This window comes from Caldisericum sp. (genome assembly GCF_049967455.1).
GTDB classification, from domain to species: domain Bacteria; phylum Caldisericota; class Caldisericia; order Caldisericales; family Caldisericaceae; genus Caldisericum; species Caldisericum exile_A.
In genome coordinates, this window is sequence record NZ_JBMFSR010000006.1 from 1 (window position 1) to 43,036 (window position 43,036).

The window sequence follows — 43,036 nt, forward strand, 5'->3', positions numbered from 1 at the left end:
GCTCCATCATGAAGAGGAGAATTTGGAAAAAATATTGTGATAAGAGTTTCTGCTTTGACCTTTGCCCCAATCTCAACTCCTGTCTCCATATACTCAGAAAGAGGAACTTCCCTTTCTACAACAATGAGCGCCCCAATCTTATTTAAGGAGATTGTATTAACGCTTTTTACAATTTCTTCAACAACGGTTCTATAATCCTCTTCTCCTTCAAGAGATTCTTGAATTTTAATATTTTTACCTAAACCTGTGAACCATTTCCTCAACTCAGGCTGAAATACAACAACCAAAAGATAAGGGAGAAACATAAAAGAGTAGGTGATTAAATTACTTGCAAGAAAATGAAGAGTTGTTAATCCAATCTTGTCCGAAAGATACGAAACCAAAAATACTCCTACAAAATATAACGCTATACCCTCTGCAAGTTGAAGTGTTCTTGTGTTTTGAATAGCTCTTAGAATAACATAAAAGATAAGACTCACAATGAGTATATCCACAACATTGAGAATAATTGTCATTGCACTTATGTCTCTAAAAGTATTAATCAATAAATCCATATCAACATATTTTCTCATAAAATGCATTTTTTGAAATACCTTCTATAAGTCTTTACGCCTTTAGATATATTCAGGAATGCCTTACTTAAAAAAATAAGTTTATTAAGTTATAGACTTGTATATCGTCTTACATTTTTAGTGGAAATAGTAGAAAATTTGCGAAAGGCTATGTGTTATAGAATTACATATCCTGCTAAAGAAACCCTATTAAGATCGAAAAGTATAATATCTCAATCCCTCCATATGAAAATTCTTTAAAATCTAAATCAGAAAGTTAGTTTTTGTGTATAATTACATTATGAAGAGAACACAAACACCAGAGATTGCCTCGATTTTATTTGCTCTTTCAAATGTGATAAGTAAACTTTTGGGATTTGTAAGAGACCTTTTCCTCAGTAACTATTTTGGTGTTTCTAAAAGTGTTGATGCGTTATCTGCAACGCTACCTATTAATTCAATTTTTCAAAACTTGATGACCTCTGCAATTGTTGTATCTTTCATTCCGCTTTTTCTTGAGGAAATTGCAAATGATAGAGTAAAGGCTGAAAAAGACTTAAGTGCACTTTTCAATTTACTATTTATTATATTTTTAATTTTAGCAATAGTTCTTATGGTTTCTTCGAATGCGCTTGTAAATATTCTTGCACCGGGATTCAAGGATGAAACTCTGCGTAATATAATGGGAAAACTCATAGATTTTGTTTCAATATCTGCTTTTTTGTGGGCAATTGTTGGATTTCTTTTTGGGGTTGCCCAGTCAAAGAAACACTTTTTTATAACAGCATTTACACCACTTCTTGCAAATTTGTTCACAATTTTTGGTCTTGTATTCTTCCATAAAACATTTGGAATTTATTCATACGTAATAGGAATGAATATTGGGCTTCTCTTACAATTTCTTGTAATGGCATATTACTCCAAAAAGTATCTAAACTTGAAATTTGGTATGTATTTCTCGGTAAGCAGAAACCTTTTAAGTCGCCTTTTTGTTTTATCCTTACCTTTAATTCTTTTACAACTAACAAATTATTTTGTAACGCTCCTTTCAAATAGGATCGCTTCAACCCTTTCTGAGGGAAGTATTGCATCCATTCAATACGCAAACAAATTAAGACAACTCTGGGTAAGTTTACTTACTGTACCAATTGCAACTGCCTATTATCCTTTTTTATCTGAGGCTGCTATTACCGGTAATTTTGATCGGTTATCACAAATTTTTAGAAGAAGCGCTGAATTTGCACTTATTCTTGGCATACCGATAACAGTTGTATCTTTTGCGTTTGCAAATCCTATTGTACAAATTGTTTTTAAGCGTGGCGCTTTTAACGAAGAAGCAGTTATTCTTACAACGCTTGCATTTAAGTATTTCTCAATAGGTATTTTTGCCCTTATGATTACAACCCTTGCGATGAGAGTACTTTATGCCCTGAAAGAGATGTATCTTGTACTTCTTGTTTCAGTTGTTATTGCGGTAATTAACATTCTACTTTTTTATCCTCTTGTTAAAGTATTTGGACACGCTGGAATACCTTTTGCAATAAGCATAGGGATTATTATAGAAACAATTGCATTTTTGATTGCACTTGAGATTAAAACACATATAAAACTTGGGGAATTTTTCATCTCAGTTTTGAAGATTACTGTTCCAAGTTTAGTAAGCGTAATTTTTATGTATTTTATTTATAACATTGCAATAAGATTTATCGGAAATGCAAAAACACTAAATATACTTGTATCATTTACCATAAGCGCGGTAGTCTTTATTATTTCGTATTTTATTTTGCTAAAAATTTTTAAAGTTGAAGAACTTGATACAATCATAAAAATCTTCAACAAATAGATTTAGTAAAAGTAAAGTTTTTGGTAAAATAAAGTATGGAAAAGTTTGATATAGAAGACATAAATAAAAATAGATATGTTGCATGCATTAGTTATGTTTCAATACTTTTTATCCTTCCTCTTTTGCTTGTAAAAGATAGTCCTTTTGTTAAAGAACACGCAAAACAGGGTTTTATACTTTTCCTTTTGGAAATAATGGGCTCGACAATTTACTACTTTCCAATTTTTGGAAAAATTTTAGGTAGCATTATTCTTATCCTTTGCCTAATAGCTTCGTTTATCGGGTTTTTGGTTGCTCTTACGGGTGGTTTTATTGAATTCCCAATAATTTACGATCTTGCAAAAGAAGTTAAAATTTAAATCTTAACACTCACCGTAATGCTTGCAACTGCCATAATAATTTCAGTATTTTTATCGTTAAACTCCTCCATAATCGCACCATAATCTATTAGACCACCCTTTATAACTTTTATGGATAGATTCTTTTTGATGGGAAACGCTTCCATAAGGCGATTCATATCAACATTTTCTGGATAAGGTACACCAAGAAGTGCATCAATTTTAAAATCCTTTATATTCAATTCAAGAAGACCGATAATATACACTCGAGAGATTGCATCTTTAACTGCCTTGATGCATGCATTCGTTGGATCCTGCCCGTGGGAATCAACACCAAATCCAAACTCCATAACAAATCTTTTGTACTCTGCCATTTTTACCTCCTTGTTTAAATAATTGCAATATTATTGTATAATTAGAAAACAATTTTGAAAGAAGGTTAAAAAATGTCTCTAAGAAAATTTGGGAAAACCGAAGAATACTTATTCCCTCTTGGATTTGGTACAATGAGACTACCCACGATTGGAGGAGATAACTCAAAAATAAATACAGACGAAGCAATAAAAATGATTCGCTTTGCAATCGATAACGGACTTAATTACGTGGATACGGCTTATCCATATCATGGTGGTAATTCAGAAATTGTAGTTGGACTTGCATTAAAAGACGGCTACAGAAAAAAGACAAACATTGCAACAAAACTTCCAACTTGGCTTATAAACGAAAAAAGCGATCTCGATAAATATCTCTTCGAACAACTAAAGAAACTTCAAACGGATTATATTGATTTTTATTTACTTCACACGCTTGATAAAGGACTTTTCCAAAAAATGGTTGAGGTAGAAGCAGTATCGTGGGCAGAGAAGAAAATAAAAGAAGGGTATATTAAGTATCTCGGATTTTCATTCCACGACGAATTTCCAGTCTTTAAAAGTATTGTTGATTATTATCCAAACTGGACTTTTGCTCAAATTCAGTTAAACTACCTTGATACAGAATACCAAGCGGGGCTAAAAGGATTGAAATATGCACACGAAAAAGGACTTGCAGTAATTATAATGGAGCCCTTAAGAGGTGGCGAACTTGCAAACCTACCACCAAGAGTTGAGGAAGTTTTTAAAAGCGTTAATCCTAATCGCCCAATTGTTGAATGGGGTTTTGACTTTTTGTGGAATATGCAAGAAGTCTCACTTGTTCTAAGTGGAATGAGCACGATGGAACAAGTAAAAGAAAATATCGAATATGCAAAAAGAGCCTATATCGGAATGCTTACAGATTCAGAACTTGAGGCATATAAAAAAGCTGCAAATTTAATAAGTGAATTGCGTCCAATTGGATGCACGGGGTGTGGATACTGTCAACCTTGTACAGTAGGAATTAACATACCTGGTATCTTTGACATATACAATAAAGGCTATCTTTTTCAAAATATGGAACGAGCGAAAAAAAGATATTCATTTGAGAAAGTTAAGGCAACAGAGTGTATCGAATGTGGGAATTGTGAAGCGCAATGTCCACAAGGTCTTCCAATTATACAACTTCTTAAGAAAGTGCATAGGGAATTTACTACTGGTGCATAAATGAAAAATTGCTCTCCTCAAAACCTTGTTAAAAAGGCAATTATTGATGCAAAACTTAATCTTGCTATTTTCGAGGAAAATGAACTTATATACTCGGATGCAAAGTCAGGGATTTCTCCTATATTTAACTTTGTAAAAGAAAACCTCAACAAAGTTGATAATTTAAAAAACTTATACATAGGGGATAGAATAGTCGGTAAAGCAGGAGCAATGCTTACAGTATTGTTAAAACCCCATTATATTTATGCACATGTTTTAAGTAAAAGTGGTAAAGAGATTCTTGAAAGATACAAAATTAATTTTGAATTTGGCACATTAACGGACTATATCATAAATCGTGACAAAACAGGATTATGCCCCTTTGAAAATGCAGTATTAAATATTGAAGATCCGCTTGTTGCTATAAACGAGATTGAAAAAACGCTTAAGAAGCTTCCAAGAACATAAATCCTAAGGAAGATTTTCAAGAAATTCTACAATTTCCTTTATAATGTATTCAGGCGTTGATGTACCAGAAACGATGCCAATTTTCAGGCATTTGGATAACTCGTATTTTTTTAATTCCTCTGCGTCTTCTACAAAGAAAGTATTTTTATTTATCCTTATTGCAATTTCATAAAGCCTGTTTGTATTTGCAGAGTGTTTGCCACCAACTACAATAACGCAATCAACTGATTGTGCTAAAGCTTCTGTTTCTTGTTGCCTATTAACTGTTTCGGGGCAAATTGTATCAAAGAACCTAAATTCAAAAGAGTGCTTTAGGAAAAATTGAGAGACATTAAACACAAGGAATCTTGAAACAGTTGATTGGGATACAAGGGCAATTTTTGGAAAGTGTTCATTTTCAAATTGATTAAGTTCGTGTAAATCCGAAATTACAGCAAAAAGATTTTCTCCTGCGGTTTCCTTAAGTACTTTTGTTTCTCTATGTCCTTTTTCACCAACAACAACAATTTTATAATCTTCACTTTTAAGCTTCTTAATAATATTAATAGTCCTTATAACAAAGGGACATGTTACATCGATAATTTTCTCAAATCTTTTCTTTAAATTTCCTACTTCTTCATCTGTTGCGCCATGTGCTGGGAGAACGACAAATTCACCTGAATCATTTGGCTTTGCTACTTTCACCCCTAGCGCCTTAAGACGTGCCATTTCTCTTTCATTATGGAGAATTGAGTCTACAGTAAAAATGCCTTTTGATTGTCTTGTTAAGTTTTCGACAATGCTAACTGCACGCTCAACACCTGAACAAAAACCAACCGACTTTGCAACTATGATAGTTCTTCTGCCTTTATTATGCATTCCTGAATTTTCTCCATAAGATAATCTGTCGCCTTTTCGTAATAATCCTCATCATTGGGATTAAATATTTCGTAAGGTTTTATAGGTTCTCCAAAATATACGGCAAGCTTTGTCCGCTTTACATGGATAAACCTTCTTCCAAGCCCCACAATGGAAGCAGGCACTATAGGAACTTTTGCAATAGTTGAGAAATAAACTGCACCTCTTTTTCCTTTGAGAAGCTCTCCTGTTTTAGACCTTGTCCCCTCTGGGAAAAGAAGCAATGGATAGCCTTTTTTAAGTACTTCTAATGAAAGCCTTATCGAAGATAATTCTGGTTTTTCACGATTTACAGGAATACCACCAAGTGATTTTAAAATTTGCGCAAAAATTTTGGTTTCAAAAAGCTCTTTCTTTGCAAATGAATACATCCTTTTTGGTAAGGCAGCACCAATAAGAGGAATGTCAAGCCAATGTGTATGATTTGGAGAGACAATATATCCACTATCCTTTGGTAAATGTTCTACTCCTAATACTTTAAAGTTATAAAATATTTTAAAATAGAGAATCGCTATAATTTTGAGAATTCCGTAAAGCATATTCCTTACCCTTTATAAACTCCATTATTAAAGTAATCACTTCATCAATCGTTAAATTTGTCGTATCAATTACATAGGCATCTTCAGGCACAGTTAATGGGGCAACACTTCTTGAGGAATCGATAATATCACGCATCTTCAAATTTTCATAAACCTCTTGATATGTTGTGTCTACACCTTTAAGAATAAGTTCTTTAAAACGTCTCGAGGCACGCTCTTCCAGTGTTGCTGTAAGAAATATTTTTAAAAATGCATTTGGTAGCACTACAGTTCCAATATCGCGCCCAACCATGACAACATTACTCTTATCAGCAATTCTTTGAAGTTCTTTAGTTATTACTTCACGTACTGCCGGATCTTCGGATACAGGAGAAACAAGTACATCTATACTTTTATCTCTCAATTTTGAAAGAGAAACTTCATTTCCATTAAGAAAAATTTTTCCCTCTTTTATATCCACGTTAAAATCTGATACTGCCAAAGGATATTCCTCTTTTTTAAGGCCCTTCAGAACGACGTTAAGAGTTGCAAGCCTATAAAGAAGACCACTATCAATAAATTCGTAATTTAGGCGTTCTGCAAGGATTCTCCCAACGGTTGACTTACCAGAAGAGGCAACTCCATCAATTGCGATTTTACGAGTTTTCATAATCTCTAATCTTATTTATCCTTCGTTCGTGTCTGCCGCCCTCAAATTTTGAGCTTAGCCAAACATCAACAATTTCTTTTGCAACTTCATCTCCCACAACACGTCCACCCATACAGAGGATATTTGCATTATTATGTTCACGTGATGCATGAGCTGTATAAAGGTCATTGCAAAGTGAAGCTCTTATTCCCTTTACCTTGTTTGCAGATATACTCATACCTACGCCTGTTCCACAGATAAGAATACCAAAATCAAAATCGCCTTTTGAAACTGCTTCTCCAACTTTAAAGGCATAGTCAGGGTAATCAACGCTTTCCTCTGTATAAGTTCCGAAATCTTCGACGTCAACTCCCTTTGTTTTTAAAAAATTTTTTATAATTTCTTTTAATCTAAAACCTGCATGGTCTGAACCAATTGCTATTTTCATAATTACCTCCTAAATCTTTTAAGTGTAGTTTTTAAAAAACCAAAAGCATAAGAAAACGCAATATCAAAAATCTCACTTCTTACAAGTTTACCAATCCCAACATAAATTATAAATAAGATTATACCTAACCCAATACTTCTCAAAAATACAGTTAAAGCGTGTGCCTTTATCGGAATAAATCTCAAAGATAGATACGCAAGGATTGCCATAAGTGCACCAACAAAAAACGCTTTAAAGAGTTCTAAAAGAAGATTCCTTAAATATTTTGAATCGAAATAACGCCTATTTATGCTATAAAGGATGTATTGCACAAGGGAAATATAGGTTACAATAGTTGTTGCAAGAGCAATACCAGGAGCTCCCATTATCTTTGCAAGTACTATGTCTAACACAAGGTTTAAGCCAACGCTAACCCAACTTATAAACATTGGAGTTTTTGTATCTTTATAAGTAAAGAATGCCCTCCTAAACAAATCCGCAAGGGTAATACCCAAGAGTCCTAAAGAGTACATAAGAACGTTTGAAGTTGTTAACAGCGCTGAAGATTCGTTGAATGCACCTCTTTCGAATAAAACTCTTACTATAGGGCGTGCCCAGACTGAAAAATAAACCGTAAATGGAATCATAATAAAAACAAGGACATAAAAGGCTTTTTTGAAAAGACGTGCATATTCTTCATCATTTTTACTTACCACATGCGATGAAAGTGTAGGGTAAACTGCAGTTGTAAGTGAAACACCGATAAGTGAATAAGGTATAAGATAAACAGTTTGTGCATATGAAAGAGAGGCAATTGCACCATATGGTAGATAGGATGCAACAGTTTTATCGACAATCTGATATAACACGCTCATTCCTGAAACAACCATTGCGGGTATCATAAGATTTGTAAACTCCTTAAAACCAGCCCAATCAATCTCTTTTACATCGTATTGCCTGAAAAACTTCCATCTAAAATACAAAAAAGAGAAGAGTAAGAAAAAGTAAACCAAACCAAATAGATCTTGACCAAGAACTCTACTGTAAATTCCAATTTTAGGTGCAAGTAACAATAGAGTAATGGGAATAACAAAATTAGCAACAAGACCTGCAACAGCAGGATACAAAAATTGTTTTTCTGCCTGAAAAACTCCTGTAAAGAAACCTGTCATAATGTTAAGGAATCCAAAAACAGCAAGCATTTTAACGAATGCCGACGCATAAGCAAATCTATCTGAAGTTAAACCTGATGCAACTATCTTCACAAATACAGGACTAAATATCACAAGAAGAAGTGTTATAAAAAATAGGATAACACTATAAATGAAGAAGAGTTGACTTACAAAAATTTTACCCTTATCATTTCCTTGTCCTTTTTTCTCGGTATACATTCTTACAATAATAGTTTGCATACCAGAGGCAAAAATACCTAAAATCATATTGGGAATAATAAGCGCAACCTCAAAGGCATCCATTTGTGGGGATGTGCCAAAGTATTTAGCAGTAAGCATATCTCGCACATAGCCCACAATTTTACTTAACAAGGACACAATCGCTGTGATAATTGCTGCTTCTTTTATTGTTTGGCTTCTGAGAATTCTTCTCTTATCCATTTTTTAGAATCCTCAATGAATCAATTCCTCAACAATATCCAAAATCTGTCTATTTCGATTTTCCCAAGAAAACTCTTTCGCATAGATTGCTCGTTTTACACGTTTTTCAATCGAATCTTCAGAAATTGCAAGTTCTACTTTGCGCAAAAATTCTTCTTTTGTTTGTGCCACATAAATTGGAAGGCTACTAACATTTCCAACAGGAGTCGAAACAACTGGAAGACCAGAAGCAAGATATTCATAAGCTTTAAGTGGGTCAATCTTTTTTGTTAAATCGTTTAGCTTAAATGGAATGATAGCAACAGATGATTCCCATAAGATTGGAGCAAAGCTCTCCTGTGTCAATTTCCCCAGGAACTTTATATTTTTCCCTGTAAGAAGAGCAGATATATCAACTGATGTAAAGCCAATGAGCAATATTTCAAAATCAGAAAGATGTTCCGAAAGAAATTTAATCAATTCAAGGTCAAACCAACTCGAAATTGCTCCAACATAAACTATTTGTTTTTTAATTTTTAATGCATCTTTTATTTCGAGCCACTTCGAAAAAAGTGCATAATCCACACCATTTGGAATTTGAATAGGCGCTTTTCCAAATGCTGTAAGTTTTTCTTTTAACAGCGAATTCCCTGTTGTAATTACCACATCTGAAATTTTAACTGTTCTTCTTTCAAGTTCATTTACAAATTGTGGATTAATTAGTCCCCCAAAACTTGCATGATCATCAACGCAGTCATAAATAACCTTTGCGCCAAAACGTTTCAAAGCCTGTGGAAAAAAGGGGATATAAGTAAAAACCAAGTTCGGCTTAAAAGATATTTCGTTTAGATAGGATGTTATAATCCTAAAATAAATTTCCTCATCGAGTTTATTAAAAAGTGGGTATTTTTTAAAAAAAGGAAGAATCGGAAAAGTTCTTAATACATAAAAATTCTCTGAAACCTTTTCAAGCCTAATTTTTTCAACCTTAAAATCTTTCTTTAGATATGCAAGATATGTGTGTGGTGAATCCACATAAACTACTCTAAAGCCATTTTCGCTTAGATATTTCGAAAATCTTGTTTTCCTTGAAGGAAAATCACCATACCTATTTGAAGATAAAAAAAGCACATCCTTAGTCATTCAAAACCTCAGAAAGCGCAGAAATAAACCAAAAGTTGAGGGTAATTCCCCATACATCAAATAGGTTTTCTACAAATATATGAATTAAAATCGCAAGAATCGAAGTTCCAAGAAAAAGATAAATGAGTTTTTTCTCTGAGAAAAACTTATATACAAAGTTTGCAAAACCATAAGATATAAAGAGAACAAAAGATATAATACCTAAAAAACCAGTTTCAGCAAATACATTCACATAAACGCTGTCCATTGAGGTATATGAAAAATAGCCGTACTTCTGTCCTGCAGAACTTCCGAAGGTACCAAGACCTGAACCAAAAAGAGGGTGTTCAAATCCATTTACAAGCCCATACTTCCATCTAAAAAGACGCCCACCTGAATCAAGACTCTTCTGAATATAACTTGGGTCAACAAGAGAAATGATTCTAAGCCTCAAAACAGGAATAATGTAAATCGCAAAAAATCCCAAAAAAACGAGGCTTATTGCAATTATAGGAGAAAATGTTGCAAACGCTGTGAAAAGTGAGCCAAAGGCACCAAGCCAACCACCGCGTGAAAATGTCAAAAGCAACCCGCCTAAAATTGAAAAAGATGCAACTAAATATAACGCTTTCTTTATATAATCTTTATGTTCAAACACATAGTAAAAAGCAACAGGAAGACCCAATTCAAGGTAACCTGCAAGGACGTTAGGTGATCCTACAACAGAAAAAGCCCTTGTATAAATAGATGTTCTTTCAAGATCTTTATCAACCCACTGTGCAGGAGTTGGCACTTTCTTTACATATTGATATATGCCATGAAGACCAAGCAAAACTGATGAAAAAACAAGAGATTTAAGGTAAAAATGTATTTCATCTTTGTTTGGATTAATGAGAAATACTGCAATAAAGACAAAAAATGGCTCAAACAAAAGTCTAAACTGGTGTTGAAATGCAAGGAAAAGGTAATTATTAAATACAAAACCTAAAATAGATACACTTGCAAAAAGAATCGCAAATAATACACTTGGTAGAATTACAAGATCTTTAATCCTCTTATAACCTACAAAAACTGAAAACAAAAAGAACGTTAAAATCAAAAGGTCATCCCAAAAACTTCCAAGTTTAGGAACTTTTTTAAAAACATAATTTATCCAAGGATAGAACGCAATAAGGAAGAGAAATGTCTTCCTTAAAAGAGAGTTTATCTTTTCCATACTATTTTACATCTTTAACAGTTAGCACGGTAACCCAAAGCTTCCAGTTTTCTCCATAAAGTGCAAGATGGGCTCCTGCCATAATGAGATCTTTTCCATAAGGATATGCCCACGCATATTTTTTGTCCAAAGACTTTGCTGTAATATAAACATCTTTTAGCTTTGAAGTATTTTCAACATAAAGAAGATTCTGATCGTAGTAAACATATTTTGCCTCGCTTGGAACAACTTTTACATCTGTAACCTTAAAGCATTTTTTCCCTTGGGAGTCATAAAGAGTGTCTCCAACTTTAATCATCTCTGCTGTTTCAGGTCTAATTGCTTCCGCAAGGAATGTTGCCTCAATATAGTTTCCCTGCGCCAAAATTTCTTTATTTTTAGGATTTAATATCTTGTACAATCCCAGAAGAATTGCAAGCACAAAAATAACCAAAACAATTGATACTAAAAATTTTTTATACACTTTGCACCTCCAATCGCTCTTTCAATCCGTCAATTATACCACGGAAAAAGTGTTTAAGAAATTCTTTTTTGTCATCATAAAAGAAAATAATTGATAAAAATCTTTTAAAAATAAACAAGGGGAGAAATAACAGATAAAAATTAACAGGTTTGAGGAACTTTTTCTGAACAACGATATTATTTCTTGTGCCAAGATACATTCTATAAGGTCTGCTGGATAGCAATGTAAAAGTTTTTCCAAACATTTTAACCTGTTTTCGAAATTCTATAGGATGGTAAATCTTGCTTTTAGAAATAGCAAAGCCTCTAAAACCAGCGTTCCTTGCTCTTAAAACAAATTCTGTATCATCATACCAACCCCACAATCTGCCATCAAAAAAACCAACAGATTCAAATACAAATCTTGGAAGGAATAACCCATTCATCGGCGCAATATCATACTCAAAATAATCCTTGAGGAATTCTCTATCGCTTATTTTCTGCGTAATACCTGTAGTGTTGTTGTAGCGCAATAAATTGTAAAATGGCTTTGAAAACTCTCTATCGCCATAAGTTACTGAGCTTAAAATTAGCTTTTGAAATTCTATGTGTAACTTATCGTAAAATTCAATTAGCATTGAAAGTGCATCCTTTGAAACAATAACATCATCATCAAGCATCCATACAAAATCGTATCCATTTTTATAAGCATACCTCTGTCCTGTTTCGGCACCACCTGCGGGACCTAAGTTTTTATCAAGTCTTAAATATTTAACTGGATATCTTTGAACTAAATCTTGAGTCCCATCAGTTGATGCGTTATCAACCACAATTATTTCTGGGACAATTTTACCATCTAAAATTGACTCAATACACTCTTTTAAAAGCTCTTTTCTATTGTAAGTAATAACAATTGATGCAACTTTCATTCACATATGCTCTTTCTTCTCAATTCCCATTAGGTCAAAAAGAAAGCCCAAAACAATCAAAGAAGCCTTAACTAAAATGAAACGCTTTGTCCTCACTTTTGGGTTTTCCTCACCTAAAACTCTGTAATTTTGATAAAAGAAATTTATGTCCCTTGCAATATCCAATGTAAAAGTGGGAATTCTATGAACAGCGTAATCTAAAGAAATATCATCAAGTATTGAATTTAGATAGAAAATACTATTAAAGATTCTTCTTTCAACTGGATCTATAGGTTCGTTAAATGCAGAGTCAAAATCCAAAAACTCAACACCCCTTTTTTTTGCCTCTTCTACGATATTGTGTAACCTTGCATAGGTATACTGTACATAGAATACAGGGTTATCAAACGATTGTTTAAGTGCAAGATCAATGTCAAAATTAAGATGGGTATCCGCACTTTTCATAAGGAAAAAGAATCTTGCTGCATCTTTCCCAACTTTTTCAATAAGATCGCTTAATGGGTAAAATTTTCCTGTATGCTTTGACATCATTACTTCAACACCATTTTCAAAGAAATGAACGATTTGATACAGGATTACATCGAGAAAATCACCGCCAATACCAACACCTTCAAGAAGTGCTTTCATCGTAATAACATGCCCAAAGTGGTCTGCACCCCAAACATCAATTGCTTTTGAGTGTCCACGTTTAAATTTATCAACATGGTATGCAATATCTGTCAAGGTATATGTTGGCTCACCCGTTGCCTTTACAAGAACTCTATCCTTGTCATCTTTAAACTGAGTCGCCTTAAACCACCAAGCACCATCCTTCTTGTAAAGAAGATTTCTTTCCTTTAACACAGAGAGTACTTGAGAAAGACGCTCAGGAATTTCTAAATCTTCTTCTACTTTTACGAGTTTCCCTTCATAAAGTGAAGATTCAAAGAAAACATTATCGTAATAAACACCAAATAGCCTTAATGATTCTAAAATACTTGGAAAGTCAAATTTTAAATTTTTCCTAAGAGTTTTAAGTTCTTCAATATTAGAATTGGCATCTCCAAGAAGGATATACTCGCCAAGAATTTTAAAAACCTCAATTTGCTTCTTGTAATCATAATGCAAAAATCTATCTTTGAAAATTTCTGTAAGCACATCGGCAATTCGCTTGATGTAGTCGCCTGCATAACCTTCTTCGGGAAACTCTAATTCTTTTCCAAAATTTTTAAGATACCAGTATCGGATAGATTGTGCAAACAGATCCATTTTGTTTCCCGCATCATTTACATAATATTCTTTTTCAACTTCATAACCACGACTCTTTAAAACATTCGAAACAACATCACCTATTACAGCACCACGACCGTTTCCTACATGAAGTGGACCTGTGGGATTTGCGGAAACGAATTCAACCTGAATTTTTTTATCTAAAGGTTCTTTTATGAAATATTTGCTTTTTTTATCTAAAAGTTCTTTAAGGAATTCTTTGTAAAATGTATTTCCAAGTTTTATGTTTATATAGCCACCATCATTTGAAAGGTTTTCAAAATATGGAAGATTAAGGTATTTTATAAGCTCATCTGAAATGTCTTTCGGCGACTTTTTTAATGCCTTTGCTAACTTGAAGGATATGTTCAGTGAAAAGTCACCAAAATTTTCAGGTGCAATAAGCAACTTAAAGTTTTTATCGTAATCAACATATTTCAGAGGCTCGGAGAGAGCCTCTGAAATTTCATTTTGTAGTTTATATATGTTCATTTTTCTTTATACACTAAAATTGGTTCTCTGTTTGCTTTCACCTCATCAGGTCTTGAAACATAAGTTATATGAGGCGCTTCCTTAAGAAGTTCTGGATTTGTTTTAGCTTCATTAGAAATCTTTATCATTGCATCAATAAATTCGTCAATTGTCTCTTTTCCTTCAGATTCGGTTGGCTCGACCATGATTGTTTCTTGAGCATAGGGTTCGAAATGCGGGAAGTAAATTGTTGGGGGATGGAAGCCATAATCAATAAGCCTCTTTGCAATATCAAGTGTCTTAACTCCGTATTCTTTATAGTCTCTTCCCGTAAGGACACACTCATGCATGCAGAATCTGTCGTAGGCAGGCCTATAATACTTTTTGAGTTTTGCAAGGACATAATTTGCATTAATAACAGAAGTTTCTGAAACCATTTTTAAGCCATCATTACCCATTGAGAGAATCCACGCATATGCCTTTACAAGCACCGTAAAATTGCCAAAGAAGGCTTTTACTCTGCCAATAGATTTACGAGGTTCCTCAAGCCCAAAGTATTTTCCACAATTACAAACCAAAGGTGATGGTAGAAATTCAGCAAGATTCTTTTTAACACCTACAGCACCAGAGCCAGGACCTCCAGAACCATGAGGAGTTGAGAAGGTTTTATGAAGGTTAAGATGCACTATATCAAAACCTGCATCTCCAGGACGAACAATCCCCAAAAGTGCATTGAGATTTGCACCATCGTAGTAAAGAAGCCCACCTTGTGAATGAACAACCTCTGCAATTTCTTGAATTTGTCTTTCAAAAAGTCCAACAGTATTTGGGTTAGTAAGCATTAAACCTGCAGTATCTTCATCCATCTTAGCCTTAAGGTCATCAAGATCAATATTTCCAACTTCATTTGACTTCACCTCAACAACCTTAAACCCAGCCATTGCAGAAGAAGCAGGGTTTGTGCCATGAGCAGAATCAGGGACAAGCATTTTGCTTCGAGATTTGCCTTGATCTTCAAAATACTTTCGCATGATAAGAACACCAACAAGTTCACCATGAGCACCTGCAGATGGCATAAGAGTGAATCTATCCATACCTGTTATTTCCTTGAGTGCCTCTTCAAGTTCATACATGAGCCTCAAGTTACCTTGAACAAATTCAAGCGGAGAAAATGGATGAGCCTGCGTAAAATTATCGAGACTTGCAAGATATTCATTTACCTTCGGATTGTACTTCATTGTACAACTTCCCAAAGGATAAAAACCATCGTCAACTCCGTAATTCAACTTCGAAAGTTTTGTAAAGTGTCTTACAACATCAACTTCTGAAACCTCAGGGAGTTCCTTTTTAGCCTTTGATAGTGCATATTCTGGAATTAAATCCTCTACAGCACCATCAAACTCGTCTTTCTTTATCGAATAACCAACACGTCCTTTAACGCTTTTTTCATATATGAGTTTCATAGTATCACCTTCCTAAGGTTTCTACAATTCTATCAAGGTCATCCTTGCTAAAGATTTCAGTTACAGCGAAAAGATATGAATTCACAAGCCCAGTAAAGAAAATGCTTAGTTTAAGCGGTGGAATTACGCTAATTTTTTTCAATCTTTCTTTTATTTCAAGCTCTTCAAGGTCAGTTTCAACTACAAATTCATTAAAGAAAGGATAATCAATACCCTTAAAGTGTCCTGTTTGTAGAAGTCTTGATCTTAAATAATGAGAGGCTTTTATGTTATATGTTGCCAAATTATAAAGACCTTCTTTTCCAAAGAGAGAAAGATATGCATCAATTGCATAGAGATTTAAGTTATGGCTCGTACAGAGATTCGACGTTGCCTTTTCACGCTTTATATCTTGTTCTCTTGAGCGTAATGTCATAACAAAGGCACGTTTCCCATTTCTATCAACTGTCTCCCCTGCAATTCTTCCTGGTAGCTGTCTAATAAAATCCATTTTGGTTGCAAGGTAACCGTTATAAGGACCACCAAAATTAAGGTCAATACCAAAAGACTGCGCTTCGCCAGAGACAATATCAACACCTAAATCCTTTGGTGATTTAAGGAGAGCAAGACTTAAACTTTCCACAACAACCTGTAGAGAGAGCGCGCCAAACTCATGTGCTAATTTTGAAAACGCTTCGACATCTTCAATACCACCAAAAAAGTTTGGATTTTGAACTACAATAACAGCGGTTTCTTTATTTAAGAGATCTTTAACAACATTAACATCAGTTAGATTATCCTTGTATGGAATTTCAACAATTTCAGTTTTGTGGGGTGCAACATATGTCTTTATTGTTTCCATATATTGTGGATGAAGCAATTTAGAAACAACAATCCTATTTTTTCCTGTAAGTCTCATTGCCATTAAAACTGCTTCGGCAGTTGCAGATGCGCCATCATATATAGAAGGAACAACAGCATCAAAACCAGTAAGTCTTGATAGGTGTGTTTGAACTTCAAACATAGTTTGAAGCGTACCCTGCGCAAGTTCAGGTTGATATGGAGTATATGCAGTATAAAATTCTTCTCGTGCAAGGATTGTCTTAATAACAGAAGGCACAAAGTGCTTATAAGAACCTGCCCCTACAAGAGGCTTTAAGGATGCAAAATCAACATTTTCTCTCTCTATCCCTCTGATGTAAGCTATTAGTTCGTCTTCAGAAAGAGGACCTTTTATTTTTAAATCACCCTTGAATCTTAAATCTTTTGGAATATCACTAATAAGTTCCTCAAATGAGGAAACGCCAATTTCTTTTAGCATTTCCTCAAGTTGTTCCTTAGTGTTAGGAATGTACCTCATAGGCTATTCTCTTCTGTACTCTTCGTATGCTTTTGCATCCATTAACTCTTTTAACTCTTCTGGATTTTCCATTTTGATCTTAAAAAGCCATCCTTCACCGTACGGATCTTTATTAAGAAGCGATGGATCAGAGATAACCGCTTTATTAACTTCAACAATTTCCCCAGAGATTGGTGCATAAATGTCAGAAGCAGCCTTTACAGATTCAACCGTAGTGACAGTATCTTCCTTCTTTACCTTTTTCCCTAATGTTACTTCACCTACATACACAACATCACCCAACTTATCTTGCGCATAATCGGTGATACCAACAACGGCAATATCCCCTTCTACCTTAACCCACTCATCGTTTTTTGAATAGTAAAGACCTTCCACGACTTTATAAGCCATATTCTACCTCCTTGAAGTGTAATTAATATACTTCCATGTCAAGAAATTATAATACAAATCATGGAAAATTAGAAATTACTTATTCAAGGTTCTGTATTTAATTTCTCAAATAGAGAATAAATTGCAAAAAATTCATCTGCGCTAACATCTTCTGGGCGGACATTTTCATTTAAACCAAGGTCTTTAAAAATTTTTGAAAAATCAAAGTTATAAAACTCACTTAAGGTTGTTAAAAGTTTCTTTCTTCGACGATTAAACGCCTTGTGAACAAATTGCAAAAATCCTTGATAAGTCTCTCTAAATTCTCTTATTCGTTTTAACTCAATAAGAGAAGAATACACATCAGGCCTTGGAATAAAAAAATTCGGAGGGAAACGCTTATGGAATTTTACCTCAAAGAAAAACTTTGCAAATACAGTTATTGAGCCATAATCTTTTGTTTTTATATTTGAAACTAATCTTTTTGCAAATTCATCCTGAACAAGGAACACTGCTCGACTAAGTTTAGATTTTGCAACTTTCATGATAAGCTCGGATGTAATGTAGTAAGGAATATTTCCGTAAATTTCACTTGCATCAAACTGGTTAAAATCTACGGTAAGTGCATCGGCCAAAATAAAAGAGACATTTGGAATTGGATTTTCTTCGTAAAATTGGACAAATCTCTTATCCAACTCTATTGCATAGATGTGTTTAGAAAATTGAGCAATATTTCTTGTTAAAAATGCAAAACCAGGACCTATCTCTATATAAGACTCATCTTTTGAGGGATTAATTGCTTCCACAATAAAATTAAGGGCAGATGAAGAAACAAGAAAATTCTGCCCCAATCTTTTTGATGCCTTAAAGTTGTACTTATCTATCAGTAATTTAACTTCCCTTGAAATTTCCATTTACCATCAAGAATATAAACTCTTACTTTTCTTACACCCCACCTACTTGCCTCATAGGGATAATAGAAAAAAACATCTATTCTATTCCCTTTAATAGCGCCTCCCGTATCACCTGCAATAGCATAGCCATAACCTTCAACATAAAGGAGAGTTCCCATAGGAATAACTGTCGGGTCAACTGCAACAATACCAAAGCTGCTTCGTAAGCCTGATGCAGTCATCCAAGGGTTGGAATCTGTTTCTCCAATAGTTGGTGAGTAAGCAGTTGCAATAGCATCAAAGGACTTAACATATTTTTTGGGCGGATTCGCTGTGCCCTCAACATAGGTTTTAGTAATAGGCATTTTTGTAATTTTTTCATAAATAAAATCTTCTCTTATTTTATCGCCACCAAAATAAATCTCCTTATAATGGAGTTCTTTTACGCCATTTTCTCCATCTTGCTTTAAATAAATCATACCACTTGCAACCATTGGATCCTTTACATAAATAGTTTTGTATGGTATGTTTACCTTTACAATTTTTTCTTTTTCTTGATACCTCTTAATAATAAGTTTGTTTGAGTTTAGCTCAGAGTTAAGAGGAATACTAATGTAATCTTTGTCTCCCAACGTAATGCCAATGCTTTCAAGGAAATCAGAAACAACTACCTTAGTTGTATAATAAATTTTTGTTTGCTTATCAATAGTAACTTCAATAGGACGAGATCGCATAATTGTTATTTTCCCGGAATCGAAAGACTCATTTAAATTGGGTACAACGATGTCTTCGGGGCGTGTTGTCAAATGTGCCTTCGATAAAACTTCTGATACGGTGAGTTCCTTGAAAGAAAGAACCTGGTAAATCTTATAGTCTGCTGTATCAGTTATTGTATAAACATGTCCAAAAGAAAACAGGAAGGCAAAAGTAAGAAATATTACTATAATTAAAGTTTTAACTATTTTTTCTACCATAACCATTCCTCTCCTTAAGCAATTTTTCAATTGACTCAAGTCTTTCTTCAATGCTTCGCAAACTTCTTACAATTTCTCCAAGAAAATCAACATCAAAATCCTTAAAAGATGCTGTTTGCTCAAGATCTTCTGAGTCAAAATCATCCAAAGAGTTTATTTGCGAAATTAAAGAAAGCTTATTTTTTGTTCGCGTTTCCTTCTGTGTAATATTACCTTCAATCTTCTTGAGGAAAATAGTCGGGAAGAAATAATAAACCCCGTTATCCTCAACCTCAAGGCGTGCAAGTTCACAAAAATTCACTAAAGATGACGGTGAAATTTGATACATATCTCTTGTTGGGAGAACAATAAGGACTGAAAGTTTCTTATGCTCGGGGTTTGGTTTATTTAAAAAATCAAGAATCACTTTCTTACTTATTTTTATCCCTTCGTCCCACATAATCTGTCTTGCAATTTCTGGAAAAGCTTGCCTAAAACTTTTATCAACATCCTCAACAAAATAGAGTAAAAATAACGAATATTTGGTCTCTAAAATTGCTGCATTTTTTTCTATCGGGACCACCTTTAAAACACTTTCACCAAAATATTTTTTTATTACATTTTTTGCAAACATTAAGGCTCCATTTAATGTTTTTATTTTCATCTCATCACCTTCCTAAACTCTTTAGTTTAGCATATTTCTAAGAAAATAACAAGTGTAGTAAAAACACTTTACAAATCCTTATACGTTTAAAATTTCATAAAATTATTTTATTGTTTTTTGTGAATTTAGTGTGAATTTCTATATAATTGAGCATAGGAGGTTAATATGATTAAAATAGTCGTTGACTCAACAGGTTATCTACCACAGGAAATCATAGAAAAGTACGATATAAAAGTTGTACCACTTAAAGTAAGGTTTGGAAATGTGGAATTTAAAGAAACAGATATATCTGTAGAGGAATTTTATAGAAGACTTACCTCATCAACTGAGCTTCCCAAAACTTCACAACCCTCCCCACAGGATTTCATGGAAGTATACAAACCTCTCATTGATGAAGGGCACGAAATAATTTCAATTCATCTTTCCCAAAAGATTTCTGGGACAATAAATTCTGCAAGAGTTGCAATAGAATTACTCAAAACCAACAAGATTCGAATTGTAGACTCAATGAGCACAACATTTTCTCTTAGATTTTTGGCAGAGTTTGCACTTTCACTAATTGAAAAAGGCCTTCCATTTGAGGAAGTTTATAAGGAAACAGTTAATGCAGTAAATAGAATTTACAATAGATTTGTTTTATATCACTTAAAATATCTTGTTGAAGGTGGAAGACTCAGCAAAGCCGGGGGATTGCTCGGAGATATACTAAATATAAAACCAATTTTATCTTTTACAAATGGCGAAGTGAAAATAGAAAGTGTTGCAAGATCCTTGAATAAGGCAAAAGATGTGCTTCTCAAATTTGTTAAAGAAATCAGTGATACCAAAGGCATTGATAGACTTGCGATAATTCACGGAATAAATAGCGATGTAAAAGAGTTTGAAGAAAAGCTAAAGGAGAGCGTTAATGTCCCAATTGAGAAAATGCTTTGTGGTGCAGTTATAGGAGTTTATGCAGGACCTGAGTGGATAGGAGTAGGAATTTTCGGTAAGACTTAAGCTCCGTTTATAAATTGAATCAATCTTTCGTGAAGAATTCCATTTGTTGCAAGAATTTCGTCTGCCTCAAGAAAACTTGTATTACCATCAAAAGTCGAAACTCTTCCACCTGCTTCCTTGACAATGAGCGAACCAGCAGCAATATCCCATATATGAATACCCTTTTGATAGTATCCATCAAAGATACCCATTGCAACATGAGCAAGGTCAAGTGCTGCACTTCCATCGCAACGTAAAGACAATGCACCTTCAAGAATATTTTCAAAACTCTTGTAAGTTTTTTCGTTTCTCTCTTTATATACAAACCCTGTTGCAATTAAAGCATCCTTAAATTCAGAAGTTTTTGAAACTTTAATTGGTTTATAGTTTAATAGTGCACCATGTCCTAACTCTCCTATAAATAATTCCTCAAGGATTGGATTATATACAACACCGAAAGTAATTTCAGAATCCTCCATAAAAGCAATAGAAACTGCAACCTGAGGATAGCCTTTAACAAAATTTGTAGTTCCATCGAGAGGATCAATTATAAATTTTTTATTTGATAATTCATTCAAGTCTTTGTTTTCCTCGGTGATAATTCCATAGCTTGGATAAGCTTTCAAAATACTATCTCGCACAAAGTTATCAATATACTTATCGACATTTGTAACAAGATCCCTTGGCCCTTTATATTCCACATCCAGGTGTTTTCTAAAATTATTTCTAATTATTTCACCAGTCTTCTTTGCAAGTTCAACTATAAAATCTTTTTCGTACATAAGGAACTCTCCTTTCTAATCTAAAAGTTCTAAAACTACAGGTACGTGGTCTGAAGGCTTTTCTAACTTTCTAAATGTCTTTTCAATATAGCAATTTTTTAACTTTGGAAGTAAACTCTTTGAAATAAGAATATAATCAATACGCATGCCCCAATTTCTTCTAAAACTCCCACCTGTATAATCCCACCAGGTAAACTCTTGAACATCGGGATATAGATACCTAAATGCATCAATAAGACCGACACTCATAAGATCAGTAATTGCTTCACGCTCTTCTTTCATAAAACCTATTGTGCCATTAAGCGCTACAGGGTCCCATACATCAATTGGATCCTTTGCAACATTAAAATCACCCATAAGGATAAAATCTGTATTTAAGAAATCGTTTTTTAGAATGTAGTTTTTGATCTTTTGATAAAATTCAAGTTTATAAAAAAATCTCTCCGAACCATATTCGCCACCGTGTGGAAAATAAACATTGAGAATATGAATGCCTCTTACAACACCTAAAATTGTCCTTGCTTCTGATTCAACAAGAACATTTCTATCCACTTTTTCAAACTGAAACCTTGAAATTAGTGCGACACCATTGTAGGCCTTTTGACCAAAAACTTCTACATAATAATTAAGTGATTTAAAATCCTCAAATGGAAAATGCTTTTCCTCCGTTTTTAACTCCTGCATTCCCAAAATATCAATATTGTTATCTTTCAAAAATATTTTAACATGCTCTAATCGGCTTCTTATTGAATTAACATTCCATGTTGCAATTCTCATTTTGATTTTCCCTCCAAATCTTCCAAGAGTTGTTTTACACTTTTCTTGAAAATAGGATGAACAAAATCTGGTTCAATTTCAACCAAAGGCTTTAAGACAAAAATCCTATTTTTCATATCTGGATGAGGAACTTTCAAATCCGGTTCATCAATAACCAAATCATCGTAAAATATTATATCAAGGTCAATTGTTCTGGGTCCCCATTTAATTGTGCGGACTCTTCCAAGACGTTTTTCTATATCAAGAAGAAGTAAAAGAAGTTTTCTTGGAGACAATTCCGTATAGCCTTCAATAACACAGTTTAAAAATGATGGTTGCTCAGTTAATCCGTAAGGAGCAGTTTCAATTATGGATGAAATTTTTCTTATATCCACACCCTCTTCAATAAGATAATTTACTGCATCCAAAATATTCTTATGCTTGTCGCCTAAATTTGAGCCGAGAGCAATAAAAACTCTGTGTTTAACCTGCTCCTCCACCTGATCCTCCACCACCGCCACCACCTCCACCAGAAAATCCTCCACCTGAACCAGTTGAGGTATGAGCAGTTGAACTTAAAGTTTGCATTGCAGAATTTAACGATGTTGTAAAGACATGTATAGATGAAAGATCAGACAAATTCGCTGAAGTAAAGCCCGCTCTGAATATGTAGCTCTTTGATAATTCATCCTGTGGAAGCTTATCAATGTTCATTTCTATGTATTTTAAAACTTTTTCTGCAATCCCAAAAGTTGTTGCATAAACAAGATAATCTTCCCAGATTACGATGGAATTAGGTGCATATTCTTTGAGATTAGAAAAATCTGATAAAAATTTTTTGAGTCCATTCCACTCAGCATATTTCTCAGCACCAAGTTGTGTACGTTTTTTAAGTGTAAGAGATAAAAGTGCAAAAACAAAAAGGAAAATATACAAAAATAACATTAAGAAATAAAGCTCAAATTTTGTAATAACAAGAAATGACAAGAATGAAAAAAATCCAAGCATGACAAAATATAAAAACATAATCTTTGTTCTATTTTCAAAATAGCCCATTTTTCTTCCCTCTTCTTGGACCATTCCTTTAAATTTTTGAAACATATCGTATGCAACTTTACTTTTTGTTTTCGAAAATCGCTTAATCATATCTGTTGAAACAAAATTATTTCCTTCAGAAATTACATTAAAAAGAAAATCATAGGCAAATAAAAGGTGCCCTTCTAAATTTGAAGGATCTTTATTGGTCTTGTAAAAATAAGTAACAGGCTCTTTTTTATTAAAGAATATGAAATTTCTATCCTCTTCTTTTATCTCAAGGGAAATATACCCCTTTTTAACAAGGTAAAGAATTGTAGCAGTTAGATCATCAGGAAGAACGTTTTCGAATCGCAAAAGATAGCCAACAATTGCTGGAGATAAATCCTCAGGTATTTCCCTCATATAAATAATATCCTTTTTAGATACAGGCTCTTTCCCAAAAGTAAAAAATAGAAAAAGATATATAACAAGGAATAAAACCCACATGCCAAAGAATACAATAATACCTGTTCTTATCTTTGATTTTAATGCTTCAGTTCGCACCGCCTCAGCAAGTTCTTCCTGCATTATACTATTTAATTTTTCTTGAGGTATAACTTTTGCATCGGTGAGAATGTAAGGAGGAAATAAAACTCTTGCTTCAATAAATGTATTGGGCGGAACGTTTGTTGCCTTAAAATGAGCGCCTGATCCATCAATACGCTCAACAACACCATTTAAAGGACCGTGCCCAAAAACCTTTATCTCATCCTCATTTACTGTTTTGGGTAAATACACAAAGCCATCAAAGTTTAAAGTTTTTTTATCCCACCCTGAACCTATTAATTGCCAATAAAAATCTGCAACATCTTTATAAACCTTTATTCCACCAATAACCTTGTACCTAAATATAAATGTCTTTGTTGTATTTTTGGCATCGTAGAAAAATTTTGCAAAGTACGAATTCCCTTGATCTTGAAAAATGTATGTCCCTGGTGTATTCGTTTCACCTACTGTTAGCTTATAGGGACCGCTTTCATCACTTATAGAAAAATTTTCAATGCGTTCAAATCCTTGTTTTGGCAAAGTGTATGTAGCCCAGTGAAAAGAACCATCAAATTTATATGTGCGAGCCTCTTCAAAATCAAAACTTCCATCACTATTTATATGCACTGTTACATTTACTTTTGGAAAGTAATAGTCCTTTGCAAAAGCATCTGCCCTGAATGAAAAAATTATTGAAACAACCAAAAAAAACAAAAAAAACTTTTTCATCTATTATCCCCCTTTCCCCTCGCTTATTATTGCCCTATACATACGTATCATGTCTTTATGGGGCAAAACATCATGTACCCTCAAAATTGAAGCACCTTTGATGAGTGAAAACATATTTGATGCAAGCGTTCCATAGAGCCTGTCATCTACGGGTCTATTATCAAGCGTAAAACCAATAAAAGACTTCCTTGAAAGTCCTACAAGGATTGGTTTATTAAAGATCGTAAATTCGTGAAGTTTATTGAGTATTTCAAGGTTGTGTTCTTTTGTCTTTCCAAAACCGATTCCAGGGTCAATGATAATCTTATCAATACCAAAGGAACTTAGGAAATTTATCCTTTCCTCAAAATATTCAAGAAGTTCCTTCATAAGATCATCATAATGAGGATTTCTTTGCATATCTTTGGGAGTGCCTTTTATGTGCATTGTAATAACAGGCACATTGTATCTTTTCGCAACATCGATCATTAAAGGATCAAATCTCAAACCGCTTATATCATTAATTATATCTGCACCAACATTTATAGATTCTTCTGCAACCTTTGATTTATAAGTGTCTATGGATATAGGGATGCTTGGAAATTCTTTTCTTATGGCTTCAATTACCGGAATTACTCGCCTCAATTCTTCATCAACAGAAACGCTTTCAGAGTAAGGACGAGTAGATTCACCACCCACATCAATGATGTCCACACCTTCAGCAACCATTTTTTCTGCATGTTTCAAGGCGTCCTCAACATTCAGAAATTTTCCACCATCAGAAAAGGAGTCAGGAGTCACATTCAAAATTCCCATTACAAATTTGTCACTGTTAAAATCAAATGTTTTTCCTCTTATTTCAAAAATAGGAAGTGGAGTATTTTCTAAATACTTTTCTAACGACATCCTTACATCCTTTAACCCAAAATAGGGCATATAAGAAAGTTTTTCAATGATTCTCTTATATACTCTTTTTGTTCCAATTAGTATTGCATCTGATTTTTCTGTTCTAAAGCTTGCAACCTCTCTTGAGATTGCAACATCACCGCCTGCGCTAAGAAACTCTTGTTTAAGGATATTTGCACCTCTTGCATCAAGGTTATAAATTTTAAACAATAGAATTTGGCTTTTTTCTTTAAATAGGTTAAAAACAGCACGATCAACCTTTACATTTTCAAGCTCATTTTCCAAATAAGAAAAATCAATCTTTCTTAAAATCAAATGGATCTCCTTTCTTATTTTTCACATTCAATTATACTTAAAATATGAAAATTAAGATATATGCAGTAGATAAACTGAAAAAAGAATACAATAAACTTGGGACACTTGATTATCTTGAAAGGATAAAGTATTACATTCCAATAGAAGTTTATGAAGTAACAGAGGAAAAGCTTAAAAAACTAATTTCAAAAGAACATTACAATATCGTTCTTGATGAAAAGGGTAAAGAGCTCACATCTATCGAATTGTCACAATTAATACAAAAATTGCTTTCAAGTCAAAATAAGGATATAGCATTTTTTATTGGTGGATCAGAAGGATTCCCAAATGAAATAAAAGGAAAAGCTGATTTTACTTTAAGCCTTTCAAAACTTACTTTTCCTCACGAACTTGTAAGGGTAATACTTTTAGAACAAATTTACCGCGCATTTACAATAATAAATAATGAGAAGTACCACAAATAAAAGGGGGCTTTTGCCCCCCCTTTTTAAAAAATTAGTAAGACTTTCCAAAAATTCCATTTACGAAGGCTCCAAAGTCCTCTGTCAAAACACCGTAAACATGTAAAAAGTTTGGCTCGATTTGCTGTACTTGAAGAACCGTCTCTACCTTTGCGCCAGAAAGAGAATGAACATATAACTTATCTCCTTCTTTAAGATCAGATGCTTTAACCAAATATTCTTCTTCCTCAATAAGCTTTACAAATTTATGACTCTTAGAAACAATTGTCTCATACCTTTCAGTTTTCACTTTATAAATAGGCTCATAAATTCTTCTTCTCACTATTTTAAGTACTCTTGAGAAACTATTGAAGGAATAGACAAACATTTCATCTTGTATATCTTTAATCCAGATATCCTCTGCTTTTGAAAGCATTCGCTCTGTTGCATTAGGAACAGAAGCCTTTGTAACAACAGTAAAAAGATTTGATACAGTTATAAATCCAACCTTATTTGCAAATCTCACAAGGAGATATTCGTGTGGTGAATAACCATTAAAAAACCTATCGAGTACTGGTTCTCCAAAAGTAATTTGATCTTTGAGGTTAATCATTTTTTCCTCCTTTGACATTCCTTAAGTAGAAATCAATACCAATTGCCGCCCTGTGACCATTTGCAATAGCTGAAATTGCATTTCCAAGCGAAGTTTCAACAAGATCTCCGCCTGCGAATACACCTGAAATTGAAGTTTCACCAAACTCATCAACCCAGATACGCCTACGTGGTGTAAACTTAAGTTGTTGCATAAGATGTTCTGGAATGAAGGATAGGTTTGTTGTTTGACCTACTGCTTCAATAATGTAATCTCCTTCAAGGAATAGTGTTTGATCTTCATAGAATGTTGGATTAAACCTTCTCTGCTCATCGAAAACAGACTTTACCTTCTTAACAATGAGGCCCTTTAATTTTCCATTCTCAAAAACCGCCTCTTTTGGACCCCATCCTGGGTTAAATATGACACCTTCTTCAAGTGCACCTTCAATTTCCTCTTTTGATGCAGGCATAATATCCCAGTCTTCAAGAGAAACAGTTTGTACCTTTGTATCGATGCCACCGTAGTTAATCTCATGCAACCTTACAACTGTTCTTGCAACATCCATTGCAACATTTCCACCACCAATAACAATAACCTTCTTGGGAACATCTCTTCTGCCTTCAACCTTAACTTGTCTGAGGAAGTCAATTGCCTGAATTATAAATGGCGTATCCTCTCCGTTAAGATTTATCGCCCTTCCATAAGAAAGACCAACACCAATATAAACTGCATCATAATCTCTCATAAGATCTTCAAAAAGAACATCTTTCCCAACTTCAGTATTGAATTTAAATTCTACACCGAGGTCTTTTAAGTGTCCCACTTCTTTATCAATTTCATAGACAGGAAGCCTATACATAGGAATACCAAGTCCCAAAGCGCCACCAGGAACAGAACGCTTTTCAAACACTGTGACAGAATGCCCCATAAGTGTCAAATAGTATGCGGCAGAAAGTCCCGATGGACCTGAACCAATTACTGCGACTTTCTTTCCAGTTTTTGGGAACATGTATGGATCTGAAACTTTATAGTCTTTCACCATATCAGTTGCAAATCGCTTAAGCCACATAATTTGAACTGCATCGCCACGGTAATTGTAGACACAATCATCCTGACACTTGTGGGTACAAATTCTTCCGCAAATACCAGGAAGCGCATTATCCTCAAGCATGTATTTAACAGAAATCTCGTATTCTTTCTTAAAAATCGCATCGATGTATTCAGGAATTTTCATATGTGCAGGGCATCCTTGCATACAGATACCACAGCCAAGGCAACGCTCTGCTTCTTTTATTGCGGCTTCTTCTGAGAATCCGAGGATGAGTTCTTCGAAGGTCTTCTTCCTTACATCTGGTTCAAGCTCAGGCATTGGAACTTTTTCAAGTTCAAGAGGTGTAATCTCGTTCAATTGTGTGAAACCATTTTCTGCGGTTCTTCTCTCCTCTGCTGGAAACCAAACAAACGCATCGCCATCTTGGGAAGTAAATATAAGGTTTCTTTCCATTTTTAAAGATCCCGTAGGACAGACCTCAACGCACAAGCCACAGTAAGAGCACCTTCCGTAATCAATTCTCGGTCTTAAATGTGTTGAACCTTCTTTTGGATTTACAAGATGAAATGCCTTAGGATCATCCATTGTGATTGCTTGACATGGACAGATGCTCATGCAGTTTCCACAGCCAATACATTTATCAAGATCATTTACATGAAAACCTCGATAACGCTCCGGAAGGTTGAGCTTTTCTTTAGGGTACTGCACAGTAACGGGTTTCTTAAAGATATACTTTGTTGAGGTTAAAGCACCAATATAACTTGTTTTTTCAAAATATTCTTTGTTTTCCATCGCAACACCCCTCATCTATCAATTTCAGGCGGGCAAATATCAAGTGTTTCCAAAATAAATGGAGCATCGGATAACTTCTGCCCAACCAATAACTCCTCTGCAAGAGGATACATATGAGGCATAGAAACACCTCTTACAGAAACTCTGTATGGCTTATCTGTCCCATCTGAGACAAAGTAGAATCCGTATTCGCCTCTTGAAGATTCAACCCTTGCGTATGCCTCACCTTCTGGTATTACCCATTTGAATGGATTTGGCATCTTTTTCCATACATCGCCTTTTGGCATCTTCTTTACAGCCTGCTCGATTAGATTTAAAGATAATTCAAGCTCAAGTCTTCTTTGAATTTCTCTTGCCCAAGCATCACCATCATCAAGAACGGGTATATCAAAATCAAGATATGGATAAGCAGCATATGGCTCATCCTTCCTTACATCAACCTTAACGCCTGTTGCTTTTAAATTTGGTCCAGTGACACCCATTTGAAGTGCGGTTTCCTTTGTAATCTTTGCAAGTCCCTTTGCCCTGTGCATAAACATTGGATTTTTAAAGAAGAGGTTATCGTACTCAATGAGGCGGTCTTTCATATACTTAACAAAACCTAAAACATCGTCCTCAAAGCCTGGATAAGTATCCCTTCTTACTCCACCTGGCCAAATATACATATGATAAACTCTTGCTCCAGAAAGCTTTAAAAATATATCAAGCATAAGGTCTCTGTCTGCAACTGCCCAGTAGTTAACAGTGTAGTTACCAAGCATAGCAGCTGTGCCTCCAAAATGGAAAAGCAAAGCATTCACACGTGCCGCTTCGAGTACAATAGTTCTTATAAATTTTGCGCGTTCCGGAATTTCAACTCCCATGAGTTCTTCAATTGCCATTGAATAAACAGCCTCATTTATGTCAGGCTCTGGAACACAAATTCTTGGTATAAGAGCAAGGTTTTGAAGGTATGTCCTTTGCTCCATTAATTTTTCAAATGCTCTGTGTAGATACCCAGAATTACCTTTTGCCTCAACTATTGTGTCTCCCTCAAGTTTTAGGTGGACTGAGAAATTACCATGGATCCCTGGATGGTTTGGACCTATATTCAGTTCATATTCCTTAATCATACTTTACCTCCACATTCCTTGCCTCATAGTGCTCAGTTGCGTACTTAATTGAATCGAAATCTTTTCTCAAAGGCGGTAAATCCTCCCACCCTTCAAGGAGAAATGGCTTCATTGAGTCTGGATTTCCTATAACCTTAATCCCAAACATCTCTCCAAGCTCAACCTCGTACTTGAAAGCATTTGGATAAATATTTGTTATAGTTTCAATTTCAGGATTTTCCTTTGGAATTCGCGTCTTCACTATAGCAAGAATCTTGTTTTCATTGGAATAGACAAGCGCAACAAGTTCGAATTGATTGTCCTTAACAAAATCAACTGCTGTAAAAAGCGTAAGTCTCTTGAAGGAGAGGCCTTTTAAAGCATTGAGCGTAGAAGAAAAGGAATCGTTCTTTACCTTAATAATAATCCTTTGAGGGCTTTTTTCTAAGATCTCACCCTTTATAACTTTCTTAATCTCTTCTACCATTTGAGCACCTTCCTTTGATTTGCCTTATAGTAATCATAATTTTCAATATACTTTCTCCAACCGTTAGCCTTTCCTTCATCAATGAGTTTCATAAGTGTCCTAAATCCTTCAAGTACAGCCATAGGGGTTGGCATACAGCCTGCAATATACACATCAACAGGCAAATACAAATCTAACCTTTTAACTACTGCATAAGAGTCCCAGTATATGCCTCCATTTATAGTACAAGAACCAAATCCAATTACATATTTTGGTGGAAGCATCTGCTCATAAACAGTTACAAGTCTTTTAAGAGTTTTTATGTTTATGTAACCTGTTACAAGGAGAATATCTGATTGCCTTGAGGTTACAAATGGGGCTATACCAAACCTTTCCGCATCAAAACGAGAAGTAATTGTGGGAGGTAGTTCTACTGCACCACAAGCAGTGCAATATTGAAGCATCCAAAGAGAACGCTTTCTCAAATGATCAAGTATTTCAACATAACCCTCTTCCAATGTTTCCTGTAGTTCCATTACTTACCTCCTATATAGACTATCAAAAGACCTAAAAGGGCAATTAAAGTTGGCCATCTCCAAAAATACCTAACAGCATTTTCAATTCTAAATCGAGGAAAAACCGTATCAAACAATGTCATTACTATAATTACTCCAAGTTGCTTAAGAATAAATGTAAAAATGTTTGAAGCGCCTCCAAGGAAAAGAATTGTGAAAAATGCAGTCTCAATATAGACCTGAATTGCATGACCTATCATAAGAAGTCCAAGATGTTTCCCGCCATATTCAACCATAGGTCCTGTTGCAACTTCTTGTGGCGCAACAACCGTATCGAATGGGTGTTCTCCCATTGCACCATAAGTTGCAATAAATCCAGCAATTGCAGTCAATGGAAGTAAAAACAAATTCCAATTGAATCCAGATTGGAGTGTCATAAATTTATAGAGATCGGTTGTCCCGTATCTTACAACAAGTGTATTTCCTGCAATGATGAGAGGAAGCTCATATCCGAGCATAAGCGTCAATGCCCTTGCAATACCAATGGATGCATTTGGGTTTCCGGACTCACCTGCACCAAGCGCCATACCAAGAGATCCAATTACCATAATATAAAGAAATGCAATAAGATCCCCGTAAGGTGTAAGTTGCTTAAAGTGAGGAAGAGGAAGGAATAGCACAGTTAAAATTGAAGCACCGACAAAAATAACTGGTCCAAGATCAAACATCACACCGTGAGAGATATTCTCTTTTTTTGAAAGAAGTTTGATGATATCAAGTAAAGGCTGATGCAATGGCGGACCGTATCGCCTATGAATGCGCGCAACCATTTTTCTTTTGAAGCCTTCAAGAAAGATACCTACAAAAAAGGCAAAAATAGGCGTTAAAATTAAAACAAGTTTTTCTACCATAATACGCCTCCTATTATGTAAATGAGGGAGAAAATCGTAAGAATTATGATTCCAAGGCTCACATAGGTTTCAAGATTTCCAGTATATATTCTCCTTATATAGTCCCCCACAGTTTTTACAAAACCTACAAAGTTTTCGTAAATTCTATCTATGCTCCACTCATTGAAGGGTTTTATAATGTCATCAAAGAAACTGTAGAAGCCAAAACTATAGTTGTATTTTACATCTTCAGTTAGAATTTCGCCTGCATAGTAATTATCAAGTTGATGGACGCTTCTTGTTTTTGGAAGAAGGTAGAAGATAAGTGCTGCAACTACAAAACCACCCATGAGTGCAGCTGAAATAATAGGAACGTTTAAAGCATGAAGTCCTGGTTGTTCTGGAAAGCCTGTAAGAGTGTATTTTATAGGATCAAAACCAAGGAATGCCTCAGCTTTAGAAACAAAATACATAGGAATTCCCGGCAAAACTCCAAATAGAAGCGCAAGAAGAGAAAGCACAAGCATTGGTACTTGCATAAGAATTGGCACTTCCTTAACACCCTCATATTTCTTTGGAAGCTGTCCAAGGAATATTGAATGTATTAATCTATAAACATACATAAATGATCCTGTCCCACCCAGAAGTGCAATAGTTAAAAGTAGTGGTTCTTTATTTTGTATTAAAGCTTCATAAATGAGATACTTTGAGACAAATCCATTTAATGGCGGAATACCCGCAGTTGCAATAATTGCAAGAAGCATTGAAATAAAAGAAATTGGCATCTTCTTAATGAGTCCACCAAGTTCTGAAAGATTTTTTGTGCCAGTTCTGTATATAACACCACCCACGACAAAGAATAGAATTCCTTTAAAAATTGAGTGATTTACAATGTGTAATAACCCACCTGCAACACCAAGAGGTGTTCCAAGCGACAAACCGAGAAGTATATAACCACTCTGTGCAATTGAAGACCAGGCAAGAATTTTCTTCGCATCCTCCTGCACAATCGCAACAAATGTTCCTATGATGATTGTTAATGCACCAATCCACTGAAGAACATACATAATAAGAGGAGCTTCAAAAACTCTTGGCATTATTTTTGAAAAGAGATTAAGTCCAAAAATCGAGAATACAAATATTGTAAATAAGTAAAGACCCACCTTCTTCACAACTGAGGAAAGCAAAACAGAAACAGAATCAGGCGCTTCTGCATAGGTAATTGGTGCCCATACATGAAGAGGCATGATCGAAGCTTCGATAAGAAAGCCGATTACAAATAAGACGAACGTTATTAAAACAATTGGGGTTGGTGCAGTTGAAAGATAGCCTGAAATCTCTGCATAACCAAAACTTCCCGCTTTAAAGAATAAAAACACAACTGCTGCAAGCATTGAATTGGCACCAATAAGAGCCCAGGTAATATATTTAAGTTGTGCATTATGTGATTCTTCATAACCTTTACCGATAAGAAAGAAGATAATTAATGCAATAATTTCAAAGAAAATAAAGAAAGACAAGATGTCTCTTGCAAAAAGTACTCCGAAAACTGCACCCTCTAAAAATGAGAACTCAAGAATAGCTAAATCAGAATCTTCCGACTTATCAAATTCGAAAAGAAGAAAAATGCCAGCAAGAAGAAAGATTAATGAGAAAAGAAGTGATAACATAAATGATAAAGCATTTATTCCCAATGATAGACTCTGTCCAAGAACAGTGAGATAATAAAAGTTATCGATTGTTTTATTCGCATACTGATATAGTTCAAAAAATGGAAGTATAAGGAATATCAAGAAGAAAATATTTCTCACCGCTTTATGTAATGCAGAACCAGCATAGGCAAGAAGTCCACCAAAAATTGGCGTAAGTAAAATCATCAAAAGTGAAAAGTTCATTTTAAACCTCCCAAAACTGAGGTTAGATAAATTGTTCTTTGTATTAATTGATTTGCTATATCATTAGTAAAATTAAGGACACTCATAGGCCTTGAGCTAAGAATAACTAATATTAGCACAAGAATAAATGGCGAAATGACAAGCCATGGATTTTCTGCTTGGAAATTCTTGTCACTCTTTTCAAAAAGAATCTTAAATACTCTATAGAAATAAACGCCTTCTATAATTGCTGCAAAAAGCACAAGTGCAAAGGATAAATATCCAAGAAAACCTGGAAAATCAAGTAAAGTCTGAAGAATTGCTAATTTTGTGAAGAACCCAAAGAACGGAGGAACTCCAATAAGAGAAAGCGCAGCAAAAACAAAAAGGATCGATGTTAAAATATTTACTCTTCCAAAGCCTTTAAGGTCATCAATATTTCTTGAACCTTGAGCTTCAATCATGATGCCTGCAACTAAGAACAATACCGCTTTTGAAAATGAATGGTTTACCATCTGTGCAACTGAAGCAGAGATTGAAGCTTGAGTTCCAACAGAAAAAGCAAGTACAAACAACCCTGTTTGCCCAATTGTTGAATATGCAAGCATTCTCTTTAGATCCTTCTGGAAGAATGCAGCAATCTCACCAAAGAAGAGAGTAAGAAGTGCAATGATGAAAAGATATGGAATAAATGCAGAATAATTAAATACAGTAACAGTAACCCGTATTATTGCATATATTGCAGTTGTTGTGACAATACCCGAAAGCATTGCAGATATACCTGATGGAGCAGCAGGGTGTGCATCAGGAAGCCAGGAGTTCAAGGGGAAAAGCGCTCCTTCAACTGCAAGTCCAAAGAATATTAATACATAAGGAACAAGTTTTTCAAGGCTTCCGACATAATCAAGTTTTGTAGCAATATGTGCCATGTTAAGCGTTCCTGTTTGCGCATAGATAAGAACAATACCAATAAGAAGTAAGGAACCTGCAAGAATGCCCTGAACAACATATTTAAAACCTGCTTCAATAGAATCCTTGCTACGCATATACCCAACAAGCCCGAAGGAAGATAGAGAAAGCACTTCAAAGGCAACAAACACATTAAAAAGGTCACCTGTTATACTTATCCAACTTGATGCCATGATAAGGAGAGTAAAAAGAATGTGGAATTTATCTGTTGGCTCCTCCTTCATATAGAAGATATTGTAAAAAGAAATAAGAAACCCAAGGACATTTACCATAAGGACAATAATAAAATTCAATTTGTCGACAGCAAGGATTATTACGTATGGGGGGTTTAGTCCTGCGGTTGTGCTTAAAACAATAGAGCCATACAAAACTTTTACTCCAATAAAATAGATGACAACAAGATTAAGTGCACTTACAATGAGTGGAACAAATTTAATGAGTTTCTTTAAAAATGGAGAAATGATAATCGAAAGAAAAGCAAAGAAAAGAGGAATAACTACCAATAATGTTGGATTAGCCAAGTTTACCATCTTAGACTCCTTATCTTTCTTATATCCAATGTGCCGTACTTCCTATAGAGAAGCACGACAAATGCCGCAGCAAGTGCAAGTTCAGAGGCACCAATAACAATGGAGGTAAGAGTAAGAGCCTGAGGCACAGGATCAACCATAAGACTTGCATTCATTACATCTTTCGAAAATATCGGTGCTGTTTTTCCGTTTACATACCCAATTGAAACAATAAGAAGATTAATACCTGTTTCAATGAGGTCAAGCCCTATAATTATCTTTATGAGGTTCTTTTTTATAATAAGAGCATAAATGCCAATACCAATTATGAGAAGTGCAGAAATATAGAAAATCATTCTTCACCTCCAGCTTCTTCGCACTTCACTTCACACATAAGATCATCAATAATATTGGATAACTCTGAACCTACCTTTAAGCCAACACCTATATAAATTGGAAGCATTATACCACCAGAAAGTAGATCAAATAAAGTTCCGTTAGGTAATACATTTGCAAGGAAGGAACCTTTCATAAAAAATCCTAATAGTCCTATAATTACATACGTAAGACCACCTAATCCTTCAACAAGATAGAATTTTTTTCTATCAATTGAAGTTTCCTCATATGCAAGGTAGAGAAGTAGAAATCCTGTTGCAATAAGAGCTCCACCCTGGAAACCTCCACCCGGGGTTAAATGTCCATGCATGAAGATATAAGCGCCTGTAAGGAGGATAAAGGGAAACACAACACGTGTTCCAATTTTTGTTACGAAATTTGATTCTTGAAGTTTTTGTTTTCTTTTATTTTCACCCATAAAGTAAAGCACAGCAACACCTAAGGCAGCCGTGAAAAGGACTGTTACTTCACCAAGGGTATCAAAGCCTCTGTAGAAAAGCGTAACCGATGTAACGACATTTGCAGCACCTGTTTGAGGAACTGTATTATCAAGATAGTATTTTCCAACATCCATCTTATCTACACCAAATTTGTAGTTTGACATAAAAATCGCAATTGCTGCAATAATTATGAGGATAAATACACCATAAACAATTTTTCTAATCATCATTATCCTCCCGCTCCGTCTTTTTTACGGCAACAATGTAAATTGCCATAGTAAGTGCCGCACCAATTGCGGCTTCAGACATTGCTACATCAGGTGCCTGCAGAAGCAAAAATACCAAAGATACAAGAAGACTTCCACCGCCCATAAATATAACTGCTGCAAGAAGATCCTTAACGTGTATTGCAAGAATGGAGAGAATTATCGTAAGTACAAGAAGAAGGTAAGAGAAAATTAGAATATAAATATTCATCGTCATTCACCTTCTTTCTCTTTGAACTTATCAACCACAGTTTTGTCAGTCATTGGGGATTTTGCCTTGTATCCTGCACGAATGAGTGCTGAACCCGAAATAGGTGCAGTAAGAATAATAAATGTTGCAAGAATTATTGATTTTATAAGAATATCCTCCTTCATAAGTCCTATTCCAATAATTGAGGAAATTGCTCCAAGCGTAGTTGCTTTTGTTGCAGCCTGCATTCTTGTGTATAGATCAGGAAGTCTCAAAAGGCCAATTGCAGAGAGGAGAAAGAAAAACGCACCGATAAACATGAGAGTATAGCCGATGATAACGTTAATACCCATCTCAAAGCCCCCTTTCAATAAAGCGAGCAACAACAAGAACGCCAACAAAAGAAATAATTGCATAAACTACAGCCACATCCATATAAAATGACCTTCCAAAGACCAATGCAAAGAATACAAAAAGTGCAACAAAAAGTGTTGTAAGAGTATCCAATGCCATTGCACGATTTGCCGTGTCAGGTCCTTTTACGAGTCGCACAATCATAAGAATCGTTGAAAGTGCAAGCAAGCCCAAATAAATCAAATCTACCACTTTCATGAGAAAATCTCCTTCAAAAATTTTTCAAAAGGCGAAACAATACTTTCAGTTGCGCCTTCAACGCTTTCATCGTCCACAGTAATCCAATGGATAAAAAGTTCATCCCCCACAACATCCATAGTAATAGTCCCTGGTGTAAGTGTAATTGAATTTGCAAGGGCAAGTTTACCTGCATCCGTTTTTAATTTTGTCTTAACTTTAACAATTCCAGGTTTTATAGGAAGAGATGGATTAAGGACAATCATTGCAACCTGAACATTCGCCTTAACAACTTGATAGAGATAGTAAGGAATGTAAATAATAAGATAAAATAGCTTTTTTGGATTTAAATGAGCAAGACCGTGTTCTGTAAAGAGATCTGCCGTGCCAATTGAAATGACAAACGCAATAAGGAATCCAAAAATTAATTCTGAGGTTGCAAAACTTTCAGTAAGTAAAATCCATGTAAGGAATAAAACAATCGTTTCAAAGATAACCTTACTTAGGTAGTTTGCTTTTTCCATTTTTCACCACCTTTCACCTAATTTTATGCCTACCTCAACTATTTTAAAATTTTTTTTATATTAGTCAAGCAAACGTCTTACCTCTTGTGAAATTGTGAAAAAGCAAATGCTTGGTAAAATAAAGTTCTTTCTTAATTTTTAGAGTCAACTTTGTTATTTACCATTCAAATTACATGGCTTAAACACTATATTGATAATTTCATAATGATATTAGTGAAATTTTACTCAAAAAGTATTGCAAAATTTTAAAATATGTATATAATATAAGTGTGAATAGAATGATTAAGTACGAACAATTTAATGAATTGGTGCTTTTTAGCACAGAAGAATTTAGAACAGATATTTCTGATAGACAATTTTACTGGTTTTCTTCCCGACGGAAGAAAACATTATAAATAAAAATTTTTAAAGGGAGGTTGCGTATGGACGCAAAACAAATGGTTGAAGATTTTATGAAAACCGCTAAACAACTCGGAGAGTTTGACAAGGGTTACATTGACGCTGTAATGGGACTTATCAAGGAAGCAGAAAAACCAGGAGCACTTTCAACCAAAGAGAAAGAACTTATTTCTATTGCACTTGGTATTGCAGCACACTGTGCCTACTGCATTGCTCTCCATGTGAAAAATGCAATTGAGGCAGGTGCAACAAGAGCTGAGATCCTTGAGGCAGCAGAAGTTGCAGGTCTTATGGGCGGCGGTCCATCAATTGCTTACATCAGACTAGTCCTTGATGCTTTAGAGCAATTTGGCGCAAAGTAGTTTTTGAAATTCTTAAATAAGGGGGCTTTTGTCCCCTTTTGTTAAAAATATTTACAAAAGGAGGTATTTAGAAATGGCTGAATTAAAACCAAACTACACGCTTGATGAAAGGGTTATAAAAAATCCCCAGATTATCAAGTTGCACATTTATTGTTAGAAATTGCTCTTCCTCAAGATAAAGTAGTTTTTATTCAAGATGGCATCCTGTTTGCCGTTGAAAAAGATATAAAAACCTTGGTTAAAGACGAGGTTGAACTTTACGCATTAAAGGATGATTTCATTGCACGTGGATTTGATGAGAGCGAAAGTTTAGTTCCTCTTTTAACTTACGATGAGTTTGCGGAAATTGTAGAAAAGGAGCCAAAAATCATTTCTTAGAAAAACTTGGAGAGGAAATTCCTTTCCTTCCATTATAATTTATTGGAGGTGAAAAATGGAAGAATTTGATGTTATTGTGATTGGATCAGGCTCTGCAGGATATGTATCAGCAATAAGGCTTGGAGACTTAGGAAAAAGGGTTTTGATAGTAGAAAATAGAGTCTTGGGTGGTACATGTCTCAATAGAGGGTGCATCCCAACAAAGGCGATACTCAAAGCTTCCGATATATATAGGGAAGCACATGAATCAAAAATCTTCGGCATTACAGTAAATCACGTTTCATTCGATCCAAAAGGAATAAAGGTGTGGAAAGAAACGGTTGTTAAAAAACTTGTTTCAGGAGTAGACTTTCTTCTTAAAGCAAGAAAAGTCGAAATTAAATACGGAAGAGGCTATCTTATTGACGGAAATACCGTTGAAATTGAAACAGCACAGGGCAAAGAAATTTATAAAGGTAAAGATATAGTTATCGCAACAGGCTCTGAGCCTGCTATGATTCCTACTTTTAAAATTGACCATGTAAATGTTCTCACTTCAGATGATGCACTTGAGCTTACTGAATATCCTAAAAAAATGATAATTGTTGGTGCTGGGGCAATAGGAATGGAATTTGCAACATTCTTTAACTCATTTGGAACACAAGTAACAGTTGTAGAAATGATGGAAACGGTTGTTCCAACTCTTAAGGATAAAAAACTTACAACACTGATACAGAGGATATACCAAAAGAGAGGCATAGAGTTTAAATTAGGACAAAAGATTGAAAGTATTGATGTAAAAGATAATAAAGTTTATCTAACACTGGGGAATGGCGAAGTGCTTGAAACAGAAAAGGTACTTGTATCAATAGGTAGGAAGCTTAATTCCGATAATATCGGCCTTGAAAAAGTTGGCATTCAAACCGAAAAAGGAAGAATAATAGTTAATGAATATTTAAGAACAAATATTGAACACCATTACGCAATTGGAGATGTTGTAGGTGGTCTTCTTCTTGCTCATAAGGCAATGAAAGAAGGAGAAGTCGTTGCAGAAATTATTGCAGGACATGATACAAAGATGGACTATCGAGTTGTGCCTTGGGCAATATTTACAACACCAGAAATTGCTTCCGTAGGTTTAACAGAAGAAGAGGCAAAGACACATGGAATTGATGTTGTAACAGGAGAATTTCCGTTTACAGCAAATGGAAAAGCAGTTTCAATGAACGCAACAGATGGTACTGTTAAGGTTGTTGCAAGAAGTGACACAAAGGAAATTATTGGTGCACAAATCATAGGACCCGAAGCTTCAGTAATGATATCAGAACTTGCCTTGGCAATAAAGAATAAATTAACGTTGAAGGATGTTGCAGATACAATTCACACGCATCCAACACTTCCAGAAGCAGTAATGGAAGCAGTGAAAGTCCCATTAGGAGAAGCGGTTCATATAGTTGTAAGAAAATAAAAAATAAAATCACAACAGAGAGGGGAAGTTTTCCCCTCTAATCCCACTGATTTGTCGCTACGGAATTAGCAGAATATCTCTTTTTAAGGAGCTTAAAAAGAAAAGTATATCAATTCATTGAAATTCGGAGATTCCTCGTTTCGATGCCACTTCGGAATGACAACCATTTTGAGGGGGCAACAAACCGCCCCCTCAATACTCCCCCCAAATATTGATTTTGATTTTGGGGTAAGTGAAAAAAGGTGCCCCTTTCTTATGATTTAAAGAGGCTTTTACACATCAAATTAATAGAAATGCTTCTATATTAATAGAGTTTTAGATGTTTATTCTACTTTTTATATTATCCCTAACTTCTTACCTGCTTTCTCAAAGATTGAAAGTGCCTTGTCAATTTGTTCTTCTGTATGTGTTGCAATATAGCTTGTCCTAAGAAGTGAGTCGTTTGGTTGCACTGCGGGAGGAAAAACCGGATTTGTATAAACACCAAGTTCAAATAATTCCTTCCACATCATAACAGTTTTCCATTTGTCCCTTATATAAACAGGAATTATCGGTGTATTGCTTGCGCCTATATCAAACCCCAACTCTTTAAGACCTTTTCTCATCCTATTTGCAATATTCCAAAGATGTTCAATACGCTCTGGTTCTTCCTGCATTATTTGAAGCGCTGCAAGTGCTGCGGCAGCTGATGCAGGAGTCATTGCTGCCGAAAAGATAAAAGGTCTCGCATAATGTTTAATATAATTAATGACTTCTCTATCGCCTGCGATAAATCCACCCAAACTTGCAAATGATTTACTAAAAGTTCCCATTATAAGATCTACTTCATTTTCAAGATTAAAGTGGTTTGCAGTACCACGCCCATTTCTTCCTAATACACCAATCGAGTGTGCGTCATCAACCATTAAACGGGCTCCATATTTATTTTTTAATTCAACAATTTCTGGCAGTGGTGCAATATCTCCTGCCATTGAATAAACACCATCGACAACAATTAGTTTTCCTGCATCATCTGGGATTTTTGATAAAACATTCTCAAGACTTTTAACATCATTATGGTTGAATCTTGCAAATTTTGCATGAGACATACTCCATCCATCAACAATTGAAGCGTGATCTTCTTTGTCCATTATTGCATAGTCTTTCGGGGAAAGAAGTGCAGAGATTGTTCCTAGATTTGTTTGATATCCTGTTGAGAAAACTATCACTGCTTCCTTATTTAAAAATTCTGAAAGTGCATCTTCCAAATCCCTATGAATTTTCAAAGTGCCATTCATGAATCTGGATCCAGTTGCAGATGTCCCATATTCATCAATGGCCTTTTTTGCGGCTTCTTTTACCTTAGGATGGTGCGTGAGTCCAAGATAGTTATTTGAGCCAAGCATAATTATTTTTCTTCCTTTATATAGCACTTCAGTGCCTTCTGTTCCTTCAAAGGGTAAGAAGTATGGATAAAGACCCTTTTCTTCTGCAACCTTTGCATCGTAAAGTGCGCTATTTTCTTTCGGGTTATAACATTTATCAAATAAATCCATTTTATCACCTCAAACAATTTTATATTTTTTGGTATTTTTTGCAAATTAATTTTTGAATTCAAAAGGTATTACTAATTTTTGGCTTTTATAACTATCTAAGACTTTTATATATGTATAATCTTCGTCATTTTCAATTTTTACACCACTTATAACACCTTTAATAATAAATTCTTTCGGCAATGCAACAACGAATCCTTTTAAAGAATTTCCACTCAAATAGATTAAATTTTTCCCCACATTAATCTCAAACTTTGCATTAAAAAGATTTAGAAGGAAATCTGCAAAATAACTCATAGGTTTGATTTGTATTTCTTTACTTTTGGAAAGCGAAATTGCATATTTTGTAAAACTTAGTAAGGCATTTTCATACAGTGGAAAATCATAAGGATGTGAATAAAAGAGTCTTATTGTTTTAGTTTGTATAGCATAATTTACTAAATCTTTTAAAAAGTTTTCAACTTCAGTCTCTGGAACTCCCCCTTTATACATTTCGTATAAAGAAGCATATTCCTTATAAGATGTTATTGGAAAAGCAATGACTTGTTTTGAAACCATTGATCCAGCAAGAAATGTTCTATTTGGAACCGACGAATTGTCACCTGTATAATAATAAGAGTTAAAACCTTCTTCCTCAAGAATGCTCGTTACAACTCTAGGATGAACCCCATTAGGCGCAGAGTATTCCCTAATTTTGTACTTTACAATGCTTTCAAGACATTGAGTATTTTTATCGATAAAGTTTTTAATTTCATCTTTTGTGAGCAAATTTTGGTTAAGAAGAGAGGAAAAGTAATTGTGTGCAAATCCACCGTGATCTCCAATTACTCCATACTTTGAAAGCTTTATAACTAAATCCCTTCCTTTTCCACATGCATCGAAACCTAAATTATCTTGAGGATAATCTCTAAAATCACCAGCACAAATATGTATTGAATATTCAATTTCTTTATTTAAAAAACCTTTTTCTTCAAGATATGGAATAGATTTATAGTCAATATTTGAATCTATATGCAAATTTACAACAAGTCCAGGAATACCATAAGGAGTACCTAAAATGTGTGGTGCTTTAACAATTTTGAAAAGGAAAAATGAAATAAATGTTCTTAACGGAAAATCATCAGAATATGCCTTCAAATATCCTAAAGGAATTGAAACATACATAACATAGCCGCCCAATTTTCTTAAGGTAATAGATGGAAGCAATTTTCCATCATAAGTTTGAATATAGGCTAAAATTTCGCTATCATTTATTCCATCTTTTTCAACAGTTGGACACTGATAGGTGAGCTTTCCGTACATATACCCTGAAATAAACTTACCATTTTCCAATTTATAAGATGGAATATTCAAAAATTTTG

48 protein-coding genes and 1 pseudogene are annotated in these 43,036 nt (G+C 34.6%); 10 read left to right on the plus strand and 39 right to left on the minus strand.

Going from position 1 to position 43,036, the window contains the following annotated elements; translation table 11 throughout:
• Window positions 1-554: diadenylate cyclase (locus ACP5SP_RS03060; RefSeq protein ID WP_428076023.1), on the minus strand; the 554-nt coding region annotated here is incomplete at its 3' end.
• A 298-nt stretch (window positions 555-852) separates the two neighbouring features.
• On the opposite strand from ACP5SP_RS03060, the gene murJ (ACP5SP_RS03065) reads away from it, so the two are divergent.
• Both murJ (ACP5SP_RS03065) and ACP5SP_RS03070 read left to right on the plus strand, forming a co-directional pair.
• Window positions 853-2,394, plus strand: coding sequence for a murein biosynthesis integral membrane protein MurJ (gene murJ / locus ACP5SP_RS03065; protein WP_428076024.1), 1,542 nt, complete (start codon window positions 853-855; stop codon window positions 2,392-2,394).
• A gap of 35 nt (window positions 2,395-2,429) precedes the next feature.
• On the plus strand, window positions 2,430-2,753 hold the full coding sequence (locus ACP5SP_RS03070) for a hypothetical protein (RefSeq protein WP_416085114.1): 324 nt from the start codon (window positions 2,430-2,432) through the stop codon (window positions 2,751-2,753).
• On the opposite strand, the gene ACP5SP_RS03075 is transcribed toward ACP5SP_RS03070, so the two are convergent.
• Window positions 2,750-3,106 carry a Lin0512 family protein gene (locus tag ACP5SP_RS03075; RefSeq protein ID WP_416085113.1) on the minus strand — a complete coding sequence of 119 codons (357 nt, stop codon included), beginning with the start codon at window positions 3,104-3,106 and terminating at the stop codon, window positions 2,750-2,752. The genes ACP5SP_RS03070 and ACP5SP_RS03075 overlap by 4 nt on opposite strands.
• 72 nt (window positions 3,107-3,178) lie before the next feature.
• On the opposite strand from ACP5SP_RS03075, the gene ACP5SP_RS03080 reads away from it, so the two are divergent.
• Entirely contained in the window at window positions 3,179-4,312 is a 1,134-nt protein-coding gene (locus tag ACP5SP_RS03080) for an aldo/keto reductase (protein ID WP_428066786.1), read from the plus strand.
• Window positions 4,313-4,759: a DUF1893 domain-containing protein gene (locus ACP5SP_RS03085; protein WP_424596775.1), complete on the plus strand. Its 447-nt coding sequence runs from the start codon at window positions 4,313-4,315 to the stop codon at window positions 4,757-4,759.
• A 3-nt stretch (window positions 4,760-4,762) separates the two neighbouring features.
• Here ACP5SP_RS03085 and ispH read toward each other — a convergent pair whose 3' ends face one another.
• The 16 genes from ispH to ACP5SP_RS03165 form a co-directional block, all read right to left on the minus strand.
• Window positions 4,763-5,617: a 4-hydroxy-3-methylbut-2-enyl diphosphate reductase gene (ispH, locus tag ACP5SP_RS03090; RefSeq protein ID WP_424586541.1), complete on the minus strand. Its 855-nt coding sequence runs from the start codon at window positions 5,615-5,617 to the stop codon at window positions 4,763-4,765.
• Window positions 5,587-6,195 (minus strand): lysophospholipid acyltransferase family protein, encoded by a 609-nt coding sequence (locus ACP5SP_RS03095; protein WP_424586540.1) that lies wholly within the window; start codon window positions 6,193-6,195, stop codon window positions 5,587-5,589. The genes ispH and ACP5SP_RS03095 overlap by 31 nt, the downstream gene beginning before the upstream one ends.
• Window positions 6,152-6,844, minus strand: a complete 693-nt coding sequence (cmk, locus tag ACP5SP_RS03100) for a (d)CMP kinase (protein WP_424596776.1) — start codon at window positions 6,842-6,844, stop codon at window positions 6,152-6,154. The genes ACP5SP_RS03095 and cmk overlap by 44 nt, the downstream gene beginning before the upstream one ends.
• Window positions 6,831-7,271, minus strand: coding sequence for a ribose 5-phosphate isomerase B (gene rpiB / locus ACP5SP_RS03105; RefSeq protein ID WP_416085108.1), 441 nt, complete (start codon window positions 7,269-7,271; stop codon window positions 6,831-6,833). The genes cmk and rpiB overlap by 14 nt, the downstream gene beginning before the upstream one ends.
• A 2-nt stretch (window positions 7,272-7,273) precedes the next feature.
• Entirely contained in the window at window positions 7,274-8,863 is a 1,590-nt protein-coding gene (murJ, locus tag ACP5SP_RS03110; RefSeq protein ID WP_424586538.1) for a murein biosynthesis integral membrane protein MurJ, read from the minus strand.
• A 12-nt stretch (window positions 8,864-8,875) separates the two neighbouring features.
• Entirely contained in the window at window positions 8,876-9,985 is a 1,110-nt protein-coding gene (locus ACP5SP_RS03115) for a glycosyltransferase (RefSeq protein ID WP_416085106.1), read from the minus strand.
• Window positions 9,978-11,180 (minus strand): O-antigen ligase family protein, encoded by a 1,203-nt coding sequence (locus tag ACP5SP_RS03120; RefSeq protein WP_428076025.1) that lies wholly within the window; start codon window positions 11,178-11,180, stop codon window positions 9,978-9,980. The genes ACP5SP_RS03115 and ACP5SP_RS03120 overlap by 8 nt, the downstream gene beginning before the upstream one ends.
• Before the next feature lies 1 nt (window position 11,181).
• Window positions 11,182-11,643, minus strand: a complete 462-nt coding sequence (locus ACP5SP_RS03125; RefSeq protein WP_416085104.1) for a DUF4330 family protein — start codon at window positions 11,641-11,643, stop codon at window positions 11,182-11,184.
• Entirely contained in the window at window positions 11,636-12,550 is a 915-nt protein-coding gene (locus ACP5SP_RS03130; RefSeq protein ID WP_416085103.1) for a glycosyltransferase, read from the minus strand. The genes ACP5SP_RS03125 and ACP5SP_RS03130 overlap by 8 nt, the downstream gene beginning before the upstream one ends.
• The gene (argS, locus tag ACP5SP_RS03135; protein WP_424586536.1) at window positions 12,551-14,290 is read right to left on the minus strand and encodes an arginine--tRNA ligase; all 1,740 of its coding nucleotides are present in this window, start codon (window positions 14,288-14,290) and stop codon (window positions 12,551-12,553) included.
• Complete coding sequence (gcvPB, locus tag ACP5SP_RS03140; RefSeq protein WP_424586535.1) at window positions 14,287-15,732, minus strand: aminomethyl-transferring glycine dehydrogenase subunit GcvPB; 1,446 nt, start codon at window positions 15,730-15,732, stop codon at window positions 14,287-14,289. Before gcvPB ends, argS begins: the two co-directional genes overlap by 4 nt.
• Before the next feature lie 4 nt (window positions 15,733-15,736).
• Complete coding sequence (gene gcvPA / locus ACP5SP_RS03145) at window positions 15,737-17,071, minus strand: aminomethyl-transferring glycine dehydrogenase subunit GcvPA (protein WP_416085100.1); 1,335 nt, start codon at window positions 17,069-17,071, stop codon at window positions 15,737-15,739.
• Between the two features lie 3 nt (window positions 17,072-17,074).
• Complete coding sequence (gcvH, locus tag ACP5SP_RS03150; protein ID WP_416085099.1) at window positions 17,075-17,461, minus strand: glycine cleavage system protein GcvH; 387 nt, start codon at window positions 17,459-17,461, stop codon at window positions 17,075-17,077.
• Window positions 17,462-17,544: 83 nt separating this feature from the next.
• On the minus strand, window positions 17,545-18,354 hold the full coding sequence (rsmA, locus tag ACP5SP_RS03155) for a 16S rRNA (adenine(1518)-N(6)/adenine(1519)-N(6))-dimethyltransferase RsmA (protein ID WP_416085098.1): 810 nt from the start codon (window positions 18,352-18,354) through the stop codon (window positions 17,545-17,547).
• Window positions 18,324-19,307 (minus strand): 3D domain-containing protein, encoded by a 984-nt coding sequence (locus ACP5SP_RS03160; protein ID WP_428066740.1) that lies wholly within the window; start codon window positions 19,305-19,307, stop codon window positions 18,324-18,326. Before ACP5SP_RS03160 ends, rsmA begins: the two co-directional genes overlap by 31 nt.
• The gene (locus ACP5SP_RS03165) at window positions 19,288-19,950 is read right to left on the minus strand and encodes a hypothetical protein (protein ID WP_416085096.1); all 663 of its coding nucleotides are present in this window, start codon (window positions 19,948-19,950) and stop codon (window positions 19,288-19,290) included. The genes ACP5SP_RS03160 and ACP5SP_RS03165 overlap by 20 nt, the downstream gene beginning before the upstream one ends.
• Window positions 19,951-20,115: 165 nt before the next feature.
• Here ACP5SP_RS03165 and ACP5SP_RS03170 point away from each other — a divergent pair, with 165 nt between their 5' ends.
• The gene (locus tag ACP5SP_RS03170) at window positions 20,116-20,949 is read left to right on the plus strand and encodes a DegV family protein (RefSeq protein WP_428076026.1); all 834 of its coding nucleotides are present in this window, start codon (window positions 20,116-20,118) and stop codon (window positions 20,947-20,949) included.
• On the opposite strand, the gene ACP5SP_RS03175 is transcribed toward ACP5SP_RS03170, so the two are convergent.
• The 5 genes from ACP5SP_RS03175 to folP are packed head-to-tail and all read right to left on the minus strand — an operon-like array spanning window position 20,946 to window position 25,958.
• Window positions 20,946-21,710: an inositol monophosphatase family protein gene (locus ACP5SP_RS03175; protein WP_424586531.1), complete on the minus strand. Its 765-nt coding sequence runs from the start codon at window positions 21,708-21,710 to the stop codon at window positions 20,946-20,948. The genes ACP5SP_RS03170 and ACP5SP_RS03175 overlap by 4 nt on opposite strands.
• Window positions 21,711-21,725: 15 nt before the next feature.
• Complete coding sequence (xth, locus tag ACP5SP_RS03180; protein WP_416085093.1) at window positions 21,726-22,487, minus strand: exodeoxyribonuclease III; 762 nt, start codon at window positions 22,485-22,487, stop codon at window positions 21,726-21,728.
• Window positions 22,484-22,966, minus strand: a complete 483-nt coding sequence (gene folK, locus ACP5SP_RS03185) for a 2-amino-4-hydroxy-6-hydroxymethyldihydropteridine diphosphokinase (RefSeq protein ID WP_416085092.1) — start codon at window positions 22,964-22,966, stop codon at window positions 22,484-22,486. The genes xth and folK overlap by 4 nt, the downstream gene beginning before the upstream one ends.
• A complete protein-coding gene (locus tag ACP5SP_RS03190) occupies window positions 22,950-24,758 on the minus strand; it encodes a DUF2207 domain-containing protein (RefSeq protein ID WP_428076027.1) in 1,809 nt (602 codons plus the stop codon). The genes folK and ACP5SP_RS03190 overlap by 17 nt, the downstream gene beginning before the upstream one ends.
• A gap of 3 nt (window positions 24,759-24,761) precedes the next feature.
• A complete protein-coding gene (gene folP / locus ACP5SP_RS03195) occupies window positions 24,762-25,958 on the minus strand; it encodes a dihydropteroate synthase (protein WP_428076028.1) in 1,197 nt (398 codons plus the stop codon).
• A gap of 44 nt (window positions 25,959-26,002) precedes the next feature.
• Here folP and ACP5SP_RS03200 point away from each other — a divergent pair, with 44 nt between their 5' ends.
• Entirely contained in the window at window positions 26,003-26,422 is a 420-nt protein-coding gene (locus tag ACP5SP_RS03200; protein WP_424586528.1) for a 23S rRNA (pseudouridine(1915)-N(3))-methyltransferase RlmH, read from the plus strand.
• A gap of 31 nt (window positions 26,423-26,453) precedes the next feature.
• Here ACP5SP_RS03200 and ACP5SP_RS03205 read toward each other — a convergent pair whose 3' ends face one another.
• The 14 genes from ACP5SP_RS03205 to ACP5SP_RS03270 are packed head-to-tail and all read right to left on the minus strand — an operon-like array spanning window position 26,454 to window position 37,557.
• Window positions 26,454-27,011 (minus strand): Hint domain-containing protein, encoded by a 558-nt coding sequence (locus ACP5SP_RS03205; protein ID WP_424586527.1) that lies wholly within the window; start codon window positions 27,009-27,011, stop codon window positions 26,454-26,456.
• Window positions 27,004-28,836, minus strand: a complete 1,833-nt coding sequence (locus ACP5SP_RS03210) for an FAD-dependent oxidoreductase (protein ID WP_428076029.1) — start codon at window positions 28,834-28,836, stop codon at window positions 27,004-27,006. Before ACP5SP_RS03210 ends, ACP5SP_RS03205 begins: the two co-directional genes overlap by 8 nt.
• A gap of 11 nt (window positions 28,837-28,847) precedes the next feature.
• On the minus strand, window positions 28,848-29,948 hold the full coding sequence (locus ACP5SP_RS03215) for an NADH-quinone oxidoreductase subunit D (protein ID WP_416085086.1): 1,101 nt from the start codon (window positions 29,946-29,948) through the stop codon (window positions 28,848-28,850).
• Window positions 29,941-30,414 (minus strand): NADH-quinone oxidoreductase subunit C, encoded by a 474-nt coding sequence (locus tag ACP5SP_RS03220; protein WP_416085085.1) that lies wholly within the window; start codon window positions 30,412-30,414, stop codon window positions 29,941-29,943. The genes ACP5SP_RS03215 and ACP5SP_RS03220 overlap by 8 nt, the downstream gene beginning before the upstream one ends.
• The gene (locus ACP5SP_RS03225; protein ID WP_424586525.1) at window positions 30,408-30,929 is read right to left on the minus strand and encodes an NADH-quinone oxidoreductase subunit B; all 522 of its coding nucleotides are present in this window, start codon (window positions 30,927-30,929) and stop codon (window positions 30,408-30,410) included. Before ACP5SP_RS03225 ends, ACP5SP_RS03220 begins: the two co-directional genes overlap by 7 nt.
• Window positions 30,929-31,819, minus strand: coding sequence for a respiratory chain complex I subunit 1 family protein (locus ACP5SP_RS03230; protein ID WP_424586524.1), 891 nt, complete (start codon window positions 31,817-31,819; stop codon window positions 30,929-30,931). The genes ACP5SP_RS03225 and ACP5SP_RS03230 overlap by 1 nt, the downstream gene beginning before the upstream one ends.
• Entirely contained in the window at window positions 31,813-33,693 is a 1,881-nt protein-coding gene (locus tag ACP5SP_RS03235) for a proton-conducting transporter membrane subunit (protein ID WP_424586523.1), read from the minus strand. Before ACP5SP_RS03235 ends, ACP5SP_RS03230 begins: the two co-directional genes overlap by 7 nt.
• On the minus strand, window positions 33,690-35,171 hold the full coding sequence (locus ACP5SP_RS03240; RefSeq protein ID WP_428076030.1) for a complex I subunit 5 family protein: 1,482 nt from the start codon (window positions 35,169-35,171) through the stop codon (window positions 33,690-33,692). Before ACP5SP_RS03240 ends, ACP5SP_RS03235 begins: the two co-directional genes overlap by 4 nt.
• Window positions 35,165-35,506 carry a sodium:proton antiporter gene (locus tag ACP5SP_RS03245; RefSeq protein ID WP_416085080.1) on the minus strand — a complete coding sequence of 114 codons (342 nt, stop codon included), beginning with the start codon at window positions 35,504-35,506 and terminating at the stop codon, window positions 35,165-35,167. Before ACP5SP_RS03245 ends, ACP5SP_RS03240 begins: the two co-directional genes overlap by 7 nt.
• Entirely contained in the window at window positions 35,503-36,213 is a 711-nt protein-coding gene (locus ACP5SP_RS03250; protein ID WP_424596793.1) for a Na(+)/H(+) antiporter subunit B, read from the minus strand. The genes ACP5SP_RS03245 and ACP5SP_RS03250 overlap by 4 nt, the downstream gene beginning before the upstream one ends.
• Window positions 36,206-36,463 (minus strand): hydrogenase subunit MbhD domain-containing protein, encoded by a 258-nt coding sequence (locus ACP5SP_RS03255; protein ID WP_416085078.1) that lies wholly within the window; start codon window positions 36,461-36,463, stop codon window positions 36,206-36,208. The genes ACP5SP_RS03250 and ACP5SP_RS03255 overlap by 8 nt, the downstream gene beginning before the upstream one ends.
• A gap of 2 nt (window positions 36,464-36,465) precedes the next feature.
• Window positions 36,466-36,795 carry a monovalent cation/H(+) antiporter subunit G gene (mnhG, locus tag ACP5SP_RS03260; RefSeq protein WP_416085077.1) on the minus strand — a complete coding sequence of 110 codons (330 nt, stop codon included), beginning with the start codon at window positions 36,793-36,795 and terminating at the stop codon, window positions 36,466-36,468.
• A 1-nt stretch (window position 36,796) separates the two neighbouring features.
• Window positions 36,797-37,054 carry a monovalent cation/H+ antiporter complex subunit F gene (locus ACP5SP_RS03265; protein ID WP_424596794.1) on the minus strand — a complete coding sequence of 86 codons (258 nt, stop codon included), beginning with the start codon at window positions 37,052-37,054 and terminating at the stop codon, window positions 36,797-36,799.
• Complete coding sequence (locus tag ACP5SP_RS03270) at window positions 37,051-37,557, minus strand: Na+/H+ antiporter subunit E (protein ID WP_416085075.1); 507 nt, start codon at window positions 37,555-37,557, stop codon at window positions 37,051-37,053. The genes ACP5SP_RS03265 and ACP5SP_RS03270 overlap by 4 nt, the downstream gene beginning before the upstream one ends.
• Before the next feature lie 269 nt (window positions 37,558-37,826).
• On the opposite strand from ACP5SP_RS03270, the gene ACP5SP_RS03275 reads away from it, so the two are divergent.
• The 4 genes and pseudogenes from ACP5SP_RS03275 to lpdA all read left to right on the plus strand — a co-directional run bounded on the left by ACP5SP_RS03275 (window position 37,827) and on the right by lpdA (window position 40,143).
• A complete protein-coding gene (locus ACP5SP_RS03275; RefSeq protein WP_424587179.1) occupies window positions 37,827-37,952 on the plus strand; it encodes a hypothetical protein in 126 nt (41 codons plus the stop codon).
• A 27-nt stretch (window positions 37,953-37,979) separates the two neighbouring features.
• Window positions 37,980-38,318 (plus strand): carboxymuconolactone decarboxylase family protein, encoded by a 339-nt coding sequence (locus ACP5SP_RS03280; RefSeq protein WP_416085073.1) that lies wholly within the window; start codon window positions 37,980-37,982, stop codon window positions 38,316-38,318.
• A 132-nt stretch (window positions 38,319-38,450) separates the two neighbouring features.
• Window positions 38,451-38,696: pseudogene (gene tusB / locus ACP5SP_RS03285) on the plus strand (sulfurtransferase complex subunit TusB); the annotation flags it as partial.
• A 55-nt stretch (window positions 38,697-38,751) separates the two neighbouring features.
• Complete coding sequence (gene lpdA, locus ACP5SP_RS03290; RefSeq protein WP_428076031.1) at window positions 38,752-40,143, plus strand: dihydrolipoyl dehydrogenase; 1,392 nt, start codon at window positions 38,752-38,754, stop codon at window positions 40,141-40,143.
• Between the two features lie 335 nt (window positions 40,144-40,478).
• On the opposite strand, the gene ACP5SP_RS03295 is transcribed toward lpdA, so the two are convergent.
• Together ACP5SP_RS03295 and ACP5SP_RS03300 are read right to left on the minus strand one after the other, a co-directional pair.
• Window positions 40,479-41,678, minus strand: coding sequence for an aminotransferase class I/II-fold pyridoxal phosphate-dependent enzyme (locus ACP5SP_RS03295; protein ID WP_424596888.1), 1,200 nt, complete (start codon window positions 41,676-41,678; stop codon window positions 40,479-40,481).
• 45 nt (window positions 41,679-41,723) lie between these two features.
• A partial coding sequence (locus ACP5SP_RS03300) for a polysaccharide deacetylase family protein (protein ID WP_428076032.1) occupies window positions 41,724-43,036 on the minus strand: 1,313 nt, incomplete at its 5' end.

What these genes read in the sequence shown, in the direction of transcription:
- murJ (WP_428076024.1), top strand. Translation starts at nt 853, where the DNA reads ATGAAGAGAACACAAACACCAGAGATTGCCTCGATTTTATTTGCTCTT.
- gcvPB (WP_424586535.1), bottom strand. Translation starts at nt 15,732, where the DNA reads ATGAAACTCATATATGAAAAAAGCGTTAAAGGACGTGTTGGTTATTCG.
- gcvH (WP_416085099.1), bottom strand. Translation starts at nt 17,461, where the DNA reads ATGGCTTATAAAGTCGTGGAAGGTCTTTACTATTCAAAAAACGATGAG.
- ACP5SP_RS03120 (WP_428076025.1), bottom strand. Translation starts at nt 11,180, where the DNA reads ATGGAAAAGATAAACTCTCTTTTAAGGAAGACATTTCTCTTCCTTATT.
- ispH (WP_424586541.1), bottom strand. Translation starts at nt 5,617, where the DNA reads ATGCATAATAAAGGCAGAAGAACTATCATAGTTGCAAAGTCGGTTGGT.
- ACP5SP_RS03190 (WP_428076027.1), bottom strand. Translation starts at nt 24,758, where the DNA reads ATGAAAAAGTTTTTTTTGTTTTTTTTGGTTGTTTCAATAATTTTTTCA.
- ACP5SP_RS03255 (WP_416085078.1), bottom strand. Translation starts at nt 36,463, where the DNA reads ATGAATATTTATATTCTAATTTTCTCTTACCTTCTTCTTGTACTTACG.
- ACP5SP_RS03215 (WP_416085086.1), bottom strand. Translation starts at nt 29,948, where the DNA reads ATGATTAAGGAATATGAACTGAATATAGGTCCAAACCATCCAGGGATC.
- ACP5SP_RS03270 (WP_416085075.1), bottom strand. Translation starts at nt 37,557, where the DNA reads ATGGAAAAAGCAAACTACCTAAGTAAGGTTATCTTTGAAACGATTGTT.
- lpdA (WP_428076031.1), top strand. Translation starts at nt 38,752, where the DNA reads ATGGAAGAATTTGATGTTATTGTGATTGGATCAGGCTCTGCAGGATAT.
- mnhG (WP_416085077.1), bottom strand. Translation starts at nt 36,795, where the DNA reads ATGGGTATTAACGTTATCATCGGCTATACTCTCATGTTTATCGGTGCG.
- ACP5SP_RS03130 (WP_416085103.1), bottom strand. Translation starts at nt 12,550, where the DNA reads ATGAAAGTTGCATCAATTGTTATTACTTACAATAGAAAAGAGCTTTTA.
- ACP5SP_RS03245 (WP_416085080.1), bottom strand. Translation starts at nt 35,506, where the DNA reads ATGATTTTCTATATTTCTGCACTTCTCATAATTGGTATTGGCATTTAT.
- ACP5SP_RS03205 (WP_424586527.1), bottom strand. Translation starts at nt 27,011, where the DNA reads ATGATTAACCTCAAAGATCAAATTACTTTTGGAGAACCAGTACTCGAT.
- ACP5SP_RS03225 (WP_424586525.1), bottom strand. Translation starts at nt 30,929, where the DNA reads ATGGAACTACAGGAAACATTGGAAGAGGGTTATGTTGAAATACTTGAT.
- rpiB (WP_416085108.1), bottom strand. Translation starts at nt 7,271, where the DNA reads ATGAAAATAGCAATTGGTTCAGACCATGCAGGTTTTAGATTAAAAGAA.
- ACP5SP_RS03080 (WP_428066786.1), top strand. Translation starts at nt 3,179, where the DNA reads ATGTCTCTAAGAAAATTTGGGAAAACCGAAGAATACTTATTCCCTCTT.
- ACP5SP_RS03240 (WP_428076030.1), bottom strand. Translation starts at nt 35,171, where the DNA reads ATGGTAAACTTGGCTAATCCAACATTATTGGTAGTTATTCCTCTTTTC.
- ACP5SP_RS03265 (WP_424596794.1), bottom strand. Translation starts at nt 37,054, where the DNA reads ATGAAAGTGGTAGATTTGATTTATTTGGGCTTGCTTGCACTTTCAACG.
- ACP5SP_RS03095 (WP_424586540.1), bottom strand. Translation starts at nt 6,195, where the DNA reads ATGCTTTACGGAATTCTCAAAATTATAGCGATTCTCTATTTTAAAATA.
- ACP5SP_RS03075 (WP_416085113.1), bottom strand. Translation starts at nt 3,106, where the DNA reads ATGGCAGAGTACAAAAGATTTGTTATGGAGTTTGGATTTGGTGTTGAT.
- ACP5SP_RS03295 (WP_424596888.1), bottom strand. Translation starts at nt 41,678, where the DNA reads ATGGATTTATTTGATAAATGTTATAACCCGAAAGAAAATAGCGCACTT.
- ACP5SP_RS03200 (WP_424586528.1), top strand. Translation starts at nt 26,003, where the DNA reads ATGAAAATTAAGATATATGCAGTAGATAAACTGAAAAAAGAATACAAT.
- xth (WP_416085093.1), bottom strand. Translation starts at nt 22,487, where the DNA reads ATGAGAATTGCAACATGGAATGTTAATTCAATAAGAAGCCGATTAGAG.
- ACP5SP_RS03280 (WP_416085073.1), top strand. Translation starts at nt 37,980, where the DNA reads ATGGACGCAAAACAAATGGTTGAAGATTTTATGAAAACCGCTAAACAA.
- ACP5SP_RS03115 (WP_416085106.1), bottom strand. Translation starts at nt 9,985, where the DNA reads ATGACTAAGGATGTGCTTTTTTTATCTTCAAATAGGTATGGTGATTTT.
- ACP5SP_RS03175 (WP_424586531.1), bottom strand. Translation starts at nt 21,710, where the DNA reads ATGTACGAAAAAGATTTTATAGTTGAACTTGCAAAGAAGACTGGTGAA.
- ACP5SP_RS03160 (WP_428066740.1), bottom strand. Translation starts at nt 19,307, where the DNA reads ATGGTAGAAAAAATAGTTAAAACTTTAATTATAGTAATATTTCTTACT.
- ACP5SP_RS03165 (WP_416085096.1), bottom strand. Translation starts at nt 19,950, where the DNA reads ATGAAAATAAAAACATTAAATGGAGCCTTAATGTTTGCAAAAAATGTA.
- gcvPA (WP_416085100.1), bottom strand. Translation starts at nt 17,071, where the DNA reads ATGAGGTACATTCCTAACACTAAGGAACAACTTGAGGAAATGCTAAAA.
- ACP5SP_RS03170 (WP_428076026.1), top strand. Translation starts at nt 20,116, where the DNA reads ATGATTAAAATAGTCGTTGACTCAACAGGTTATCTACCACAGGAAATC.
- rsmA (WP_416085098.1), bottom strand. Translation starts at nt 18,354, where the DNA reads ATGGAAATTTCAAGGGAAGTTAAATTACTGATAGATAAGTACAACTTT.
- ACP5SP_RS03235 (WP_424586523.1), bottom strand. Translation starts at nt 33,693, where the DNA reads ATGAACTTTTCACTTTTGATGATTTTACTTACGCCAATTTTTGGTGGA.
- ACP5SP_RS03070 (WP_416085114.1), top strand. Translation starts at nt 2,430, where the DNA reads ATGGAAAAGTTTGATATAGAAGACATAAATAAAAATAGATATGTTGCA.
- cmk (WP_424596776.1), bottom strand. Translation starts at nt 6,844, where the DNA reads ATGAAAACTCGTAAAATCGCAATTGATGGAGTTGCCTCTTCTGGTAAG.
- ACP5SP_RS03220 (WP_416085085.1), bottom strand. Translation starts at nt 30,414, where the DNA reads ATGGTAGAAGAGATTAAGAAAGTTATAAAGGGTGAGATCTTAGAAAAA.
- ACP5SP_RS03210 (WP_428076029.1), bottom strand. Translation starts at nt 28,836, where the DNA reads ATGGAAAACAAAGAATATTTTGAAAAAACAAGTTATATTGGTGCTTTA.
- murJ (WP_424586538.1), bottom strand. Translation starts at nt 8,863, where the DNA reads ATGGATAAGAGAAGAATTCTCAGAAGCCAAACAATAAAAGAAGCAGCA.
- ACP5SP_RS03250 (WP_424596793.1), bottom strand. Translation starts at nt 36,213, where the DNA reads ATGATTAGAAAAATTGTTTATGGTGTATTTATCCTCATAATTATTGCA.
- ACP5SP_RS03085 (WP_424596775.1), top strand. Translation starts at nt 4,313, where the DNA reads ATGAAAAATTGCTCTCCTCAAAACCTTGTTAAAAAGGCAATTATTGAT.
- argS (WP_424586536.1), bottom strand. Translation starts at nt 14,290, where the DNA reads ATGAACATATATAAACTACAAAATGAAATTTCAGAGGCTCTCTCCGAG.
- ACP5SP_RS03230 (WP_424586524.1), bottom strand. Translation starts at nt 31,819, where the DNA reads ATGGTAGAAAAACTTGTTTTAATTTTAACGCCTATTTTTGCCTTTTTT.